49 protein-coding genes, 1 tRNA gene and 1 pseudogene (2 of these 51 only partly in view) are annotated in these 57,671 nt (G+C 67.8%); 26 read left to right on the top strand and 25 right to left on the bottom strand.

The features are described 5' to 3' along the window. The 5 genes from NC7_RS17990 to NC7_RS17970 all read left to right on the top strand — a co-directional run. Positions 1-756 carry the 3' portion of a hypothetical protein gene (locus NC7_RS17990; RefSeq protein ID WP_067984587.1) on the top strand. Its footprint begins 276 nt before the window's first position, so only the last 756 of its 1,032 coding nucleotides appear in the window; the start codon falls outside the window, past its left edge; the stop codon is at positions 754-756. A gap of 374 nt (positions 757-1,130) precedes the next feature. Beyond that, positions 1,131-2,081, top strand: a complete 951-nt coding sequence (locus NC7_RS17985) for an Acg family FMN-binding oxidoreductase (RefSeq protein WP_407940390.1) — start codon at positions 1,131-1,133, stop codon at positions 2,079-2,081. A 291-nt stretch (positions 2,082-2,372) separates the two neighbouring features. Continuing rightward, positions 2,373-7,829, top strand: coding sequence for an ATP-binding protein (locus NC7_RS17980; RefSeq protein WP_067984579.1), 5,457 nt, complete (start codon positions 2,373-2,375; stop codon positions 7,827-7,829). Between the two features lie 333 nt (positions 7,830-8,162). Then, positions 8,163-9,203 carry an ATP-grasp domain-containing protein gene (locus tag NC7_RS17975; RefSeq protein WP_225280910.1) on the top strand — a complete coding sequence of 347 codons (1,041 nt, stop codon included), beginning with the start codon at positions 8,163-8,165 and terminating at the stop codon, positions 9,201-9,203. Between the two features lie 12 nt (positions 9,204-9,215). Further along, on the top strand, positions 9,216-11,216 hold the full coding sequence (locus NC7_RS17970; RefSeq protein ID WP_067984577.1) for a hypothetical protein: 2,001 nt from the start codon (positions 9,216-9,218) through the stop codon (positions 11,214-11,216). Here the strand turns inward: NC7_RS17970 and NC7_RS17965 are convergent. Then, entirely contained in the window at positions 11,213-11,482 is a 270-nt protein-coding gene (locus tag NC7_RS17965; protein ID WP_067984575.1) for a hypothetical protein, read from the bottom strand. The two genes, NC7_RS17970 and NC7_RS17965, sit on opposite strands and share 4 nt — an antisense overlap. 278 nt (positions 11,483-11,760) lie before the next feature. Between NC7_RS17965 and NC7_RS17960 the strand changes: the two genes are divergently transcribed. Both NC7_RS17960 and NC7_RS17955 read left to right on the top strand, forming a co-directional pair. After that, on the top strand, positions 11,761-12,150 hold the full coding sequence (locus NC7_RS17960; protein ID WP_157102063.1) for a hypothetical protein: 390 nt from the start codon (positions 11,761-11,763) through the stop codon (positions 12,148-12,150). Beyond that, entirely contained in the window at positions 12,147-12,611 is a 465-nt protein-coding gene (locus tag NC7_RS17955; protein WP_157102062.1) for a hypothetical protein, read from the top strand. The genes NC7_RS17960 and NC7_RS17955 overlap by 4 nt, the downstream gene beginning before the upstream one ends. Positions 12,612-12,615: 4 nt before the next feature. Here NC7_RS17955 and NC7_RS17950 read toward each other — a convergent pair whose 3' ends face one another. After that, positions 12,616-13,011, bottom strand: coding sequence for a RidA family protein (locus NC7_RS17950; RefSeq protein WP_067984567.1), 396 nt, complete (start codon positions 13,009-13,011; stop codon positions 12,616-12,618). A gap of 84 nt (positions 13,012-13,095) precedes the next feature. Beyond that, the gene (locus NC7_RS17945; protein ID WP_067984565.1) at positions 13,096-13,734 is read right to left on the bottom strand and encodes a PadR family transcriptional regulator; all 639 of its coding nucleotides are present in this window, start codon (positions 13,732-13,734) and stop codon (positions 13,096-13,098) included. Between the two features lie 140 nt (positions 13,735-13,874). Between NC7_RS17945 and NC7_RS17940 the strand changes: the two genes are divergently transcribed. Next, positions 13,875-14,813 (top strand): ATP-binding cassette domain-containing protein, encoded by a 939-nt coding sequence (locus NC7_RS17940; protein WP_067984563.1) that lies wholly within the window; start codon positions 13,875-13,877, stop codon positions 14,811-14,813. Further along, positions 14,810-15,619: an ABC transporter permease gene (locus NC7_RS17935; protein ID WP_067984561.1), complete on the top strand. Its 810-nt coding sequence runs from the start codon at positions 14,810-14,812 to the stop codon at positions 15,617-15,619. Before NC7_RS17940 ends, NC7_RS17935 begins: the two co-directional genes overlap by 4 nt. Position 15,620: 1 nt before the next feature. Here the strand turns inward: NC7_RS17935 and glmS are convergent, their stop codons facing one another. Together glmS and NC7_RS17925 are read right to left on the bottom strand one after the other, a co-directional pair. Continuing rightward, the gene (glmS, locus tag NC7_RS17930) at positions 15,621-17,453 is read right to left on the bottom strand and encodes a glutamine--fructose-6-phosphate transaminase (isomerizing) (RefSeq protein WP_067984560.1); all 1,833 of its coding nucleotides are present in this window, start codon (positions 17,451-17,453) and stop codon (positions 15,621-15,623) included. A gap of 10 nt (positions 17,454-17,463) precedes the next feature. After that, positions 17,464-17,733 (bottom strand): hypothetical protein, encoded by a 270-nt coding sequence (locus NC7_RS17925; protein WP_236573561.1) that lies wholly within the window; start codon positions 17,731-17,733, stop codon positions 17,464-17,466. A 106-nt stretch (positions 17,734-17,839) separates the two neighbouring features. Between NC7_RS17925 and NC7_RS17920 the strand changes: the two genes are divergently transcribed. Both NC7_RS17920 and NC7_RS17915 read left to right on the top strand, forming a co-directional pair. Then, a complete protein-coding gene (locus NC7_RS17920) occupies positions 17,840-18,019 on the top strand; it encodes a hypothetical protein (RefSeq protein ID WP_067984559.1) in 180 nt (59 codons plus the stop codon). Positions 18,020-18,090: 71 nt separating this feature from the next. After that, on the top strand, positions 18,091-18,684 hold the full coding sequence (locus NC7_RS17915; protein WP_067984558.1) for a hypothetical protein: 594 nt from the start codon (positions 18,091-18,093) through the stop codon (positions 18,682-18,684). A gap of 13 nt (positions 18,685-18,697) precedes the next feature. Here NC7_RS17915 and NC7_RS17910 read toward each other — a convergent pair whose 3' ends face one another. The 8 genes from NC7_RS17910 to NC7_RS17880 form a co-directional block, all read right to left on the bottom strand. Next, positions 18,698-19,759 carry a Gfo/Idh/MocA family protein gene (locus NC7_RS17910; protein WP_236573560.1) on the bottom strand — a complete coding sequence of 354 codons (1,062 nt, stop codon included), beginning with the start codon at positions 19,757-19,759 and terminating at the stop codon, positions 18,698-18,700. 39 nt (positions 19,760-19,798) lie between these two features. Next, complete coding sequence (locus NC7_RS17905; RefSeq protein ID WP_157102061.1) at positions 19,799-20,548, bottom strand: hypothetical protein; 750 nt, start codon at positions 20,546-20,548, stop codon at positions 19,799-19,801. Further along, positions 20,529-21,632: a hypothetical protein gene (locus NC7_RS17900; protein WP_067984554.1), complete on the bottom strand. Its 1,104-nt coding sequence runs from the start codon at positions 21,630-21,632 to the stop codon at positions 20,529-20,531. The genes NC7_RS17905 and NC7_RS17900 overlap by 20 nt, the downstream gene beginning before the upstream one ends. 90 nt (positions 21,633-21,722) lie before the next feature. Next, positions 21,723-25,826, bottom strand: coding sequence for a WD40 repeat domain-containing protein (locus NC7_RS17895; RefSeq protein ID WP_067984552.1), 4,104 nt, complete (start codon positions 25,824-25,826; stop codon positions 21,723-21,725). Between the two features lie 47 nt (positions 25,827-25,873). Then, positions 25,874-26,461, bottom strand: coding sequence for a hypothetical protein (locus NC7_RS17890; protein WP_157102060.1), 588 nt, complete (start codon positions 26,459-26,461; stop codon positions 25,874-25,876). Next, on the bottom strand, positions 26,448-27,224 hold the full coding sequence (locus NC7_RS17885; RefSeq protein ID WP_157102059.1) for an RNA polymerase sigma factor: 777 nt from the start codon (positions 27,222-27,224) through the stop codon (positions 26,448-26,450). Before NC7_RS17885 ends, NC7_RS17890 begins: the two co-directional genes overlap by 14 nt. Positions 27,225-27,388: 164 nt before the next feature. Next, positions 27,389-28,003, bottom strand: a complete 615-nt coding sequence (locus tag NC7_RS29200; RefSeq protein WP_157102058.1) for a hypothetical protein — start codon at positions 28,001-28,003, stop codon at positions 27,389-27,391. A 41-nt stretch (positions 28,004-28,044) separates the two neighbouring features. After that, entirely contained in the window at positions 28,045-28,287 is a 243-nt protein-coding gene (locus NC7_RS17880) for a helix-turn-helix domain-containing protein (protein ID WP_084458582.1), read from the bottom strand. A gap of 179 nt (positions 28,288-28,466) precedes the next feature. Here NC7_RS17880 and NC7_RS17875 point away from each other — a divergent pair, with 179 nt between their 5' ends. From NC7_RS17875 to NC7_RS17840, 7 genes are read left to right on the top strand one after another with little or no spacing between them, the layout of a single operon-like run. After that, positions 28,467-28,784: a hypothetical protein gene (locus tag NC7_RS17875; RefSeq protein WP_067984543.1), complete on the top strand. Its 318-nt coding sequence runs from the start codon at positions 28,467-28,469 to the stop codon at positions 28,782-28,784. Further along, positions 28,781-30,553, top strand: coding sequence for an alpha/beta hydrolase (locus NC7_RS17870; protein ID WP_067984540.1), 1,773 nt, complete (start codon positions 28,781-28,783; stop codon positions 30,551-30,553). The genes NC7_RS17875 and NC7_RS17870 overlap by 4 nt, the downstream gene beginning before the upstream one ends. Then, complete coding sequence (locus tag NC7_RS17865; protein WP_067984538.1) at positions 30,550-31,218, top strand: LppA family lipoprotein; 669 nt, start codon at positions 30,550-30,552, stop codon at positions 31,216-31,218. Before NC7_RS17870 ends, NC7_RS17865 begins: the two co-directional genes overlap by 4 nt. Positions 31,219-31,242: 24 nt before the next feature. Next, entirely contained in the window at positions 31,243-31,611 is a 369-nt protein-coding gene (locus NC7_RS29590) for a hypothetical protein (RefSeq protein WP_067984536.1), read from the top strand. Next, the gene (locus tag NC7_RS28595; protein ID WP_159372890.1) at positions 31,608-32,231 is read left to right on the top strand and encodes a DUF3558 domain-containing protein; all 624 of its coding nucleotides are present in this window, start codon (positions 31,608-31,610) and stop codon (positions 32,229-32,231) included. Before NC7_RS29590 ends, NC7_RS28595 begins: the two co-directional genes overlap by 4 nt. Next, positions 32,231-33,649, top strand: coding sequence for a PPE domain-containing protein (locus NC7_RS17845; RefSeq protein ID WP_067984531.1), 1,419 nt, complete (start codon positions 32,231-32,233; stop codon positions 33,647-33,649). Before NC7_RS28595 ends, NC7_RS17845 begins: the two co-directional genes overlap by 1 nt. Next, on the top strand, positions 33,646-34,356 hold the full coding sequence (locus tag NC7_RS17840) for an ESX secretion-associated protein EspG (RefSeq protein ID WP_067984529.1): 711 nt from the start codon (positions 33,646-33,648) through the stop codon (positions 34,354-34,356). The genes NC7_RS17845 and NC7_RS17840 overlap by 4 nt, the downstream gene beginning before the upstream one ends. 21 nt (positions 34,357-34,377) lie before the next feature. Here NC7_RS17840 and NC7_RS17835 read toward each other — a convergent pair whose 3' ends face one another. From NC7_RS17835 to NC7_RS30215, 6 genes and pseudogenes are all read right to left on the bottom strand, one after another. Next, positions 34,378-34,791 carry an arsenate reductase ArsC gene (locus NC7_RS17835; protein WP_067984527.1) on the bottom strand — a complete coding sequence of 138 codons (414 nt, stop codon included), beginning with the start codon at positions 34,789-34,791 and terminating at the stop codon, positions 34,378-34,380. Positions 34,792-34,820: 29 nt separating this feature from the next. Further along, positions 34,821-35,885 carry an ACR3 family arsenite efflux transporter gene (gene arsB / locus NC7_RS17830; RefSeq protein WP_067984525.1) on the bottom strand — a complete coding sequence of 355 codons (1,065 nt, stop codon included), beginning with the start codon at positions 35,883-35,885 and terminating at the stop codon, positions 34,821-34,823. After that, positions 35,882-36,244 carry an ArsR/SmtB family transcription factor gene (locus NC7_RS17825; protein ID WP_067984523.1) on the bottom strand — a complete coding sequence of 121 codons (363 nt, stop codon included), beginning with the start codon at positions 36,242-36,244 and terminating at the stop codon, positions 35,882-35,884. Before NC7_RS17825 ends, arsB begins: the two co-directional genes overlap by 4 nt. A gap of 129 nt (positions 36,245-36,373) precedes the next feature. Then, complete coding sequence (locus tag NC7_RS17820) at positions 36,374-37,684, bottom strand: FtsX-like permease family protein (RefSeq protein WP_067984720.1); 1,311 nt, start codon at positions 37,682-37,684, stop codon at positions 36,374-36,376. Then, complete coding sequence (locus NC7_RS30220) at positions 37,681-37,950, bottom strand: ATP-binding cassette domain-containing protein (RefSeq protein WP_236573583.1); 270 nt, start codon at positions 37,948-37,950, stop codon at positions 37,681-37,683. Before NC7_RS30220 ends, NC7_RS17820 begins: the two co-directional genes overlap by 4 nt. Positions 37,951-37,986: 36 nt before the next feature. Further along, positions 37,987-38,318: pseudogene (locus NC7_RS30215) on the bottom strand (ABC transporter ATP-binding protein); the annotation flags it as partial. A 205-nt stretch (positions 38,319-38,523) separates the two neighbouring features. Here NC7_RS30215 and NC7_RS17810 point away from each other — a divergent pair. Together NC7_RS17810 and NC7_RS17805 are read left to right on the top strand one after the other, a co-directional pair. Further along, positions 38,524-39,084 (top strand): TetR/AcrR family transcriptional regulator, encoded by a 561-nt coding sequence (locus tag NC7_RS17810; RefSeq protein WP_067984521.1) that lies wholly within the window; start codon positions 38,524-38,526, stop codon positions 39,082-39,084. Between the two features lie 68 nt (positions 39,085-39,152). Beyond that, positions 39,153-39,578: a hypothetical protein gene (locus tag NC7_RS17805; RefSeq protein WP_067984519.1), complete on the top strand. Its 426-nt coding sequence runs from the start codon at positions 39,153-39,155 to the stop codon at positions 39,576-39,578. 62 nt (positions 39,579-39,640) lie between these two features. Here the strand turns inward: NC7_RS17805 and NC7_RS17800 are convergent, their stop codons facing one another. Both NC7_RS17800 and NC7_RS17795 read right to left on the bottom strand, forming a co-directional pair. Further along, the gene (locus tag NC7_RS17800; protein ID WP_067984517.1) at positions 39,641-40,039 is read right to left on the bottom strand and encodes a hypothetical protein; all 399 of its coding nucleotides are present in this window, start codon (positions 40,037-40,039) and stop codon (positions 39,641-39,643) included. Positions 40,040-40,364: 325 nt separating this feature from the next. After that, a complete protein-coding gene (locus NC7_RS17795) occupies positions 40,365-41,489 on the bottom strand; it encodes an NADAR family protein (RefSeq protein WP_067984515.1) in 1,125 nt (374 codons plus the stop codon). A gap of 84 nt (positions 41,490-41,573) precedes the next feature. Between NC7_RS17795 and NC7_RS17790 the strand changes: the two genes are divergently transcribed. From NC7_RS17790 to NC7_RS17780, 3 genes are all read left to right on the top strand, one after another. Then, positions 41,574-42,089, top strand: coding sequence for a DUF1990 domain-containing protein (locus NC7_RS17790; RefSeq protein WP_167352436.1), 516 nt, complete (start codon positions 41,574-41,576; stop codon positions 42,087-42,089). A gap of 72 nt (positions 42,090-42,161) precedes the next feature. Then, positions 42,162-42,800 (top strand): SMI1/KNR4 family protein, encoded by a 639-nt coding sequence (locus NC7_RS17785; protein WP_159372889.1) that lies wholly within the window; start codon positions 42,162-42,164, stop codon positions 42,798-42,800. A gap of 271 nt (positions 42,801-43,071) precedes the next feature. Next, positions 43,072-43,644 (top strand): hypothetical protein, encoded by a 573-nt coding sequence (locus NC7_RS17780; protein WP_067984511.1) that lies wholly within the window; start codon positions 43,072-43,074, stop codon positions 43,642-43,644. 104 nt (positions 43,645-43,748) lie between these two features. On the opposite strand, the gene NC7_RS29195 is transcribed toward NC7_RS17780, so the two are convergent. The 3 genes from NC7_RS29195 to NC7_RS17765 form a co-directional block, all read right to left on the bottom strand. Further along, positions 43,749-44,417 carry a hypothetical protein gene (locus NC7_RS29195; RefSeq protein ID WP_157102057.1) on the bottom strand — a complete coding sequence of 223 codons (669 nt, stop codon included), beginning with the start codon at positions 44,415-44,417 and terminating at the stop codon, positions 43,749-43,751. 332 nt (positions 44,418-44,749) lie between these two features. Further along, positions 44,750-45,418 carry a hypothetical protein gene (locus NC7_RS17770; RefSeq protein WP_067984506.1) on the bottom strand — a complete coding sequence of 223 codons (669 nt, stop codon included), beginning with the start codon at positions 45,416-45,418 and terminating at the stop codon, positions 44,750-44,752. Between the two features lie 241 nt (positions 45,419-45,659). Then, a tRNA-Leu gene (locus NC7_RS17765) sits at positions 45,660-45,741 on the bottom strand. A gap of 372 nt (positions 45,742-46,113) precedes the next feature. On the opposite strand from NC7_RS17765, the gene NC7_RS17760 reads away from it, so the two are divergent. Beyond that, positions 46,114-55,443 carry a type I polyketide synthase gene (locus tag NC7_RS17760; RefSeq protein WP_067984504.1) on the top strand — a complete coding sequence of 3,110 codons (9,330 nt, stop codon included), beginning with the start codon at positions 46,114-46,116 and terminating at the stop codon, positions 55,441-55,443. Between the two features lie 11 nt (positions 55,444-55,454). Continuing rightward, on the top strand, positions 55,455-55,892 hold the full coding sequence (acpS, locus tag NC7_RS17755) for a holo-ACP synthase AcpS (protein ID WP_067486057.1): 438 nt from the start codon (positions 55,455-55,457) through the stop codon (positions 55,890-55,892). A 30-nt stretch (positions 55,893-55,922) separates the two neighbouring features. Here the strand turns inward: acpS and NC7_RS17750 are convergent, their stop codons facing one another. After that, the gene (locus tag NC7_RS17750; protein WP_084458581.1) at positions 55,923-56,555 is read right to left on the bottom strand and encodes a TetR/AcrR family transcriptional regulator; all 633 of its coding nucleotides are present in this window, start codon (positions 56,553-56,555) and stop codon (positions 55,923-55,925) included. Between the two features lie 283 nt (positions 56,556-56,838). On the opposite strand from NC7_RS17750, the gene NC7_RS17745 reads away from it, so the two are divergent. After that, positions 56,839-57,671, top strand: partial view of a hypothetical protein gene (locus NC7_RS17745; RefSeq protein WP_157102056.1) — the 5' portion only. It continues 382 nt past the right edge of the window; only the first 833 of its 1,215 coding nucleotides appear in the window; its start codon is at positions 56,839-56,841; its stop codon lies off the right edge, out of view.

Genomic DNA, 57,671 nt, shown 5'->3' with positions numbered 1-57,671 from the left:
CAGCCGCGCCCGCCGTACGCGCGGGCGGGTTCGTCGTCGACGCCGTGGCTGATCGGCGGTGCGGTGGTCTGCGCGTTCCTCGTGCTGATCGTGGTCGCGGTGGTGGTCGGTGGCAACTCCGATCCCGACTCCCCGGTCGTCGCCGCGCCGACCACCACGTCCTCGACGGTGCCGTCCACCTACTCCACCACCTCGGCGGCGCCGACCTCGAAGCCGTTCGACTGGAACTCGCTCGACAGCGCGTCGACCGACGACACCCCGCTCACCGTGAAAGCCCTGCTGCCGCAGAGTTTCACCGACTCCAAGGGTGTGCTCTACACGCTGCGCGCCAGCGGCGAGCACGGCTGCGATCAGCCGGGCAACTCCGACAACGTGTCCTCGGCGATCACGTCCAACGGGTGCACGACCAATCTCACCGGCTCCTACATCGACAAGGACGACCACATCCTGGTGTCGGTGAACGTGTTGGTGTTCCCCACCCACTCCGCCGCCCGTTCGGCCTACGACACCCTCGACGGTGACGTGCAGGACTGGGGAATCTGGTGCCCCACAACGGGTCTGGCCAGTGACACCTGCCACGGCGACATCATGTCCGCCACCCGCGTGCAGTGGTCGGCCTACAGTCACCGCTACTTCACCCAGGCCACCGGCATCTACATCGACCTGTCCGACAACAGCAGCCTCGAGGAATGGTGCAAGGCGGGCGCCAACGCGGCGGCGACCACCGTCGGCCCGAAGAACTACTGGCAGAAGTGAGCACCGCGCGATCAGCGCGGTGAGTTCCTCGGCGTGGTGAAGGTGGCGGCGCGGCCTCGGCCTCGGCGTGCGGGGCGACGCGCAGTTCGTGGTCCCCGAAAGGTCACGGTGAGATAACCGCGGGTGCGAGCTTCGACACGCCGGGGAGCGGTGTCGGAGTGGTCGTGGCGGTCGGAATTCGGCCTTCTACGGGCCGTCCGCCGGGGTTCCGGGCTTTGTCACGAACTGGTCAACGGATCAGATCACATGGAAAGTCGCTGGTAGCGCACCTATGGTCGGGAACCGAGCTCGAGGAATTGGAGTATTCGCCAACAGGAAGTCGGGGGCGGACATTGCTTCGCAAAAGACCGAGTACGCAGACGTGCCGTGACGCGGTGGAGTTGGCCGTGCGCGCGCCGTCGGTGCACAACACCCAGCCGTGGCGGTGGCGCATCGGCCACGGGCGCGTCGACCTGTTCGCCGATTTCGGCAGGCAGGTCACCGCGACCGATCCGCGCGCCCGCGCGCTGATGGTGAGCTGTGGTGCCGCGCTGCACCATCTGGCCGTCGCGTTCGCGATGCTCGGCTGGCACGCGGTCATCGAACGGCTGCCCGACCCCGCGCGACCCGATCATCTCGCGCGGGTCGAACTCACCCCGCGCTCGCCGAGCGATCACGACATCCGGTTGGCCGCCGCCATCCACGTGCGCCGCTCGGATCGGCGCCGCTTTCCCGACCTGCCCATCCCGGCGCGCGACCTGCGCACGGTGTCGCGCTGTGCCTCCCGCTTCGGCGCCGCGGCCCGTCATGTCCCGGACATGCTGCTGCCCGAGCTGGCCGAACCCATGCGCTCGGCCGCCGCCCGGCACGCCGTCGACGGGGACTACCTCGCGGAACTGGGCGAATGGAGCGGCTGCCACGGCGAACTCGCGGGGGTGCCCGCCCACAACGCGCCCGCGTCCCGACGTTCCGACGAACTGCCGGTGCGGGTCTTCGCCGACGCGCAGCTGTCGGAGTTCACCGAGGAACCCGACGCCGCCCACTGGCTGGTGGTGTGCACCCCGCGCGACACCCGGCTCTCCCAGCTGCGGGCCGGTGAGGCGACCAGCGCCATCCTGCTCGAAGCGACCCACCTCGGTCTGGCCACCAGTCTGCAGTCCGAACCGCTCGGCATGCTCGACCTGCGCGACCAGATCCGCACCACCGTGCTGCAGGAATGCGCCTTCCCGCACGTGATGGTCCGCCTCGGCGTGATGCCGCACGCCGCCGCGCCGCTGGAATCCACCCCGCGTCGCGTCGTGGACGACGTCATCGAGTTCGACGAGACCGCGCTCGTCATGGCCTAGCCCGTTCCACCTGGCAGTTCCCCATCGGCGCCGCCGCCCGACCCGGGCGCGCGGCGCCGACGTGTGTCCGCCTCGAACGCATTCGGCTCGCCATCCGTAATCATCTGCACGACGCGGCGATATGTCTGTATCGCCAGACGCGCGCTGCCGCTTCGGACAACGATACGTGCGGGTAACCGCGCCTCGCGGTACACATACGTGGCAGAAGAGGGCAGACTGCCAGCAATCGCGAGTTTCGCAACCTCACCCGTCCGGGCCAGGTCCTTGGAGAATTGTGGAAGGAGTCGGCGAGTGTTCAGCCGTATCGCCATCGTGAATAGGGGAGAGGCCGCTATGCGCCTCATCCATGCCGTGCGTGATCTGGCGGCGGCGACCGGGCTACCGATCGAAACGGTAGCCCTGCACACCGACGTCGACCGCACCGCGACCTTCGTGCGCGAGGCCGACATCGCCTACGACCTCGGGCCCGCCTCGGCCCGGCCGTACCTGGATCTCAAGGCCCTCGAGCACGCGCTGGTCACCACCAAGGCCGACGCCGCGTGGGTCGGCTGGGGCTTCGTCGCCGAGGACCCGGCGTTCGCCGAGCTGTGCGAGCACATCGGCGTCACCTTCATCGGCCCGAGCGCCGACGCCATGCGCAAGCTCGGCGACAAGATCGGCGCCAAGCTGATCGCCGAAGAGGTCGGTGTGCCGGTGGCTCCGTGGAGCCGCGGCCCGGTCGACACCATCGAGGACGCCGTCGAGGCCGCGGGTCGGATCGGTTACCCGCTGATGCTCAAGGCCACCGCGGGTGGCGGTGGGCGCGGTATCCGCGTCATCACCAACGAGGCCGAACTCGTCGACGCCTACGAGCGAACCAAGCAGGAAGCCGCGCGTGCCTTCGGCAGCGGCGTGGTGTTCCTCGAGCGTCTGGTCACCGGTGCCCGCCACGTCGAGGTGCAGGTGATCGCCGACGGTCAGGGCACGGCATGGGCGCTCGGCGTGCGCGACTGCTCGGTGCAGCGGCGCAACCAGAAGGTCATCGAGGAGTCGGCCTCGCCGGTGCTGAGCGCCGAGCAGACCGCCGACCTCAAGGCCTCGGCCGAGCGGCTCGCGATCGCCGTCGGTTACTGCGGCGCGGCCACGGTCGAATTCCTCTACCACCCCGGCGACCAGCTGTTCGCGTTCCTCGAGGTGAACACCCGGCTGCAGGTCGAGCATCCGATCACCGAGATCACCACCGGTTTCGACCTCGTGCACGCCCAGATCCGGGTCGCCTCCGGGATCAAGCTCGAGGGCTCCGCACCCGCCGAGCGCGGCCACGCCATCGAGGCGCGCCTCAATGCCGAGGACCCGGACCGCGACTTCGCGCCCGCCCCCGGCCGCATCGTCCGCCTCGACCTGCCCGCCGGTCCCGGTATCCGCGTCGACACCGGTGTGAGCGAAGGCGACACCATCCCCGCCGACTTCGACTCGATGATCGCCAAGATCATCGCCTACGGCCGCGACCGCGACGAGGCACTCGGTCGCCTGCGCCGGGCCATGGCCGAGACCCGCGTCGTCATCGAGGGCGGTGCCACCAACAAGAGCTTCGTGCTCGACCTGCTCGACCAGCCCGAGGTGATCGACGCCAGCGCCGACACCGGCTGGATCGACCGCGTGCGCGGCGAGGGCCGCCTGGTCACCCACCGCCACTCCACCGTCGCCCTGGCCGTCGCCGCGATCGACGCCTACGAGGAAGACGAACGCGCCGAACAGCACCGGCTGCTGTCCACCGCGTCGGGTGGCCGTCCGCAGGTGCAGCACCAGAGCGGTCGCCCGCTCGATCTGAAACTGCGCGGCGCGAGCTACCGCGTGCGCGTGGCCCGCATCGGCGCGCACCGCTTCCGCATCGGCATCGAGGCCGGTGGCGACCTGCGCACCGCCGATGTCGATCTCGATCGTTTCGATCGCCACACCGGCCAGATCGTCGTCAACGGCACCCGCTACCGCCTGATCACCGGCACCCACGGCCCCACCCACGTGGTCGATGTCGACGGCATCACCCACCGCATCAGCCGCGACGAGGGCGGCGTGGTCCGTTCGCCCGCGCCCGCGCTGGTCGTCGGCACCCCGCTCGAGGTCGGTGCCGAGGTCGAGGCCGGTGCGCCGGTGCTCGTGCTCGAGTCGATGAAGATGGAAACGGTGCTGCGCGCGCCGTTCCGGGCCCGGCTCAAGGAATGCGCGGTGTCGGTCGGCACCCAGGTGGAGACGGGCGCGCCGCTGCTGCGCCTGGAACCCCTCGCCGACGACGACGCCGAGGAGACCGCCGCCACCGGCGCGGTCGTCCTCGACCTGCCCGCCGAGCCGACCCCGCGCAGCCCGCACGAGCGGATGTCGCGTGGCCTGCAGGACCTGCGCAGCCTGCTGCTCGGCTTCGATGTCGATCCGCACGACAACAGCCGCGTACTCGACGACTACGTCACCGCGCGCAAGGAGACCGTCGCCGACAACATCCGCCCGCTCGGCGAGGAACTCGAACTGGTGCAGGTCTTCGCCGACCTCGCCGAACTGAGCCACAACCGGCCCGCCGACGACGACGGCGCCCACAGCCACGTGCACAGCGCCCGCGAGTACTTCCACACCTACCTGCAGAGCCTCGACGTGGAGCGGGCCGGGCTGCCCGAGTCCTACCAGGCCAAGCTGTCGGCCGCACTCGGCCACTACGGCATCACCGAACTGGACCGCACGCCCGATCTCGAGGCCGCCGTCTTCCGGATCTTCCTGGCTCAGCAGCGGCCCGCCGAGACCGGCGCGGTGATCACCACCCTGCTGCGGGAATGGCTCACCGAGCCCATGCCCGATCAGGTGCTGCGCGAGCCGGTGGGTCTGGCCCTGGAACGGCTCGTCGCCGCCACCCAGGTCCGTTTCCCCGTGGTCGCCGACCTCGCCCGCGGCCTGGTGTACGCCTGGTACGGCCAGCCGCTGCTGCGCCGCAACCGCGCCCGCGTCTACACCAATGTCCGCAGGCACCTGAGCTACCTCGACACCGACCCGCAGGCCGCCGACCGCACCGAGCGGATCGCGGAGATGGTGCGCAGCACCGAACCGCTCGTCCGCCTGCTCGGCCAGCGGTTGCAGCGCGGCAAGGGCGACCACACCGCCATGCTCGAGGTGCTCACCCGCCGCTACTACGGCAACAAGGGCATCACCGGGGTTCGCACCGAGCAGGTCGGTTCGACCACCTTCGTCGTCGCCGAACGCGCCGGGTCGAGCCTGGTCTCCACCGCGGTGAGCTTCGCCGCGCTCGGTACCGCCCTGGACGGGTTGGCCGAGTTGGCCCGCGGCGCGGTGTCCATCGACGCCGACATCTACCTCAGCTGGGAGGACCAGCCCGAGGACTTCGACGCCATGGCCGTTGCGCTGCAGGAAGTACTCGGCGCGCACCCGCAGCCGAACCAGGTGCACCGCATCACCGCCACCGTCGCGGGCAGCGGCGGCTCGGTCATGCACCACCACTTCACTTTCCGTCCCTCGGTCACCGGCATGGCCGAGGAGCGGCTGATCCGTGGCCTGCACCCCTACATCGCCCAGCGCATGCAGATGGAGCGGTTGCGCAAGTTCGACCTCACCCGTCTGTCGTCCTCGGACGAAGAGGTGTACCTGTTCCGTGCCGTGGCCAAGGAGAACCCCTCCGACGATCGCCTGATCGCCTTCGCCCAGGTGCGTGACCTCACGGCGCTGCGTGAGCAGGACGGCCGACTGGTCGCGCTGCCGACGGCCGAGAGCGCCATCGCCACCTGTGTCGATTCGATCCGTCGGGCCCAGTCGCGGCGCCCATCGGCCAAGCGGCTCAACACCAACCGCATCGTGATGTACATCTGGCCCCCGATGGACGTCACCCGGGCGGAACTCGAGACCATCGGTGGCCACGTGCTGCCGTCGGCGGCGGGTGTCGGTCTCGAGGAGATCCTGCTCATCGCCCGCCAGCGCGATCCGCAGACCGGCGAACTGAACAAGATCGTCGTCCGGATCTCCTTCGACGCCACCGGCGGCACCGAGGTGACGGTCGGCGAGCGGACCGACGAAGCCGTCGAACCGCTCGACGAATACCGTCAGAAGGTGCTGCGCGCGGCGGCTCGCAACACCGTCTACCCGTACGAATTGACCGGGCTGCTCGGCGAATTCACCGAGTACGACCTCGACGAAAACCACGCGCTCGTCCCTGTCGAGCGGCCGAAGGGCCACAACAAGGCGGCGCTCGTGGCCGGTGTGGTCACCACGCCGACCCCGCGTCATCCCGAGGGTGTCACCCGTGTGCTGCTGCTCGGTGACCCGACGAAGTCCCTTGGTGCCCTGTCGGAGCCGGAGTGCCGTCGGGTGATCGCGGCGCTGGATCTGGCCGAGCAGATGCGGGTTCCGCTCGAGTGGTACGCGCTGTCCTCGGGTGCGCGGATCTCGATGTCCTCGGGCACCGAGAACATGGACTGGGTCGCGGCCGCGCTCAAGCGGATCGTCGAGTTCACCCAGGACGGCGGCGAGATCAACATCGTCGTGGCGGGCATCAATGTCGGCGCCCAGCCGTACTGGAACGCCGAGGCCACCATGCTCATGCACACCAAGGGCGTGCTGGTGATGACCCCGGATTCGGCGATGGTGCTCACCGGCAAGCAGTCGCTGGACTTCTCCGGTGGTGTGTCGGCCGAGGACAACTTCGGCATCGGCGGTTACGACCGGGTGATGGGCCCCAACGGTCAGGCGCAGTACTGGGCGCCGAACCTCGGCGCGGCGCGCGATGTGCTGATGTCGCACTACGAGCACACCTACGTCGTCCCCGGTGAGTCCGCACCGCGCCGGGCCACCAGCACCGACCCCGTCGACCGTGACATCTCCAGCTTCCCGCACACGCTGGCCGACAGCACCTTCGCCACCGTCGGCGAGATCTTCTCGGCGGCCGCGAACCCGGATCGCAAGAAGCCCTTCGACATTCGCACGGTGATGCGTGCCCTCGCCGACCAGGACCACCCGGTGCTGGAACGCTGGGCGGGGATGGCCGACGCCGAGACCGCGGTGGTGCAGGACGCGCACCTCGGCGGCATCCCGGTGTGCCTGTTGGGCATCGAGTCGCGCAATGTGCCGCGTCGCGGCCTGGTGCCGACCGACGGCCCCGACACCTACACCGCGGGCACACTGTTCCCGCGTTCGTCGAAGAAGGCCGCGCGTGCCATCAACGCGGCCAGCGGCAACCGTCCGCTGGTGGTGCTGGCGAACCTGTCGGGCTTCGACGGCTCGCCGGAGTCGATGCGCAAGCTGCAGCTCGAGTACGGTGCCGAAATCGGCCGTGCCATCGTCAATTTCGACGGCCCCATCGTGTTCTGTGTGATCTCGCGCTACCACGGCGGTGCGTTCGTCGTCTTCTCGAAGGCGCTGAACCCGAACATGACCGTGCTCGCCCTGGAGGGTTCGTTCGCCTCGGTGCTCGGTGGCGCGCCCGCCGCCGCCGTGGTGTTCGCCGGTGAGGTCAACGCCCGTACCGCCGCCGATCCGCGTATTCGCGAATTGGAGGCCCGGGTGGCCAACACCTCGGGCACCGACCGGGCGACCCTGGCCGCCGAACTCGACGAACTGCGGTCGTCGGTGCGCGCGGAGAAGCTGGGTGACGTAGCCGCCGAGTTCGACCGCGTGCACAACATCCAGCGCGCGGTGGAGGTCGGCTCGGTCGACGCGATCGTCAGCGTCGCCGACCTGCGCCCGCGCATCATCGACGCGATCGAAACCCGCCTGTCGTAGGCGGTTTCGGGTGACCGGCCGTCCCGTCCGGGGCGGCCGGTCACAGCTTCGTCATGATTTCGTCGGCCGGAACTGGGTAATTCTCGGTTGGCAGCCTGTCGGCTGTCGATCGAGAAGGGATAAGGTTTGTCGATTTCCGCTGACGAATCCCAGAGTCGAAATCCGAACAAAGGCTATATCGCCCTTTTGGGCTGGAGTTTGAACGCCGTGGCGGCCGTCGATCGTTTCGATCGGCGCTACATCGTGGTAGCCCCCGCTTGGGCGCAAGATTATTGCACAGAACACAACATTCCCTATATCCCATGGGATTTCGAACGACTCAACGATCGTTCGATGGAGATCGCGGAAACGCTGAAGGATCTGGGCGTCGACGTCGCCATCCCGATCTTCGAGGAAACCGTCGAATGGGCGGGCGCGATCAACTCGGTGCTGCTCGACAACCCTCGCCTGCTCGGCCAGGCCATGCTGCTGCGCGACAAGTCGCTGATGAAGCGGCGCGCCCAGCTCGGCGGCATCCGGGTCGGTATCTTCGAGGAGGCGCACGATCGCGACGACGTGGCTCGTTTCCTCAAGCGGGTCAACCAGACCCTGCTCAAGCTCGACGGCGACCCCAACGACCCGATACACCTCAAGGCCTTCGACAAGGCGGGTTGCCTCGGCCACCGCGTGATCCGCACGCCCGACGAGATCGACACCATCCCCGACGACGAGTTCCCGATGCTGATGGAATCGCACCTCGACGGCTGGGAGTTCGCGGTGGAGGCCTGGGTGCACAAGGGCCGCATCTGTTTTCTCAACATCTCCGAATACGTCACCCTCGGCTATTCGGTCTTCGTTCCGGCCACTCCTGAACTCGAGAAGTATCGGCCGGAGATCACCCGTCAGGTCGAAAAGCTCATCAAGACTTTCGATATCGAGTTCGGCTTCATCCATCCCGAGTACTTCGTCACCAGCGACGGCGAGATGTATTTCGGCGAGGTCGCCTATCGGCCACCGGGTTTCAAGGTGTTCGAACTCCTCGAACGCACCTACGGTTTCAACGCCTATCACGCGCTGGTGCTTGCCTTCGACCCGAAGACCACCGACGAGGAGATCGACGCCTTCTTCCCGAAGGAAGTCGTCGACGCCACCGGGCACGCCGGGTGCTTCGGGGTGTATCCGCGCAGGCGCGTGGTCAGCCAGCTGTCGATTCCGCCGGAAACCGAGGACCACGACTACTTCGAGTCCCACGAGCTCACCGAGCCGTTGGCCGAGAAAGTCACCAAGCGAACAGCTTTCGGTAACCATTGGGGCCTGCTCTACTTCTTCGGTGACGATCCGTACACTCTGCGGGATCTGCTGAAGCGACAAGAAGAGCTCGACTTCTACATCTGATCGGATCGGCGATTGAGTCCACGCGACCAGGCGACGCTCGACAAGCGTCTCGCCACCCTCGACCACGCCACCGGTGCCCTCTACGACACCGGCGAATTCGGCAAGCAGGTGAAGCTGCCCAGGGTGCTCGACGCGCTGCGCCGGGTACTGCTGGTGCCGGGCGGGTGTGCGGCGGTACGCGAGCGAGCGCAGCGCCTCGAGGCGGCAGGCCTGTTCCTCGGCACCGATTGGGCGCAACCGCAGATTCTCATTCCGGCGCTGAGCACCGGTTCGCTGCGCAGCGCCAACGCCGACACCGTTGTGGTGGAGGCGGTGAGCGATCTGCGGTTGCTCGCTGTGACCAAGGGCGATTACGAGCATCCGCTGATCTCGGCCGCGGCGGCCGCCGAGCACCTGTCGCAGGTGCTCGCGGTGAACCTGTCGCTGCTGTTCTCGCCGCCGTCGGAGGCCGAGCGCGAACAACAGGGCCGGATGGCGCAGGTGCCGCGCGAGCTGCTGCACTACCTGGTCGCCGAGGTCGGGTACGAGAAGGTGCTCGAGAATCTCGTGGACGAGATCTGGCGCATTCTGCGACAACGGCCCATCCAGGTCGACGCGGTGAAGCGGATGATCACCCAGATCGCGGTGGCCAGAGCCAATCCCGATGTCGATCTCGGCGCAAGTGGGCTCGGCGCCGATCGGCTCATCAGCAGCCTCTACGGCACCACCGAGGGGTGCCGGGAGGACCCGGGCGTCGAGATCTACCGCGCCCGCCTCGAATCCATGGACGACAGCGCCTTGCAATACGAGGCGACAGGTTTCGCGCGCTCCATGCACGACACCGGTCTGGTGTCGCCGTATCACGCTGTGCTGCTGCGCTTTCTGCTCGGCAAAGGCGAATACCTGCTCGGTGAGGCGATGGGACTGTCGAGCACCGGTCGCGACAGCCTGCTCTGCTACCACGAACTCGTGCGCACCCTGATCGAGCAGGCCGTGTTCGTCGAAACAGCCCAGTGTGTCTACGGTTTGGCGTTGCTGCTCGAGCGCGGCATCCTCTATCAGCCGCCGGTGGCGCCCGCGCTGTGGCGGCAGTTGTCGCTGCGGCTGTCGCCGCATTCCCAGCAGCGGTTGACCGAGGTGTTCGGCGCCGTGCCCGACCCGCGCGCACGGTTGCTCGCGGGCGTGCTGTCGGTACTGGGGCAGCCGCTCGGCATCGGCCAGGGTGACAACCCCACCTGTCAGTCGGCGCGGGCGCTGTCGATGTGGGCCTACAACGATCCCGACTACCTGTTGCAGACGGTGGTGTGGGCGGCGCGTGACGACGAGATCGTCATGCACTTCGAAGGTCGGCCACTGTCGTCACGCGAGTCGGGGGAGCAGGTGAACGCACTGCCCCACCACGACCTCGACCCGGTATCACTGCTGGTGGTGCCCCACCTGGACCGCATCTACGCCGAAATGGGCCGCCGGTGCGCCGGGCGCGAGGGCGACCCGCACCGCTGGATCAACCCCGAATTCCACGGCTGGTGGTCGGGCCGAGGTTTTCGCATCAATGTCGATGTCGCCACCGGCAAGATCGTCGACCTCGACGACTTCCAGCGCCATTTCTACGCCAGCTATCACCCCTTCTACAACGGCAACCAGCCCGTCATCCACCCGCAGCCCGCCGGGATCGCGGTCACCGACAGCGCTGCCCGCTTCGTCGGCTGGCATGCCATCACCGTGCTGCGCGTGAGCCTGGACCCGCAAGGCAAGATGCGCGTGTACTTCTACAACCCCAACAATGACAGCGGTCAGGACTGGGGTGACGGCGTGGTCGTCGGCACCGCCGGGCACGGGGAACGATTCGGCGAGGCGTCGCTGCCCTTCGAACAGTTCGCCTCGCGGCTCTACATCTTCCACTTCGACCCGCTCGAACCCGGCGAATCGGCCGCCGTCGACCGCGCGGAACTCGATCGGGTCACCGGGTACATCCGGCGCAGTTGGGGCGCGGATCGACTGCCGGAGGAAGGTGCCGCGGCCGAGGAGGTCTAGCTGTGTGTCGCGAGGTAGACCAGCGTCGCGACGCCGAGCGCGAGCGCGCCGAGGACGCCACCGGCGATGGTGTCGGCCCGATTGGTCGCGATCCCGCGTTCGATCCGGTCCCAGCCGACGAACGCCGCGCCGACCGCGATCACGGCCGCGGGCACCGCGAGGAACTCACTCGCGAACGGGATCACGGAGAAACCGCAGGCGAAGATACCGAGGACCAGCGAGAGCAGTCCAGCACCGTTGCGCGGCGGCGTCTGTGGTCCTGGCATCCCCCGAGCGTAGCGGGGTAGGCGCGCTGTCGTCGCGGTCAGCGGGCCCCGGTGGCCTCGACTCGCCAGGGCGGCCGTTCGTTCTGTCCGCCTTTCGCGCCGAGACCGGACTGACACCGAGCGAGTCCGGAAACCCCTGCTCATCGCCGCCACGGGCGGTCGCTGACCGGTTGCTGGTGTCTGTTCGATTTCATTTTCGTCCGGAAGTTACTCGCCGTTATACGGTGCAGATCCCGGTTCGAATGTGCGCATGCTCAGCAGAAATGGGGTGGCCGAAAATGGTGGTCGGGGCAGAGAAGGGTTCGCTGCGGGAAAGCCGTCGGGCGGTTCGCGTGCGTGTGCGGCGGCCGTTGCGGGTGACGGAACTGGTCACCGGGGCGATGGTGTTGCTCGCCGCGGGCGGCGGAATGACAGGCCCGGTCGTGGCCGCGGTCCTGGAGTATCGGGCTGGTGCGCCGCAGGTCGGCACGGCGGTGACGGCGTCGCTGGTGGTGGCGATCGCCGCCGTGGTGGTGTGTCTGGTCACCGGAGCCTGGTTGTTGGCCACGGCCTGGCGGCGTCGCGCACCCCGCCCGGCGCCCGACACCACAACGGTGCGGGTTCGGGTGCCGACCGGCCTTCGTCCCCGGATGGGGATGCCCGGTCTCGCCGTCCGGGGTGCGCGATGACGGGGCCGGGACGGATCACCGCCGAGTGCCACCGATGCCGTTTGTTCGTCGAGGTTCTCGACCGGGACCGGTGCGGGACGCGACTCGCCCAGCTGCTCGCCCGCGCCAGGCAGCACTGGCTCAGCCACAGTGATCGGACCCTGTTCGGTCCGCGAAACCATTGGGACGGCATCACCCTCGACGACGTCGTCCCGCACCCGGGTGACCTCATCGAGGCCGCCGCGGCCGGGTGCGGATGCGGTGACCACGCCGAGGACCTGGCCACCGTCCTCATGCTGCTGTCGGGCTGCCCCGTCGTGGTCGAGCCGGTCGCCGGGCAACCGTGTTTCCTGCTGTCGCTGTACGGCCTGGCCGACGACGATCTGGGTCTCGCCGAAACCCTCGTCCAGGTCTTCGAACTCGACCACTCCCTGCGCGTCGTCGACCGGACCAGCTGGACGGTTCCCGTCGGCGCCGGTTGACCCCTCAGGCGCGGACCGCGAGCGCGTCCACTTCGAACAGCATCCCCGGCAGGGCGAGCGCGGCGACACCGAGCAGGGTCTGCGTAGGCGGCCGTTCGCCCCAGATCCGGGCGATCGCCGTGCCGAGCACGGTCAGTTTCTCGAGGTCGTGCTCGACGATGAACGTCCGCAGCTGGGCGACGTCGCCGTAGTCGAGCCCCGCGGAGCGCAGCGCGACACCGAGGTTGGTGAAGGCGCGCTCGACCTGCCCCGCGAAATCGTCGGTCGTGGTGTGTCCCTGGGCATCCGAGTCGTACTGGCCCGCGATCAGCACGAGCTCACCGGTCACCCTGGCCACGTGGCTGTAGCCGAAACCGGTGGGATCGTGCAGCTCGGCGGGGTTGCTGATATCCAAAGGCATGTGTCTCTCCTGGGTGCGCGACGGTCGGGCACAGGAGAGACGACGCCGAGGCCGCGAGTGTGACAACCCGCCGGTGCGCCCCGACTACCGCAGGTCCGTCGGGTGCGGACCGGTACCGAACGGATTGGGCTCGTCGTCGGCGAGGACACCGACGAACGGTTCGCCCTCACCGGCGAAGACGTACGCACCCCCGGCGATACGTGCGACGAGGCCGCGCGTCCAGGTGGCTTCGCTGTCGGCCGAGTGAACCCACATGTGCATGATCTCGCCGATGTGCCCGAGCTGTCCCGGCCCCTGCTCGGGGGAGTAGTACTCGGTGACCGAGGCCCGCCACTGCTCGAGTTTGCCGATGCGCTGTTCCAGCAGGGTCACCACCTCGTCGCGCGGTAGGTCGACCATGAAACCGATGCCCGCCGAGAGCATGTCCATCTTCTGGTCGTAGGTGGTGATGGCCTCACGCAGCAGGGCGAAGTATTCCTCGGTCCCGGCCTCGGTGAGCTCGTATTCGACGCGTGGCGGTCCGCCCGCGACGCTGGGCGCGACCTCGTGGGCGAGCAGAAGTCCCTGCTTGGCCATGTGTTTGAGGGCGTGGTAGATCGACCCGGGTTTGGCATTGGACCATTCGTTGGCGCCCCAGAACTCCAGGTCGTTGCGCACCTGGTAACCGTGTGCGCGCCCGTGCTGACGGACCGCGCCGAGAACCAGCAGCCGGATCGCTGACATGGCCGTCTCCCTTCCGCGTGTGGCATCCAAGCTATCAGCGGATCAAGTTTGACTAGCCGAACGGGTAATCAAGTTTGACTAATTGCCGAACCGGGCGTAGTTTCGCCGATCTAGTCAAGTTTGACCAATGGGAGGGTGAAGTGACCGACCACGATCTGTCGATCGTCGTCGAGGGCCTGCGCAAGAAGTACGGCGCGAAGCAGGCGCTCGACGGACTCGACCTGGCTGTGCGCACCGGAACCGTGCACGCCGTCCTCGGCCCGAACGGCGCGGGCAAGACCACCGCCGTGCGGATCCTGGCCACCCTGTTGCGGCCTGACAAGGGGCGGGTGGAGGTGGCCGGTCTCGACGCGCGCGCCCGCTCCCGCGAGGTCCGCTCCCGCATCGGGCTGCTCGGCCAGCACGCCGCCGTCGACGAGAAACTCAGCGGTCGCCAGAACCTCGAGATGTTCGGCCGTCTGTACCGGTTGGGCGCACGCGGTGCGCGTGCCAGGGCGCAGGAACTCCTGGACCGGTTCGGGCTCGCCGACACCGGAACGAAAGCGGTCGAGCAGTACAGCGGCGGCATGCGGCGGCGGCTCGACCTGGCCGCCTCGCTCATCGCCGCACCCGGCGTGCTGTTCCTCGACGAGCCGACGACCGGCCTCGACCCGCGCGGGCGCACCGAGGTGTGGAACTCGGTGCGCTCGCTGGTCGACGGCGGCACCACGGTGCTGCTGACCACCCAGTATCTCGAGGAAGCCGACCAGCTGGCCGACCGCATCTCGGTGATCGACCACGGCAAGGTCATCGCCGACGGCACCGCCGACGAACTGAAGGCGAGCACCGGCGGTGACCGCATCGACGTGGTGCTGCGCGACCCGGCCCAGCTCGCCCGCGCCGCCCTGCTCGTCCCCGGTGATCCGGTGATCGATGCGGATCGCCGAATGGTGAGCGCCGCGGTCGGGGACCGGATCATCGCCCTCACCGAAACCGTCCGGGCACTGAGCGACAACGGCATCGACGCCGAGGACATCGCGATCCGCCGCCCCACCCTCGACGAAGTCTTCCTGCATCTGACCAAGGAGCACGCGGCATGAGCACCATCCAGACCCACCCGGCCTCGACACTGAGCGCGGCGCTGACCGACTCCTGGACCATGACCCGGCGGGAACTCGCGCACTGGGCGCGCCAACCCGTCCAGGTGGGCGTCGGCCTGGTGTTCCCGGTGATGATGCTGCTGATGTTCAGCTACCTGATCGGCGGCGGGCGCGGCATCGACGGCGACTTCACCGACTACCTGGTCCCCGGAATGCTCACCATGACCATGGTTTTCGGCCTCGACGCCACCATGGTCGCGGTGACCCAGGACCTCGGCAAGGGGGTGATCGATCGATTCCGTTCGATGCCGATGAACTCGGCGGCGGTGCTGGTCGGACGCAGCGTCGCCGACATGCTGTCGTCCGTGCTCGGCCTGGCCGTGATGATCGCGGCCGGGTACGCCATCGGCTGGCGCTGGCACGACGGGCCCGCCGCGTTCCTGGCGGGCGTCGCGCTGTTGCTGCTGTTGCGTTTCGCGATGCTCTGGATCGGGATCTATCTGGCGATGGTCGCGGGCAAACCGGAACTGGTGCAGACCGTGCAGCTGCTGATCTGGCCGCTGAGTTTCCTGTCCAACGCCATCGCCTCTCCCGAGTCGATGCCGTCCTGGCTGGGCGCGGTCATCGAATGGAACCCGATGTCGGCCACGGCCACCGCCGTGCGCGGCCTGTTCGGCAACCCGGTCGCCGCGGGTGACTCCTGGGCCGCCGACCACGCCGAACTGCTGGCGGTGGCGTGGCCGGTGGCGTTGATCGCGGTGTTCTTTCCGCTCGCGGTGCGGCGGTTCCGCGATCTGAGTCGCTGACTTATTCGACGGTGACGCTCTTGGCCAGGTTGCGCGGCTTGTCCACATCGCGGCCGAGGGCGAGCGCGCAGTGGTAGGCCAGGAGCTGGAGCGGGATGGTGAGCAGCATCGGGTCGAGTTCCGGGGCGACCTTCGGTACCCGGATCACGTCGTCGGCGATGCTCGCGGGCAGGTCCGCGTTGGTGACGGCGATGACCGGACCACCGCGGGCCTTGATCTGCTCGATCGTGTTGATGTTCTTGGCGAGCAGTTCGTCGTCGGGGACGATCACCACGCTCGGCATCTCCGGATCGATCAGGGCGAGCGGGCCGTGCTTGAGTTCGGAGGCCTGATACGCCTCGGCGTGCACGTAGCTGACTTCCTTCAGCTTCTGCGCGCCCTCCCTGGCCACGGGCCAGGCACGCACCCGGCCGATGAAGAACATGCTGCGTGCCTTCGCGTAGCGCTGGGCGATCTCGGCGATGGCCGATTCGTCGCCGATGAGCTGGTCGATGGCGTCGGGGACGGCGCGAAGACCGTCGACGATGCGCTGCCCGTCGGCGGCGGACAGATCACGCACCCGTCCGAGCAGCAGGGCGAGCATGGTGAACGACACCGTCATGTTCGTGAGCGCCTTGGTGGAGGCGACCGAGATCTCCGGGCCCGCGTGCAGGAAGACCCCGGCGCCGCACTGACGGGCGATCGCGCTGCCGACCGCGTTGACCGCGCCGATCACCCGGCCGCCCTTGCGCTGCAGTTCCTGCACCGCGGCCAGGGTGTCGAGGGTTTCCCCGGACTGGCTGATCGCCACGTAGAGCGCGTCGGGATCGACCACCGGATTGCGGTAGCGGAACTCGGAGGCCGGTTCGGCGGTGGCGGGGATGCGGGCGAGCTCCTCCACCAGCTGCGCGCCGAGCTGACCGGCGTAGTAGGCCGACCCGCAACCGAGGAACACCACCTTGCTGATGCCGCGCAGTTCCCGCGCGTCCATGTTCAGCCCACCCAGGCGCGCGGTGGCGAAGCGGTCGTCGAGGCGCCCGCGCAGAGCCCGGCGCACGGCCTCGCTCTGCTCGGCGATCTCCTTGCGCATGAAGTCGGGGTAGCCGCCGAGCGCGTAGTCCTCGGCCGCCATGTCGATGGTGGTCGGCACCTTGTCGGTTTGCTCGGGTTCGGCGCCGAGGGTGCTGGTGCGGAAGCCGTCGGCGCGCACGGTGGCGATCTCGCCGTCGTCGAGGAAGACCACCCGCTGGGTGTGGTGCACCAGGGCGGCGACGTCGGAGGCCACGAACATCTCACCGTCGCCGACACCGAGCACGATCGGGCTACCGTTGCGGGCGACCACCAGCTCCTCGGCGCGGCGCGCGTCGAGTACCAGCAGACCGTAGGTGCCCTGCACGCGGTGCAGCGCGGCGCGCACGGCGGATTCGAGCGAGTCGGTGGCGTCGAGTTCGGCCGCTATCAGGTGCGCGATGGCCTCGGTGTCGGTGTCGGAGACCAGTCGCACACCGAGCGCGGTGAGTTCGGCCCGCAACTGTTCGGCGTTCTCGACGATGCCGTTGTGCACCACCGCGATGCGTCCGCTGGTGTCGGTGTGCGGGTGGGCGTTGGCGTCACTGGGTTCGCCGTGGGTGGCCCATCGGGTGTGCGCGATGCCGACACTGCCGGGCAGCGTGGCGGTGTCACCCTTGTCCCGCAGCTCCTGCACCCGGCCCTGCGTCTTGCGTACCCGCAGCTTGCCCCGGTACGGCAGCGCAAGACCCGCCGAGTCGTAGCCCCGGTACTCGAGTCGATGCAACCCTTCCAGCAGCACCGGAACCGCTTGCCGATGCCCGACGTACCCGACGATTCCACACATGTCGGCTCCTTTACCCGTAGACGATGCGCCGCAACTGCCGTTCGGTGAACCGGGGAGCCGCCACCGGCCGCCGCGCGAGCTCGCTCGCGAGCAACCGCCAGATCTCGGCATTGCGCACCTGCCTGGCCTGCAACTCCCCGTGCCTGCGGCGCACGAACTCCTCGGCCGTCTCGTCGAAGTATCCGACGATATCGGCGACCACCCGAGCCGCGACCCGCTCCGGAAGCCCCGTGGACATGGCCACATGCCGCACCAGCTCCGCCGACCCTCCGTCGTTCACCGGCGCAATCTTGCCCTCCTCCGCGCTCTCCGCCAAGTTCCCTGCCCGATTTCGGGCAGAATTGTTGCACTTGGCGATGTGCGGGCATTCGGCGGACACTGGAACCATGGTCGACAGAGAACAACGCACCCCCTTCTACGGGGTGGTGCTGATTCTCGCAGCGCTGGGAGCAACCATGGCGGTGACCTTCGCCGGTCCGACCTGGCTGCGCGTCGTCGTCTACCTGTTCATGGTCGTGGCCATCCTGGTCGGCGGCGTCATGACCTTCCGCGACTACTCCCACTGACGCTGCGAGCCCGCCAACGCCCCTGGCCTCGACCAGCGGGCGAGGTCGGTGAACCGTGGCACGATGCGGGGGTGGGTGACTATTTCGAGCGGATCGTCGATGTCGAGGTGAGTGCGGCCGAGGCGGGTGCGCTCGGCGCGCGGGTCGTGGACTGGATGGTGTCGCGTGGCCTGCTGACGCGCGAGATGTCGGGCGAGTTGATGTACAGCTGGAAGGTCGAGCAGGGCTATGTCCCGGGGCCGAGGTGGGCAGGTATCGCGGCCGACTGGGGCGCCGATTGGCTGCCCGGGCCGGTGGCCGTGATCGTCGGCCGTCACGTCCACCACGCGGGCCAGGGCGAAACCGAACCCGAGTCCGCCACCTGTCCGCACTGCGGCACCCGTGCCGTCATCATCGATTACCCGAACAGTTGGGAAGCCGACCCCGTTGTCTGGCAACCTTTTTCGACGGCGATCGACGAATGGATCGGCACCGGCACCGGTGCCGTCACCTGTGGAACCTGCCGAACTCCGACACCGATCACCACCTGGTCGTGGTCCGACGACGTCGCTCTCGGCGCGCTGGCTGTCGAATTCTGGCACTGGCCACCGCTGTCGGAGACCTTCGTCGCCGAACTGTCCGCCCACCTGGGCCACCGCGTCGCCCATCACACCGGCAAGTTCTGACAGTCCGCGGCGATCAGCCGAACAGCTTCGGCATCGCCACGGGGCGCGACCCCTCCCGGAGCGACCGCGCCCCCGCGACACCGACCAGCGAGGCGGCGACCGCTGGTACCACGGGGATCAGCGGTGCCGCGCCGTCCTCGACGCACGCGCGAAACCCTTCGAGCACGTGAACCGTCCCCTCGGCCTTCGGCTCGACCGGCGTGCCGTCGGGCAACGTCGACGGCGTCGGCGCGCGTTCCTCATCACGGGCGGCGCCCGCCACCCATCCTTCGGTGCGCACCCGCACGGACCAGGCGCGATCACCCGGTGCGCGCACCGATTCGGCCAGCCCTTCGGTGCCGCGCACCGAAACCCAACTCCAGTGACTGTCGGGCTCGCCCTGCAGGAATCCGTGTCTGCTGATCGCCAACCCGCCGCCACTGAGCCGCACCACCATGACCACCGCCGCACGGGCATCGGCAGTGTCCACCGGGTACGCCGACACCTCGACCGGTAGCTGCCCGGTGAGCGCGAGGACCGGCGAGAGCGTGTGGGTGCAGTACGCCGTCGGTTCGATGCGTCCCCGCCAGTGGGCCGGATCGCCGATCAGGCCCGTCACGTCCTCGGGTGACATGGCGTGCAGATAATCGGCCTCGACCAACGTCGGCCGCCCGATCTCGCCGTCCGCCAGCGCCTTTCGGATGAGGTTCACATGCGGATGGAAGACGTAGTTCTCCGCGAACGAATAGGTCGCCGACGACCGTTCCTCGGCCGCGAGCAACGCCGCCGCCTGCCGATCGTCCACGCAGGCAGCCGATTCCGAGAGCACATGCACCCCTCGATCGAGGAAGGCGATCGCCAGCGGTGCGTGTTCGTCGAAGTCGTTGGCCAACACCACGGCATCGATCGGATACTCGAGCAGCGCGACCCACTCCTCGAAAAGCACTGCCTCGGGCAGGATCTCACCCGCCTCGGCTCGCCGCGCCGGATCGCGATCACAGGCGGCGACCACCTCCATACCCAGCCGACGACACCACGTCGCCAGATACAGCCCCATCCGCAAACCGACAACGCCTACGCGCATCCTCTGTCCCATCCGATGAGTTCCTGCCGACCTCGGTCGCCTCGCGGCCTCTCACGCGACGACAGTATACGAAACTACTAGTTTCGATAGCAACAGTCTCGTATCTGCCTCGGCTCCCACGGGTGGCATGCGAGCGACGTCGCTCGTCAGAGCTTTTCGGTGAGATTTCCGGCAGGGGCCCACTCGCCTCGCGACGAAACTCCGCGCCATTCCGTATTCTTCGAGCTTCCGCATATGGTTCCCGAGCTGGTTCACGGCGTTTTCCTTGTTGCCACCGGCTGTCCTGCTCCATGCCCAGGTCTTGTGATCGAAATTGTAGTAGTCCCAGATGTAGACGATGTATGTGATGTCCGCATACAGCCCACCGGGCCATTTTCTGATGAGAGTATCGCCACTGACCGCCACCGAGAAATGGCCGATACCGTATTTGACATCCTCGGACTCCGTAGGTCCTGCGTCCATCCACGGCGAAGTAAACTCTCGCAATACCTCCACCTGCGGATCGCTCTTCGCTTGTGTGACAATGTTGTTCAACCCCTGCGAAATTCGCGACTGGACATCGCCGGTATCCACGATCATGTCGACGTGGTGTTCTGGAATCCAGTAGTCCGATTTGTTCGGACGAAGATCATGAAGATAGTAGTCGAAGAGCGACTCGGACAATTCGAGTTTGTTCGCCTTGAAGTATCCCATGGCCAAGGGCGCTTCGACGAACTTGTGATGGCGTCCGTACAGGCTTCCATTTTCGGATCCGAATTCGGCCTGGTTCTTCTTCTCTGGGTCACGAAGCGGCGGTTTCAAGTCGGTCCTCCCACCAGACGTTGTTCCCGAACCCGTATCGCCTCACACCGGGGTCGGCCACCACCTTCGCAGGGATGTCGAGTACGTCCACCGGAATGGTCGGTACGGGCCGTCCAGGAGCGAAATCCATAACCTGAGAGATGAGTTCGACCAGCGCGCTGATCGCGGTGCGCCGGGCGTCGGCGCTCGTCCGCAGCGCCGTGACGGCCGAGGAGATCTCCTGCTCGATCGAATCCGGAAGAACCCCGTCCACGAGCTGAGCCCAATGCCCGAGTGGTAGATGGAAACCCAGGTAGCTCCGTGACTCCATGATGGCGCCGACCAGCCCGATCGCCTGGTTGTGGACCAGCATCTCCAGGCAGGCACCACCGCTCTCGACGACCTTGGCCACGGCCTCGAGATCGTCGCTGCGCTGACCGACCACCTCGGCCGACAGTGCCGCGGTCGAGAAGAACGCTCGCGCGGCCTCGCCGCTCCAATGGGTGGCCAGCCAGTGGGAACCCTGCGTCAGATTCTGCGCGGCGACGTAGTCATTGATGCTGAGTTGGCGAATGCGGCGGCCGATCGCCTGCACGGATTCCCAGTCGGCGACCAGCGGCTGCAGATAGTCGGCTGCCGGGCGCATCCCGATCGCTCCGGCGAGGGGGTCGTCGTACCCGGACACCTGCTCGATCGCCCGAACGACCGTCGCGCGAAGGTTGTAGGTCTCGTCGGGCACGTCGGTGAGGTTCGGCGACTGCAAACCGACGAAGCGCTCGAGATCTGTGTCGGACACAGCTGTGGCAGCGCCCGCCGACAAGGCTGCCGCCGCTGCGTCGTCGGTGGACCGATACGCTCTCGCGCTGGTGGCCAACTGCGTCCGAAGGCTGTCGACGGCTGTCAGATCCGTTCGAATCGCGGCGTACAGGTTGTCCTGGAGCCTGGTCGAAGCTGTTGCGAGCGCGGCGAACTCGCCGTCCGTGTCCGCGGGCAACAACAATCCGGGCAGATATCGCTGAGCGTTGTCGGCGATCACCGTAGCGACTTCCTCCAAGTCGATTCCGAATCCGTTCAGGCAGCAGACTTCGACCGAAAGTTCGGTCATGACATCACCTCGTCCTGCGGGCACAGTGGAACAGCACACCATCTGAGATGCGATCTCAGTGGAAACGGGTTCGCGCCGCGGTGCGTCGATTCAGCGGACATATTTGCCTGGACAGGTTGGGCGATAAGGGATTTCAGGGGAAACGAGGTCCCTCCACTCCGCTTCGCTCAGGCTGCGGGTCACCAGGGCGCACGCGGTGCCGGGCCACGCGGCGGGTAGCGGCCACAGTCGGATACCGCCTTCGTCGTACCCGACCGCGACCCGGGTCCCGGACGGGTCGACGGCGAGGGATTGGGCCGCTGTCTCGCCGCCGCCGAGGAAAGGCGGGCCGACCTGGCGCAGGTCGGCCGCGTTCCACAGCCGGACTTCGGCATCTTGTCCCGCCGTGATCACCAGCGTGTCGTCCTTGCTGAACGAGACTCCGGTGATCGCGTTGCGATGCCCCTGCTCAGAGGCCGCGATCGGGGCGAGTGTCCCGGCGTTCCACGTGCGGACCACACGGTCCGAACCCGCTGTCGCGATGGCCGCGCCGTTGGTCGCGTAGGCCACCGCGTCCACCCGACCGGCGATCTGTGCGAGTTCACCGAGCTTCGCACCGGTATCGGTCGCGTGGATCGTGGTCTTGCCGTCCTGTCCTGCGATGGCGAGTTGCCTACCGTCGGGACGCATGGCCAGCTGATACAGATGACCGGCCGACACCTCGACATCGAACAGTTGCCGCCCGTCGGCGACCGACCACGCGCGAAGGTGCCCATCGGCGCCAACGGCGAACACCCGCGACCCGCCGGGGTCGAAGTCGACGTCCGACATCGCAGGCCGACCGGGAACCTCGATGGTGCGCACTGGATCCGGTGCGGCGTCGGTGGACCAGATCCGCACGGTGCCGTCGGCGCCCACCGAGGCGAGCCGGTTCCCGTCTCTGCTGACCGCCGCCCCGAAGACGATCCCGACATGACCCCGTTTGTCGTGCAGCAGCTTTCGCGTGGCCGTGTCGAACACATGGATCGTGCCGTAGTGCGAACCCGAGAACAACCGCCTTCCGGTCACGTCGTAGGTGACTGCCCAGGACTTGATCCCGACACTGAATCCGGACGACCAGAACCGATCCTGCGCGAGACCGAGATTGACCACGGCGTCGCGGGCCGCGGCGATGCGGCCGTCCGGATGGATCGCGACCGCGTTGACCGGGTAGAGCCGTTCATACCAGCGGCGGCCCCAGTCGGTGAACGGGGTGCCGTTCTGCATGCCCGCGGCGATGTTCCATATCCGTGCGGTCGCGTCGCGGCCGCCCGATACCAGCTGATCGTGGTCGGGAGTCAAGGCCAGGGTGAGCACGGGACCGGCATGGCCGACCAATTCCTGCGGGGGATCGGTGCCACGCCACACCCGGATCCGCCCGTCCCGGCCACCGGAGAAGATGGTGCCGTCCGCGCGGACCGCGACGGCGTACACACTCGGCTCCGCCGCGAAGTCGGCCTGGATCGCCGGTCCGACGGGGGTGCCGTCGTCGGAGTTCCACCGCCGGATCGTGCCGTCCATACCGCCGCTGACGAACCCCGCGCCCGCCGATGCGAAAGCCAACGTGGTCACCGGGGCTGAGTGAGCGTGGATCGTGTGTCGGGTGGTGCGGGTGCGCAACTCGGTGATGCGCACCGTTCCGTCGTCGTGGGCGGAGGCGATGACGCCGCCCGTCGCGTCGAACTCGACGGCACGCACCGCGCTACCGGTCGACGCGAGCACCCCGACGGAGTCGCCGGTCGCGCTGTTCCACAGCCGGATGTCGCCGTCCACTCCGCCGGAGACGATCAGCTTGTCATCGGCACCGAACGCGACAGCGGTGACCTGACCGATATGGGCGAGGGCCGTGGTCGGCCGCACCGGTTGCAGATCGTTCGTGCGCCACAGCGCCACGCGCCCGTCCCAACCTCCCGCCGCGGTCAATGTTCCGTCGTGGCTGAACGCCACATCGGCGAATGTTCGGTCCACGGGATGGATCTCGGTACCCGAGGGTGCTTGGGCGCCGATGTCCCATTGTCGCAATGTGCCGTCGTCGCCACCTGAGATCACCCGGCTCGCTGCCATCGTCACGCCGCGAATCGCACCGCCGTGCCCGACCAGTGGATCGCCGAGCGATGCTCCGCTTTCGACATCCCAGCGGCGGATCGTCCCGTCCCAACCGCCACTGACCACGCTGTTCGTGGCGGCGTCGAACTGCACGACGAATACGGGGCCATGGTGACCGTGCAGCCTACGACCCTTCGGCTCGGGGCCGGACACATCCCAGATGAGCACCGATTGGCCCTCGCTGCCGACAGCGATGTGCCTGCCGTCGGCACTCACCGCCAGGCCGTCGATCTTCAGCCGCCCGCCTGGTGCGAGCCGGATGGGTAGCCGGTTGTCGACGTCGGTCCGCCAGACCGCGCCGTCGTAGCCCGCCGAGACGATCCGCCGCCCACCGGGTTCGAACGCGACACCACTGACGATTCCCTCGTGTGGGCGAATCCCGGTGACCGCCACCGAGCCGTCGGCCACATTCCAGACCGTCACCGTGCCGTCGGCGCCACCCGAGGCCAACCGGCGGCCCTCGTCGTCGAAGGACAAACTGTGCGAAGGGACGGTTCGGATCTCCCGGAGCAGCTTTCCGTCCCGCGAATTCCACAGGAGCAGTGCGCCATCCGAGTGCGCTGACGCCAGTACGCCACCGGCAGGATCGAAGGCGACGGCTGCGGCAGGTTGGCCACCATGCAGGTCTATCCAGATGTCCGCGCCGCCGGAATCACGGATCCGAATTCCGGTCGCAGTGGCGAAGGCGATGCGTGTCCCGTCGCGACTCGCGGTGACCGTGCGGATTCCGGTCGGCTCGGCGGTCACCACGCCACGCAGACCGATCAGCGTGTCCGACAACGCGCCGGGATCGTCGTGGTGCCGGATGGCCTCGGCCGCGAGCATGAGCTGGACCGCGCGCTCGACCCCACCTGCCCGCGTGCCCTGCAAGATCTGGCGCACATCGGTGGTGAGCCGATTCGCGGTGTCCTGTTCGAGGCGCATCCGGTCGTTGCGGACATGCAGCGCGGCGGCGATTCCGACGTTCACAGCCAGCGCAAGCACCAACAGCACGGCGACGATCGTTCGCGGATTGATCGCGGACCTGGTCTGTTCGATCGCGGCGGCCAGGTCGGCGGCACCGGTGACGCGCCGCGCGAAGCCGTGTGGCGCGGCGTCGGCGGCCTCGGTGCGGAATTTTTCGGCGACGACGACCCGCAGCTCCGGGCGGTGTGCGGCGGCGGCCGCGACCTTCTGTGGATAACCGGCCACCTCGGTCAGTTGGGTGTCGTCGAGCCCGGCCGTGACCGCGCATCGTTCGTCGAGACTGTGCAGTCGCAGTCTCCGCAGGTGCAGCGTCCTGACCCAGCGACGGCGGGGATCGAGGTCATCGAGGGCGACTGCCGCCGCGGCGGTCGCCGAATGCCCGGTGAGGTGGTTGGCCGGACCGGTGGTCGTGCTGATCGACCAGACCACACAGGCGCCGCGCACCGCGAGATCAGTAGTGCCCCATGCTCTTTCGAGACCATCGAGGAAGTCGTCGTCCACTTGCGCGAAACTCATCACAGCCGGGTCCGGGTGCAGTCCGCTCAGCCCGGCATCGAGCATGCTCAAGCGCAGCGTCGCGACCTCGGCCTCGGTGCCGTCGCGGCCGACCAGCAGCAGTACCGGCACAGTGGTCGTGCGGCGGGTGCGGGGTCTGCGTGAAGCCAGTTCGAGGGCGGTCAGCACGGCGAATCCGGTGGCCGGGCCCTCCGCCGCCGCCTTGAGCCGTTGGATCAGCTCGGCGAGACGCTGTCCGGTGGATGCGGGGCCCGTTCGGGTCAGCAGGTCGTGGTTGATCGCCTGCAGGCCGACCGAGCGCAGCCCCGCGCGGACCGCATGCGTGTCGAAAGAGGCCGCAGCCGAGTCGATCTCGCGGGCGCCGGTGAGTGCCTGGGCGAATCCCGCGAGTGCGAGGGCGGCCGAGAAGTCCGGACCGTCGTCGATGGCGAGCGGATCGGCGAGGCGCCGGATCCACACCGCGCCCGAGCGGTGGCACAGAATGCGATGCTCACTGCTCTCCGGAGCCAGCAGTCGTTCGGCAGTCGTTCGACCAGCGGCGGTGGCCGCTCGGCATCGGCCGAACCACTCCTGGTCGGTGCCGGTCAACGCGATCAGGCGACGCCGATCGGCGACCAGTGGGTCGATTTCCGGTTTCAGGAGGTCCCCTCGCCACCGGTCAGGGCGCCGACGATCGCGGCGCGCAGCGCGTGGTCGGCGGGGAGCGCGGCGGCCAGCCGACGCCAGGCGTTGAGTCCAGGCCCGGCGGCGGCGACCGAACGGGGCACCAGGGTGAGATCCCCCGGTGATATCCGCGTCGAGTCGAGTCGCCGCGAGGTGGACCCGGCTGGGTCGAGGACGAGACCCGGCGCCGTGAGCTGAGCGGTGACGCTCGTCCCGTCGCTGTAGAGAACCACCAGCCACGGTTCGCCGTCAGCCGGTGTGTAGCAGACGAGATCACCGGTAGCCCAGGCGTGGTCATCGATCGGGTGCACCACCAGCGTCGGTGCGCCGTGTTCATCGGGCAACAGCCGAAACCGCAGGCCGGTCTCGGCGTGCACCGCTTCCCCCGGCGCGATGTCGGGATCGCGGCTGCTCGCTGCCCGTGGCTGTGACGACGGTGTCGTGATCCGTTCGACCCGCGACAGCTCGTCGGCTGGATCGTCCTCCTCGTCGAGCACGGCCAGCAAAAGCTCGAACAGCTCCCGCTGCCTGCGTCGTCGTGCTCTGTCAGTCATCGTCATCGCCCAGCCAGCTCCTCATCACGTCGATCATGACTTCCTTGATCTCGTCCAACACCCGTTGCACCATCGACTCGCTCAGACCGAGCAGATCGGCGATCTCGCGTCGGGATCGGTGACTGTCCAGGTCCCAGACGTGGTCCGGCAGAGGGAACCACAGCGCGAAGACTTCCCGGTGCCGATCGCTGCGGAGTCTCGGTGGCACCTCGCGGCGCAAGGTGTCGCGCACCGGAATCCAGTCCTGCTGAACGGAATCCGTGTGCTCGTCGGGCAGATGTTCACCGGATTCGATCAGGTAGGTCGTACGCGGTCGGCGGTCGTGGCCGTCGGGTTGGTCGGCCGGTGTGGATCCGTCCTTCTTGCGCAGTTCCTCGAACACCCGCTTCCGCACCGCGATGCCGAGATACCCGCGCCACGCGCCGACCTCTCGCATCCGGTTGGGCAATCTCTGTTCGATCCGGATCATCACCTCGTGCGAGATATCGCCCGGATCGAGCAGTCGCAGGCTGCGGCCGAGATTGCGCAGCGACTTGGCGGCCTGCTCGGTCGCATGGTCGAGCATCGTGCTGAAGAACCAACCGGTCATCGCCCGATTCGCCTGCAACCTGTCGCGGACACTCGGCCGGAAGATCCACTCCCGCACCGCATGTTGATCCCGATCCGGCACCTCCGCCATGGGGCGCCGCTGCCACCGCGCGAACGGATGCGTATCGACAGCCCCGTCCTCCCCGGCATCGTCGTCCCTCGGCGGCCGTTCCTCGGCCATCGAATCTCCTATCGCACCTGGCTATCCTTCGGGCGGCCACGCTGTCGCCGCCCGCTTACCTAGATGCCGAGCAAGGCGATTCCGGTTCGCCCCAGCTCCGGGGAGGTCTGTCCGCCCGCCGTCGGTACGGGTTCCGACGAGCGTCGAGGATATTGCCGCGAATCTCAGTATTCGAGCCAGCTTTTGCGGCCGTAGTAGCGGTCCATTTCCTCTTCCTCCTCGGGCGTCGGCTGTCGACTTCGTGTCGGCGGCTGTTCGCGCGACGGTGGCGGCCACGGGGCTTGGTTGGTGGGCGGGCTCGGCGCCGGGGGAACCGGTCGGCGCAGGGGAGGGGTCGATGGGCGCGGCGCCGGAGTGCGGGGCGGGGCCGATGGGCTCGAATGGGCTGGGTCGCGTGGATGCTCTCGAACGGGCGCGAAAGATGTTGTGCGCGAGTCGGGAAGGGGAGCGTTCGGTGGGGGAGATGGCAACGGGCGGCTCAAGGCATCCGTTTTGTGCTCGGTGAGTGCGGCCAACCGGGGATCGGCTTCCAGGGCCGCGATGGCCGCCGAGATCGCGGCCTGCGATGCCGCGACAGCCGCCGTGTGCACGCGGACGACCTCCGCGACCACGGCGTCAGGCGTCATCGCCCGGGCGGCGGCGGATAGCTGGACGCTCTGGATCGTGCCGTCCTGAGCGACTTCGAGTCGCACCAGCTCGTCGACCGGTGCGTCGGCCGGTGCGGACAGTGATTCCTGCAGGTGGCCGACGTTCGCGGTCAGCGGATCGATATCGCTCACAATGTGTCTCCCCTCCACATGTCGAGGGAGCCAGGATAGCGTCAGCTCGCGTCGCGGCCGAACATCACATCGACGAGATCCGGAACCGTCGTGCCGAGCGCCCTGCTCAACGCGATGAGGGTCGACAACCTCGGATTCGCCGGGGCCTTGGTCTTGCGCACGCCCCAGCCGTTCTCGAGCAATTGGTAGTACTGGCGACTGATCCCCGCCGCATTCGCCACCGCTTCCTGCGTGAGCCCCCTGGCCTCACGCAGACTCGCCAGGTGCTGGCCCAAAATCGCCATGAGTTGCTTCTCAACGGCGGATTCGGGCACCTCACCGAGGTTTCCGAGGCATGGCACTCGCGTCGACCATCTATAGATGGCATCATGTGCGCGACGGACTTGTGCCATCTATAGATGGCCGAGATCGCGGCGCCTCGGGGGTGGGTTCCAGGGGGCGACGTCGAGAAGGGGGAAGTGCTGTGGGTGCCTACGACGATCTCGACCTGGATCCCGTCGCCGCGCGGGTTCTGGCCGACAGCCTGGGAACGGCAGGCCAGGAAACCCAACTGATCGGCAGCGGCGGCGCGCTACCCGACGGTCTGCTCGACGCCTTCGCGGGCGGCGACATCGCCGGTGCCTGCCAGAACGCGGCGCGGGCAGCCGACAAGTCGATGAACTCCGCGGGAACGGCGCTGGCCGAACTCGGCGGCGCCACGGTCGCCGCGATCATCGCCTTCAAGCAGCAGGACGAGGCGGGCGCGGGCGGCCTCACCGGCCTCGAGGGCGGCATCAAATGACCAAGGCACTGACTGTCGCCCAGGTCATGAGCTGGCAGCCAGGGCAGTTGACCGCGCTCGCGACCGAATGGGGGCGACAGGCGAGCGAGCTGCGCACGAAGATGGACGAGCAGTGGCGTGCTGTCGACAGTTCGCGGGAAACATGGAAGGGCCAGGCCGGTGAGGCGATGCGCGCACGCTTCGAGGTCGCGCGCACCCAGGCCGGCCAGGTCCTCGCGGCACTTGGCAACGGCCAAACCGCCGCGACCCAGCACGCGACCTTCTACGAGACCGCCAAGAACCTTGTCGCTACCGCGAAGTCCAACGCCGAAGCCGCACCCAGGAACTTCGCGGTCGAACCCGACGGCACCTGCGAGATCACCGAGACGGCCAAACGCGCGCTGTACTCGGCGGTCAACGGCGACGCCAACCGCTACAGCACCGCCATCGCGGCCCTGGCCATCGACGAGGCCGCCTGCACAGCTGCCCTGAAAGCGGCCCTGGCCAACGCCGCCGATGTCGACACCGCCGCCACCGCGGCGATCAAGGCCGCGTTCTTCGACCTCCCCGACGACACCGACTTCCAGAACACCACCGTCCTGAAGACCCCGGTCATCGTTCCGGAACCACCGAAAGGTTCTACCCCGCAAGACAATCGAAAGTACTGGGACTCGCTGACCCCTGAACAGCAAGCCGAGGCGATCCGAACCCAACCCGCCACCATCGGAAATCTGGACGGGCTTCCCGCGCAGGTACGAGACGAAGCGAACAGGGCATATCTCGCCACAGAGAAAGCTCGGCTGGAGGGGGAGGTCACCCGTCTCGCCGCTGTCGTGCAGGGCAATCCGAAAGCCATCGGTTCGGCACAGGAACTGCAGGACAAGCAGGCCCGGCTGGCTGATGTCCGTGCGATCGAACAATCCCTTTCGCAAGGTACGCCCGAGCAGCCGCGAATGCTGCTCGGGCTCGACACCACCAATGGCCGTCAGGTCCGTGCGGCTGTCGCCGTCGGCGATCCCGACACCGCTGACCACGTGTCGGTGACAACTCCGGGCCTGACCTCGAACGTGCGAGAGTCCCTGCCGGGCATGGTGAACGAAGCGGCTGCTCTGCAGAGCGAAGCGCAGTCACAATTGACCGACGCGGGCGCGGCGGGCAAGAAAGTATCAACGATCGCCTGGATGGGGTATGACCCGCCGCAGGAGGGGATGAGCTACCCCGAGGTCTTGTTCGAAGACCGGGCACAAGAGGCCGCTCAACCCTTGTCGAACTTCTACCAGGGTATCGAAGTGGCCAATCAGAACACCGATCCCCATATCACCGCGCTCGGTCATTCGTACGGATCGCTGGCGACCAGTCACGCGCTGCAACAACAGGGCGGAGCCGTGGATGATGTGGTGTTCTACGGCTCACCCGGTATCGGCGGAGAATTCGCCGGTGCGAAGGGTCCTTCCGTCGCGGTGCTCAGCGGATTGAACGACGCGGTGGAGTCGGCTGGGGACCTCGGTCTCGCACCGGGCCATGTCTACGAGATGACCGAAAAGAAGGAACAGGTCGGAAATTTCAATGCCTTCGGCCGCAGCCCGGTCAATATGCCGTGGGTGACCCATCTCAGCACCGATGAGGCCGTGGTCGGCGACACTACCTACACTGGAGCGGAGGGGCACTCCGAATATGGTCGAACGGACACCTCGACCGGCAAGTTGCACCGCAGCGGCTACAACCTGGCGGCGATAGTCGCCGGGCTACCGCAAAACGCGATCGAGCCTGGAAGTGCTGGTGTTCGATGACGAAACAAAAGAGGACGGCTGCCCAGAAGAACACCATCTTTCTGCTGATGGCGATTCCGATCGCCATCGTGGCCATCTTCTGCATGACGCTAGGGCCTTGGTTGTGGGTGACGTTGTTCGACAAACCGTACGAACGTCAGCCGACGAGCCCTGAGGAGACCGCGCAGGCGGTGACCCGGCTGCAAGGTCGTAGCAGCCTCGAGGATGCCGAATCAAAGGCACTCGAACTCATGTCGCGCGTTCAAGCCATCGTGACCGATATCCATCCCCGAATGACATGGACCGTCGAGATCGGGAGAGTGGTGTCCGATTGCGAACAGCCCTTCGACAGGACCGAAGGTAAAACAATCAGTTACAGCAGCGCGGGCACAACGGGAGATCCCGGTGACCCGGTTCCGGTGAGTGGCTGGGAGGAGTTCTCTCGCCGATCGGTCGCTGCCTCGAGTGACCTGGGACTTCCGGTCACCGAGAACGGAGTTCCGAAATACCGCCGGATGGAACTTGTCAGTGCCGATAGAACCCTCGTGATAAGGATGCACAACCAACCGGCATCCGAAGCTACGAGAAACCTCTCCGCAACTCCGGCTCGCACAGTTCTCAGTCTGGAACTGGGTTGTCATCTACCGGCGGACAAGCGTTCCTCACCGATACGGCCGACCTCATGAACGCAGAAACGATGGGAGCGGCCAATGGCTGACACTGCTCATGCCAAGGAGCTTTTCGCCGCTGCCGAGGCGGGAACCTTTGTGCTCACCGAGTCGGCGGCACGGGAATGCGCATCGCATTTCACGTGGTACGCCGAACGGTTGGCGAGCTTCCAGGATCAGGTGTTCGAGCAGTCGAGACAGTCCGGCTATGGCGGGTTCGAGTCCGCGAAGCAGTTGCAGTCCGGCTTCGAGGCGAAGGCGCTACAGGGTTGCGAAGCGCTCAAACAGGCAGAACAGGTCGCATATCAGATGGCTGCCGCGATTTATCGGGCGGCCGGACTTTTCGACGACGTCGACCGTGCCAACGCCTCGGCGCTGCAGGCCGTCACGAATCCGGTGGCCGGATCATGAACGCGCAGTACCGCAGGCAGGCGGCTGTGGTGTCGATCGCCATTGCGGCAGCCGTTTCGGCTGGGTGTTCCAGCTCGCAGCCCGGTGAGGCCACGCCGTCGCCGGGTTCGGCCGCACCTGCCTCGGCACGCCCGACCCTGACCGCCGCGCATCTGCAACCGCCGTCCCAGGACAACAAATATGCGAAGTCGAGCGGCAGGTCCGCGGTGGTTGTGGATCCGTGCACGTGGATCGATGACGCGAGCATTCAGGCCACAGGATTCGACCCGTCTTCTCGTCGTCGGGGCAAGGACATGGTTGCTGAATACACCTTCCTGTCGTGCAACTTCAAGCGTGGCGACGATGAGGTCTTGGCGCTCGAGTCGAGCAACGTGTCGTTGGACGAGGTTCGCGCCAAGTATGCGGGGAGAACCGAAGATCTCGTGGTGAACGGCCGCCCGGCGGTGAAATCGTCGAAGGGCGACCCCGATGGTTGTTCTGTCGATCTCCAGACGGCCGTGGGATATCTCGGAATCACGGTCCGCACTCATACAGCGGGCCGGGTCAAAGGGATGCAACCCTGCGACAACATCATCGAGATCGCCACGACACTCGAGCCGACCATCGGAAAGGACAACTGATGACCGGCGACAACCCGGTATTGTCCGGCCCCGCGATCGTCACGGGTATCACCGGATCGACGCCAGAAATAGTGCGGGCAGGCCAGGGCGCGGCCACCACTCGTCAGTGGGCGTCGGATCTCGCTCAATCGGCGGCCGATGGTGCGCACGATCCCGCCTACATCCAGACGATGGAGAATTTCCAGGGCATCTCTCATCAGGAGATCTACGACCACGCCCAGCAGATGCAACCGGGAACGATGCACGCCGCTGCCGAGGCGTGGAAGTTGATCGGGACCGGGATGCAGTTCGCGACCATGAATTTGGGGCTCAAAGTTCGTAAGTCGGCGGCGGGCGGGTGGGCGGGCGCGTCGGCGGATGCGATGCTGGCGGCCCTCGACCGTTTCGTCGGTGAGATGACGGGCATGCAGGACATCGCCAATGGGGTGGGGTGGCGGATCGAGTCGGCCGCGTTGGCGGCGGAGGCGGTGAAGGCGGCTGTTCCACCGCCGCCGTCGGGCGACAAACCCGCCGCTCCGCTCATTCCGGGGCTGGAGAATCCTGCCGTTCTCACCAACTCCGCGCAGTCGGCCAGTGACAGTCATCTGGAGGCTGTCTGGGCGATGACGAATCACTATGTGCCCAATTACGATCCGGCCGGGCAAGGTGTGCCGACCTTCGGTGCGCCGACTGAGCCCGGTGAGGGCGCGAGCATCCAGGGGGCTCCTGGGAACTCGGTTCTGTCGGGCGATGCCGCGGGTGACCAATCCTCGGGAACTCGACTGGGTGTAGGGGACCAGCCGGGTGCGGACGCGGGCAATCAGCTGGTTTCGGATGGCCTGGAGTCAGAAGAAGCGAACGACGATCCAAGTTCAGACGGCGCTTCGGGCAATGAGGCGGGTTCGGCGGAAGACAACGGTGGATCCGCCGATGATCCGTCGGATGACAGCAGCACCACCGCGGCATCGACAGACCCCGGCGCCGTCGGTTCGTCCTCCGGTTCGCCGAACAGCGTTGGGGGAGCGCCTGGTTCGGGTCAATCCGGCTCGCCGGGTGGTGCGGGCGCGTCCGGTGGGCAAGCGGGCGCAGGCGTTCCAGGGGCGGGTCGTGCGCTGCCGGGTACCCCGGTCGCGGGCCCGGTCGCCGCTGTGGCGGGCGGACCGACCGGCGGGGCGGGTGGCCGCGCCTACCCGGGTATGGCCGGAATGCCGGGCGCGGGCGCAGGCCGTCGACAAGACGACGACGAGCGTAAGACGCCGGACTGGTTGGTCGACCAGCGCAACACCGAGGAGCTGATCGGCCCGCGCGAACCCACAGTCCCAGCGGTGTTCGGCATCGATGACGGTCCGGTTCGCGAGGGTGACTGGGAGACGCTGCGTCGCGACGAATCCGCGTACGGCCAGGACGACTGGACCACACCCGACGAGCAGCCTCGATGAAGTGGCACTTCACACCGGACGAATTCATCTATGTCTGTGGTGAGTTCGGCGCCGACCGGTTCCCGGCGCCGCTGCGGTTGCTGAGCTCGGCGCGGTACCGCTCGGAGTGGGAAATCATCGAGGCATCCTGCCGCTCGCGCATCCACGTGCGCGACGACGTCGACCTCTTTCCGGTGCTCCGAACGATTTTCGAACCGGAGACCGCGATCGAGGTGGTGGGCAACCGCGATCGGCCGATTCGCGCGTATGGCGCGGTCGTCACCGATATCGGTGTCGCCGTCGTCCAACATCCCGGCGCGACACAGGAATACGGTGGCGATGTGACGATTCAGGTGGGGTCGGTCAACGTCGTCACACGAATGGTCGCGGCGGTAGCGGGCAGCGCACCCGCCGGAAACACCGGCCGGATGGTCGAAACAGTGGATCGTCTCCAGGGGCGAAGCCCGGAATCCTCGTGGTCGGCTGCCCTGACCCGTGAGGCGATCCGTATGCGTGATCTGTTGGCGGCGCCCCGAACCGGTAGCGGACACGTCAAGGTCACGCATACCGGCACGGCCGTGTCGAGATACGCGAGCTGGTTCGACGTCCGCAACGACGGCCGGTACGTCTACACCCGCCACGGCCGCGAAATCCACATCGATCCCTGCGGCGACCAGCAATTCGTCGACCACCTCCGCCGCCTCGCGATGCCGCATCAGCCTCGATGACGGCTCCGCGAGCAGGTGCACCTACGGGCTCTCGACCGGTGCCAGTTCGGCGATCAGGTCCTCGATGCGTTTCCTGATCTCGTCGCGGATCGGGCGTACTGCTTCCACGCTCTTGCCTGCCGGATCGTCCAGCTGCCAGTCGCGGTAGTCGACGCCGGGGAAGTAGGGGCAGGTGTCGCCGCATCCCATCGTGATGACGACGGTGGAGGTTTCGACTGTGTCGGGGGTGAGGATTTCGGGGGATCGGTCGGTGATGTCGATGCCGAGTTCGGCCATCGCCGCGACGGCCGCGGGGTTGAGGGTGTCCGCGGGCGCGGTGCCCGCGGAGCGGACCTCGATCGCATCGCCCGCGAGGTGGGTCAGGAAGGCCTGCGCCATCTGGGATCGTCCGGCGTTGTGGACACAGACGAAGAGCACGCTCGGGGTGGAGGGCATGGGTATCAATGCCTTTCGGGAGAGGAAGATCAGAACGCGTCGGCGGCGAAGCGCTTTCGCAGGACTAGCGAGACGTAGACGAGCCCGACGAGAACCGGGACCTCGATGAGTGGGCCGACCACGCCCGCGAGTGCCTCGCCGGAACTCGCGCCGTAGGTCGCGATGGCGACGGCGATGGCCAACTCGAAATTGTTGCCCGCGGCAGTGAAGGCCAGTGTCGTGGTGCGTGCGTAGCCGAGGCCGAGGACCGCGCCGAGCGCGAAGCCACCGCCCCACATCACCGCGAAGTACACCAGCAGAGGCAGTGCGATGCGGGCCACGTCCCACGGATGGGCGGTGATCTGCTGACCTTGCAGCGCGAACAGGATCACGATGGTGAACAGCAGACCGTAGAGCGCCCACGGGCCGATGGCGGGCAGGAACGTCGACTCGTACCAGGCGCGGCCCTTCGCGCGTTCGCCGATGCGCCTGCTCAGATAGCCCGCGACGAGCGGAATGCCGAGGAAGAACAGCACCGAGGTCGCGATGTCCCACGGTGAGGTGTCGATCTGGGTTCGCTCGAGGCCGAGCCACCCGGGCAGCACCGACAGGTAGAACCAGCCGAGCGCGGCGAACATGAACACCTGGAACACCGAGTTCAGCGCGACCAGCACGGCGGCGGCCTCACGGTCACCGCAGGCCAGGTCGTTCCAGATGATGACCATGGCGATGCACCGGGCCAGGCCGACGATGATCAGACCGGTGCGGTACTCGGGCAGGTCGGACAGGAAGATCCAGGCCAGCGCGAACATGAGCGCGGGTCCGAAGATCCAGTTCAGCGCCAGCGAGGAGATCATCAGCTTGCGATCGCCGGTGACGGTGTCGAGGCGGTCGTAGCGCACCTTGGCCAGCACCGGGTACATCATGATCAGCAGGCCGATCGCGATCGGCAGCGAGACACCGTCGATCTCGACCGCGCCGAGCGTGTCACCGAGGCCGGGAACCAGGCGGCTCAACAGGATTCCGACCAGCATCGCCGCACCGATCCACAGCGGCAGGAATCGGTCGAGCGTCGACAGCTTCCCGGCGACGGGCAACTCGGCCGTCGTACTCACGCGGGCACATCCTCGGTGGCCAGCGCGCTCGCGATGCGGGCGAACGCTTCGGGCACCACGCGGTAGTACACCCAGGAAGCACGCCGCTCACTGGTGAGCAACCCCGCCTCGCGCAGCACTTTGAGGTGATGCGAGATCGTCGGCTGGCCGACCTCGACTCCGTCGGAGATATCGCACACGCACGCCTCACCACCGGCGCGGCTCGCCACCAGCGACAGCAGCCGCAGCCGCACCGGATCCGACAACGCCTTGAACAGTGCGGCGAGTTCGACGGCCTCGCTGTGGGTCAACGGATCGCGAACGACCGGTTCCGTGCAGCAGGTGGCATCAATTGCCAGATCCAGCTCCGACTTCGACATGCATCGATATTGACGTATGTCGAATCAAATGGCAAACGGGTGGGATCGGGCGACGGAGTATCTCTCCACGAACATCGTGGTGGTCCGTCGAGCCGACCGATCGGTGGTCGGCTCGACGGGTGGTCGGTCTCACGCCGCGGCGGCGCGGACCGCTCGACGACCCGCCACCGCGGTCACACCCACCGTCGTGCAAGCGCCGAGCACGACGGCGACCGCATAGGGCAGTGGTGCGAAGGCGGCGAGTGGGCCACCGGTTTTGACGATCGCGAACGGCACGGTGGTGACGAACGCGCCGACGGCGCCGGTGACCGTGCTGATGGTGACGGCCGTGGCGGCCTCACCGATGAGCATCTGTCGTGACTGGCTCGGTGTCGCCCCGATGAGGTGCATGGTGGCGAACTCGGTGTGGCGGCGGGCGATGGACGCGATCAGATTGTTGGACAGGGCGATTGCCATGAACGCGGCGATGAGGAACACCACCAGGTAATTGATGGTGGCCATCAGTTCCCCGTCGCCGCCGTCGGCGCCGTGACCGTTCTCGATGCTCTGCATGGACAAGGTCCCCGCCGCGACCCCGATGAACAGGGTCAGGAACGTCACCGCCGGACGTATCCGCTCCGGCGCGGTGGCCAGATTGAGTGCCACGAGATGCCCCGCGGGACCCGAGCGCAGCGCCGGAATCCGGGCGAGCACGCGCTGCGCCGCGCGGATCAGCTCCGGTGCGAGCAGACCGGAGCCGACGCCAGCGAGGACGCACGCGGGGCCGGTCAGCGCGGTGGTCATGATGTCGTCCGCATCCACCGTGAGCACGGCGATGGAGGACGCGAGACCCGCCGTGAGTGCCGCACCGGCCGCGATCCGGCGCCCTGCCCCGCCCCGCGACCGTGCCGGAGCAGGGTCCTCGACCGGGCTCCTGGCGGCGATGGTCCGGCTGCCGATCCAGGCGGCGGCAACGGCGGCGCCGAGCATCAGCACCGTCGCGATCAGCGGAAACACCGCTCCGGGTGCATAGCCCGTGGCATCGTCCACCAGGTCCGCGCCGCGAATGCCCGCGAGCAGGCCCACGCCGAGCAGTTGGCCGCCGAGCAGCCCGGGAAGGGCGGCGATGCTCGCCACGATGGCGGTTTCGGCGGCGATCATCCGGCGGATCTGCGGCGGCGTCGCGCCGATGAGCCGGATGCCCGCGATCTCGTTCGCTCGCCCGTGCAGGGCGACCGCGATCGTGGAGATCATCGCGAACAGGACGATCGCCAGCACCCAACCGCCGAGGATGAGCGGGAACTGGACGAGAAAGTCGCGGTCGTCCGGAACAGCGGAAAGACCCGTGCCCAACAGGCCTGCCATGGCGGTGACCAGCGCCGTTCCGGCGGCCGCGACGAGCCCGGTCGCGACGGCGGAGGCGCGGTGGTGCGCGAACGAGCGCGCGACCAGGCGCATCATCGCGACCACACAGTCGAGTCGCGTTCGGCGGATTCGACCAGCACGGCCATCCGGTTCGCGACATCGCCCGCAGTGGGTCGGGCGAGACGATCGATCAGGCTGCCGTCGGCGAGGAACAGGACCTCGTCGGAGTAGGACGCGGCGACCGGGTCGTGGGTGACCATGATGATGGTCTGTCCCTGGTCGGCGAGGCGACGCAGGAGGGTGAGAACGTCTCGGGCGCTACGGATGTCGAGCGCGCCGGTCGGCTCGTCCGCGAACACCACCTCGGGCTCGGTGATCAGGGCACGAGCGATCGCGACGCGCTGGCGCTGACCCCCGGAGAGTTGGTCGGGCCGGTGCTCGGCGCGTTCGCCGAGCCGACATGAGCCAGGAGGGCGCGGGTGCGGTCGCGGTCCGGGCGCCGCCCGTCCAGACGCAGCGGCAGCTCCACATTGTCGATCGTCGACAGGGCGGGCAGCAGGTTGAACGACTGGAAGACGAACCCGATCCGGCGGCGGCGCAGCTTCGCCAACTCGGTCTGATCGAGCGCGTCCAGCGCCTGGCCGCCGAAGGTGATCCGGCCCGAAGTCGGCGGCTGCAACCCGGCCGCGCAGTGCAGGAGGGTCGTTTTGCCCGACCCCGAGGGGCCCATGATCGCCGTGAACGACCCGGGCGCGAGGTCGAGGTCGACACCGCGCAGCGCGTGGACCGAGCCGCTCTCGCCGGGGTACTCGCGGCGCAGTCCGCGTAGGGACAGCACCGGTGGGGCTGAAGTAGTGGCGTGCATGGGATTCCTCCATGTATACGTCTGTTCTAAACGGTCGTTGTAAACGAACGTTTATATATAGTATCGCCACATGAGCAATCGAGACAAGCTCCGGCAGGCGGCACGTGACTGTCTGCTCTCGCTGGGGTACGCGAACACGACCGTGCGCGAGTTGGTCAAGGCGTCGGGAGCCAATCAGGCGTCGATCAACTACCACTTCGGATCCAAGGAACGCCTGCTCACCGACACGTTGCACGACCTCAACCGGGAATGGGGTGATGTCCTCTTCGCCGCGCTCGACGGCGTGGATCCGCCCGGTCCGGCCGGGAACGCCGCGAGGTGGGAGCGGATCATCGCCTCGATCAACGAGCACCGGGCGCTGTGGTACGTGAACTTCGAGTCGGTGTCGGCCGCCCGGCACGACGAGGAGATCCGGGCGATGATCGCCGCCGGGCAACGCGCCGCCCGTCGCATCCTCGCCCACGCTTTCGGCGGGCTCGACCCCGACACCGCCGATGCCGAGACCGTCGACGCGGTGGGGTCGCACTACTTCGCGCTGCTCGTCGGTGTGGCAAGCCAGTGGCTCGCCGACCCCGACCATGCCCCTACCGCGGAACGGATCGTTGCGGTCGACACATTGCGAAACTTCTAGTTTCGTAACTATGGTGTGTCGTGCGCGCTCGAGACGGCGTGCGAGGCATGGAAAGTGGAGGAGTTGTCATGAAGCAACGGTTTACGGTCGCGGCCCTCGGTGGAGCATTCGCCGCCCTGGTCGCGGTGGCCCCGCCCGCGTCGGCGCAGCAGGTGGTGCCCGGTGTCGACTGCCACCGCTTCTCCTGCACCAACAACACCGACGACCCCTACCGCGTCGACGCCCTCGTCCTGTGCACCGAGGGTGCGAGCGTCCCGCGCAGCGTCTGGGTTCCGCCGCGTGGCTCCGCGGATCTTCCCGCCTGGTGCCCGCCCGTCACCAAGCTGGGCACACCGAAACCGCCCCGCTGGGAATTACAGTCCGACGGCACCTACGGCTACACCTACCCCGGCCCGCCGAAACCGGAAGTCGTGCAGAGCTTCGCGATGACGGCGACGTTCCTCGGCGCGCAGATCGACCACGATCGACCGTCGGGTCTGTCGTCCGGTTCGTAGCAACGCGCAGCGGCGCCCCGATTGTGAGATCAGGGCGCCGCAGGGTGGTGCTCCGCCAGGGTTCACGCGTCGAGCGCACCCGTGATCTTCGCGGCCATCGCGGTGACGGCCGGGCGCGCCGCCCCCTTGGCGGGCCGCGTCGCCGCATCGATCGCGACGAGCACGGTATCGCGGAAGTTGGCTGCCTCGCCGGGGTAGGCGGCGAGCACGGCCATGGCCGCGGTCAGGCTCGGCAACACGGTGTCGGCGAGTTCGGCGACCGTCTTACCCGGCAGGCGGATGTCACGAGACTTCGTCGAGAGAACATGTCCGACCAGCCCCGTCGCGGAGGTGAGCGCGACGGAACCGTGCGAGACAGCCTTGTGCGGCGCACCGGCGGCGGCGATCAGCGAGACGGCTCCGTAAGCGGCGGTGCGCAGGGTGGCCTTGTCCTGGTCGGTCAGGGTGATGGTGGTGTTCATGATGTGCTCCTCGTAATCTCCTGGGACCCAACCACTTCGGTCGGTCCCGCTTTGTTCGATGAACACACTTTGTCCGGCCTCGCTGACACGGACCTGACGCCCGACTGACAGCTGTGCTGACAGGGAAGGCGCCGGTCATGGCGACAGCCCCGATGTGAGTTGCGGATCGCGGTCTGAGCCGGTTCGCCGAAGACGCCGTGCATCGTGGCCGGAAAACGTGGCTCAGTGCGGAGCGGCTGGCGACGCCTTACTCAGAGAGTCTTCGAGCCCGCGTCGATCGTCTCGGCCATTGTTGAACGTACCCAGTCGGTTGTAGACCGTGAACTCAGGACAACTCGGCGAGTCCGATACGGGCGCACACCGACTCGGCTCGAATCAGTTCCAGGAGTCGGCCGAGCCAGTTGGCGCCGTCCTCGCTGCCCGTGCCCCAATACGGGGAGTTCAATTCCTGATAGTAGATGGGACTGTCGCCGGTAGCGACGAGCCGTTCGGCCAGCTCGGGATGTTGAGTGAATTTGGCGCGAAGCAGGGCGGCCATGACTGCTGAGCGTATGACCGACCAGTCAGGGCGCCGAGTGCCCGTCATGGCGATCTTTCGGGCGTCGTAGGGGCGTTCGGCCTGCCGGATCTGTTCGGCGATGTCCGGTTCTCGGGTGGAGAGCGCCCAATAGGCGTGCACGACGGTGCGATAGCGGTGGTCGTCGTAAGTGACCGGCGCGGGAAACTCGTTGCGCAACACCAGAACACCCGCTTCGTCGGGCCATCCTTGCGGAAAGACGACCTGGGGCAGGGTGATCGCGTCGGATCGCCCTTGCTCCGGCTCATCCGTTACCCGCCGCTGCGCCCACTCGTCCTCGGACCGCGTGCGCTCGATGAAATATGCGAACGCGTCATCGCGCATCTGCTCGGTGACGAACTCGCCGCCGCCGATCATCGGTTCGTCCACGGCGGTGCAGATCACCCGCAGGGGCCAATCCTTGCTGTCCATGTCGCCGAGCGCATAACGCCGATCGGATCTCGGAATCTTCAGATACGCCTCGGCCAAGGCCCGGCGCTCGGCTTCGTCGCGGCTGTTCACGTAACCGGCGATCAATTGACGACAGCGGCCGGTCGAATCGGGTCGTCCGTTGAGCCGGTCGATCGCGTCGGCGACCTGAACCACGAAGTCCTCCGGGTCGATCCACACCTGCGGCTCGAGAAACTTCCACCCGGCCAAATCGTGTGCCGAAGCCTGCGCACCCGACTCGATCGTGGTGGCGACCCAACCACTCGCGAGTTTGTCCCGCAAACCGTCGAGATCGATCATGCCCCAGCAGTCGATCGCACCATCGGCGTAGATCTTCAGGTCGGTCAGAAAATAGCTGCCCCCGTTGCGGATGAAGATCGGCCGCCACGTGCCCTCGACCCGCTGCCCGTCCACGACCCGATACGTTCGATTTCCCCTACCCATGCGGATGAGGTTAGTCCGTCCGAATGCTGAGTTCCCTGCCAAGCTTCCCTTCCTGGCCGAAGAACTCGGTCGCGCTCTATCGTCGTGGGCATGCAGGCTCTGACCTATGCGCCCGCGGGTGCGACCTGTCCCGCCGAGAGCGGCTGGGCCGACGAATTCGGTGGGTTCCGGCGGTTCGAGACGTCGGTGGTGATCGGGCGGGGCGAGCGGGTGTGGGAAGAAGCGCGGCAGGCGGTGTTGTGTTGGGGAGTCAAGCAGCGCAGTGGTTTTCGGGTGGTACCGGATTCGCGTGTGGTGGTCGGTGCGGAGTATCGGGTGAGTGTCGGGTGGGGGCCGCTGTCGGTGCACGAACCCGTGCGGGTGGTGGCGGTGGTCGATAACGAGGACAGGTGTGGGTTCGCCTACGGCACTCTGCCTGGGCATCCGGTGTGCGGAGAGGAGGCATTCGTCGTGCATCGACGACCTGACGGGATCGTGGAATTCACCCTACGGTCGCTCACCAAACCCGCACCGGCCGGATACTGGCGGAGACTCTTTCCGATCTTGCTCGTCGCCCAGCGTCACTACCGCCGCCGCTATCTGCGCGCACTGCTGAGTTGACCCGCGCCGACGTGGGTGCGGTCCGAACTTCGGCGACGATCGCACGCTGTCGGCCGTGCGATGATGTGGCTCATGTCGGGAGCGATAGACGCGGAAACCGTTGTCGAGGAATGGAAGTCGCGGCTCATCGCGCTCGCGGAACGACCTGAGTACGTGTTTGTCGACACGCCGCAAGAGTTGATCGATCGGCATCGGGCGCGGCTCGTCACTTTCGAAGGTTGTACCGACGCCGAGCTCGAGGCCGTCGAGTCACGGATCGGCGGGCGGTTTCCCGCTGTGTTTCGGCAGTACCTTCTGCAAATGGGTGAGGCGTGTGGTGACCTCTTTCGAGGGAGCGAGACTGGCGGTATTCGCAGCTTCGATCAATTGCGGGACGACGCGCGGGAGATCGTCGACGACGTGGGCGGTAGGTGGGCATTGCCGTCTGACGCCGCCGTCGTTCTCACCCATCAGGGCTATACGTTCGATTATGTGCGCGCGGTCGGCGGATTCGACGGGCCCGTTCTGCGATGGACGGACGGGAAACCCCATGAGGAGACTCGGATCGCGGCCACGTTCGCCCGATATGTCGACGGGCAGCTCCGATTGTGCGAGCGCAACAACCGCGCCGCCCGTGAGCGGGGCGGGTATTCCCTAGTGCTCTTCCCGGGTGGTGGAGGGCGGCGCATATACCCGGCGCGGAACCCGGGCGATCGTTCCCAACGGGCCTGAGGCTCAACAGCACTCCGGACGCGCCACGCACCCCGACCCTGAGCCGGGCAAAAACGCGGAATTCCGAATACGCCCTGCACGCCACCTATCTGTACGCGAGAGAGATTCGTATATCGATCGCGAATCCGAACCGAAGAATGGATTGGTCAACAGGCAGTAATGTGAAATAGATCACAAAGGTTGCTTTGATGCTTTTCGGCTATTACTAATAGCTCGGTCGACATTCGATTGGTCCGGTTCGGGGGGCATAAGTTTCCAGAGGGAGTAGTCAATGTTCTCGCGCTCAACTCGCAGCATTCTCCTCGGTGCACTGCCGGTGATCGTGGCGGTCACCTTCGCTGGTAGTGGTGCGGCGTCCGCGGATGCCCTCGCTGATCAGCAGGCGCAGCCGACTGCCGTGCTGGCCGTCCAGGCGGAAAATCTCGCGAACGCCGTCGCCGAGATCTCGTTCGGCTCAGCCGTTCCGGCGGAAGCGGCCGTGGAAGCGGTCATTTCGCCGGAGGTCGAGTTCTCGAGCGAAGACGCTGTCACGGAGGTCGCCGCCCCCGTGGTTCCGGAGGCAACCGCACCGGTGGTTCCGGACGTGATCGAGACTCCGTTGCAGGAGATCGCGACCAACCCGAAGGCCGAGAATTCCGACCCCGTGATCAACGGTGCACTCGCGGGTGCCGGGATCGGTGCGCTGGCCACTCTGGTCAACTGCATCCCGTCCGCGATCGTGTTGGGCGTGGGTTATCCGATCTGTCTGCTCATCGGTGTACTTCCCCATGCGGCCGTCGGCGCCATCATCGGTGGCGTGGTCGGCCACGTGAATCCCGAAGCGGTTCCGCAGGTTCTGCCCTGAGCGGGAGTTCTGGCAGATAGTCGACTAGGTTCGAGCTCCCGGTGCTGCTGCGGTAATACGCGGTCTCGCCGGGAGTTTCGCTCTGCGACGGTGTACCTAATCGTTCAGAACCGCGGCCGCCGGGCGAGAACACGTGGGACAGTGCTGAGTTCGCTGATGGCCGCAGCAGCGCGTGGGTCTATAGCGCGTGCAAGCAGCAGTGCGTCTTCGTGGCGGGCGGCATGATTGGCTGCGAGCGTTTGTTCGTGGTGGCTCACGCGGTTGCGCAAATCTCTGAGGCGACCGATCGTGTTTCCGACGTGGTAGCCGAGGCATACCTTGCGGCCTGCAGTGTCACCGCGCGCCCCGACTGGCCAGACTTGGGCGCGGTTGGGGAAGGTATTGATGAGTCCGTGCAGCCACAGATTCTCGCGAGCGGACCGGCCGGTGGCTCGTGTGCTCCTGTTGGTCGGGGCGGCTTTGGTAGGAAGGAGATGGGCGAGATTTCCGAAGGTCAGCTGGGCTACCAGATCATCGTGGATGACCGGAGCGTTGAAGCGAGGGTGATTGCGCGGCCTTTTGTCGGCGGCCTTCTGCGCTGCCACCTGAGCGTCTCGGGACATCTTCGCGGCGAGCGAGTCGAGAGGCCTGGCCGCTGTGGTCAGCCAATCCCGGGTTCCTCCACCTGGCAGTAGCGCACGATGGTTCCAGTCGGCGAGGGCGTTGTCCACCGATTGACGTAGCAGCATCTCTACCAGGCCCAGCACCTCGTACCATGCCGCATGCAACTCCACCTGCCATACGTATAGAGCACCAGCCCGGTGATCGCTGGCGCTCCCACATTCGGAACGGTACAGCGACAGCCGGGCAGGACTCAGATGGGGAACGATCCGATGGGGCATGGCGCTGGGACTCCAATTCGGCTGATCGGTGCTACCCTGGTTCCTGTACAGCGGCAGACAGGATCTGTCGTTACTAGGCCCCGAAGACCCCTTGCCCCCGTCGGTAGGGGGTCTTCGCGTTGTCGACGGGCTGGGTGCATTTCACGCGGCAGCTGACTGCATTGCGCCAGTACGCGCGGGGTTGTGCGGTTGACGGTGTGCAGAGCACATCGATTGTTCGACAATCACAATCGCCCCCTCTCCTTCGCCTCGGCAGGTGTGCTCGGAGCGAAGGTGAGGTCGACTCCTCCGTCCGTTCGCACCGAGAGGACGAGTTGCCCATCGGTGCGGAGCACTGTCGTCTGCGTTCGGTCGGACTCGGTGTTCCCGGCCATCACGGCGTCGAACCAGTCCAAGAACTCGGGGATCGTGCCGATCATCGCGACCCGCTGATGAAGCGCGGCTTGGTCGTGACCGGAGACGAAGACGGCGCCGAAAATCTCCGTGCCGCACCCGCAGCGGCACGGCCTGCCGAATCCCGGAGTCGTATCGTCGTCGTAGGTGATCGGATTACGTGCACTCCGTGATTTCGCGGGAGCGAGGTCGCCGACGTAGGCCTGCCAGACGGGGTGGTCCGTGTCGAGCAGTTCGCCTGCGATGATCCGCCGCCCCGGTCGACCGACCGCATCGACGATCCCGTCGATCCGAGCGGCCATCACGATGCGGCCGGTCTTGTTGTACGAGAAGAGAACGTACTGTTCGCGATCGGCTCGCGTGCCCAACGCGTAGTAGCCGCGGTTGGATCGCCAGTTCTCTTCCAACGATCGGTTGGGGTCCCAGCCGTAGAAGTCGCGCTCGAGAGGATCAGTCGGGTCCTCTGCGGGTACGGCTTCGGTCAGTTTGATGTGCAACATCCGTATCACCTTCCGCGCCTCGGCGGCCCGGTCAGGCAGCTGCTATGAAGTGTGCGTCACGGCCGCCTGCAAGTCAACGCCTAGGGGCCCCGGTTATTGGTCGTAGCGGCGACGTGAGAAGGCTCAGTTGGGCCGGGGTCTCGCTGTATGTGGAGGATTGGGCCCGGACACGCCTCGGTCGACGTCGGGTGGCGCGGCCGAGCGCGCGAAGGCCTCTGGTGGCACGCGTGCCACAAATCTGTGCGCGAGAGGGGACTTGAACCCCTACGTCCGTGGACACCAGAACCTAAATCTGGCGCGTCTGCCAATTTCGCCACTCGCGCTGGATGTGTACGACCGTCCAAACTCTACCGGGCGAATCGGGCTGTCCCAAGCGTTGGGGCGGCGTGGCGTACTGGTGGGTAACACGACCTGGGGTTATAACGATTCGATAAAGTCAATATGAGGGGCACTCATGTTTTGCAAACGGACACTGGGGCCTCACCTGCGGGTTCAAACATGAGGCGGGGTCATGTTTCAGAATAATGTGGTACATGCGTGCATAAATACTGGGTGGTAGCTGTCGTGGGGGCGAGAAACGTGAGGCTTTCCTCATGATTTTGTGCGATCGTGGCTCTCAAACAGGCCCGAGGGGCTGCCGGATACGTGTGCGTGCCGTCGGTGGGCGGAGCGCCAGGAGAAGGAAGTCGAGCGACTTGACGATCAACGAGAGCACCGAGATGGGCACGGGGTCGACCGCGAAAGCCGAAGGTCGTGGCCGGGCGACGGGTGTCCGGGTGTCGCTGCTCGAGCAGTTGCGCAGCGGTTCGGGGTATGCGTTGGCGTTCGGCGGGCAGGGTGCGCAGTGGCTGCGCGAGCTCGAGGAGATCGGGCGCGACAGCGCGCTCGAGTCGGAGTTGACGGCGCTGGTGCACGAAGCCGCAGCGCTGATCGATCCGGTTGCCACCCAGTTGCTGATGGTCCGTCCGGGTGGATTCGACCCCATGGGGTGGGTGCTCGAGAGCGAACTCGACGAACCGGAGGAGCCGTCGTCGGCACCGGCCGACGCGATCCTGCGGTCGGCGCCGGTATCGATGCCAGGCGTGCTGCTCACCCAGCTCGCGGCGATCCGCGCGCTGCGACTGCAGGGTCTCGACCCGGCCGAGCAGGCGCCGGTGGCGGTCATCGGACACTCGCAGGGGCTGTTCGCCGCGGAGGCTGTGCGGGCCGGGGGCGCGCGCGACGCGGAGCTGCTGGCGATTGCCCAGCTCGTCGGGGCCGCCGCCGGTCTGATCGCGCGCAGGCGCGGGCTGATGCCGGTGGGGGAGCGCTCGCCGATGGTCGCGGTGTCGAATGTCGATCCGGAGCAGTTGCGCGCGATCGTCGCCGAGGTGAGCGAAGGGGTCGACCCGGCGCAGGCCGCGGTGGTGTCGATCCGCAACGGCCGCAGGCGGGTCGTGCTGTCGGGCGCGCCCGCGCAGATCGATCGGGTGCGGACGCGCTGCGCGCGGCTGCACGAGGAACAGAATCGTGAGCGTGAGGCGAAAACCCGTGGTGGCGCGGTGTTCTCGCCCGTCTTCGAGGACGTGACCGTCGACGTCGCCTTCCATCATCCGGCCCTGGCCGAGACCGTCGACGTGGTGGCGGGTTGGGCCAGGCAGTGCGAGCTCGACGCCGATCTGGCGGCCACGCTGGCACAGCAGGTGCTCGTCGACCCCATCGACTGGGTCGCCATCGTCGACTCCGCCGTCGACGCGGGCGCGCAGTGGATCCTCGACCTCGGCCCCGGCGACCTGCTCTCGCGTCTGACCGGTGGTTCGCTCAAGGGCACGGGTGTCGGTGTCGTCGCGGCGGCCACGCGCGCGGGTCAGCGCAGCCTGCTCACCCCGGGTGCGGCGCCGGAACCGTCGGTGCCGTGGTCGGCGTTCGCGCCGAAGCCGGTGCGCCTGCCCAACGGTCGCATCGTCGTGGAGACCGCCTTCACCCGCCTCACCGGGCGCTCGCCGATCCTGCTGGCCGGGATGACGCCGACCACGGTCGACGCGAAGATCGTCGCCGCGGCGGCCAATGCCGGGCACTGGGCCGAGCTGGCCGGTGGTGGACAGGTCACCGAACAGATCTTCGCCGACCGGATGACCGAGCTGCGTCAGCTGCTGCAGCCGGGCCGCGCGGTGCAGTTCAACTCGCTGTTCCTCGACCCGTACCTGTGGAAGCTGCAGCTCGGTGGCAAGCGGCTCGTGCAGAAGGCACGTGCGGCCGGTGCGCCGCTGGACGGTGTGATCGTCACCGCGGGTATCCCGGAACTCGACGAAGCCGTCGCGCTGATCGCCGAGCTCACCGAGGTCGGTATCAGCCACGTCGCCTTCAAGCCGGGCACCGTCGCGCAGATCCGGGCCGTGCTGCGGATCGCCGACGAGGTGCCGGACTACCCGGTGATCACGCACATCGAAGGTGGCAAAGCGGGCGGGCACCACTCCTGGGAAGACCTGGACGACCTGCTGCTGGCCACCTACGCCGAACTGCGCGCCCGCACCAATGTGGTGGTCTGCGTCGGCGGCGGCATCGGCACGCCCGAGCGCGCCACCGACTACCTCACCGGCACCTGGGCGACGAACCACGGCTACCCGGTGATGCCCCTCGACGGCGTGCTGATCGGCACCGCGGCCATGGCGACCCTCGAGGCGACCACGGCCCCCGAGGTCAAGCAGCTCCTTGTCGACACCCCCGGCACCCCCGACTGGGTGGGTGCGGGCACCGCGAGCGGCGGCATGGCCTCGGGTCGCAGCCAGCTCGGCGCCGACATCCACGAGATCGACAACGCCGCCTCGCGCACCGGTCGCCTGCTCGACGAGGTCGCCGGTGACGCCGACGCCGTGGCCGCGCGCCGCGACGAGATCATCGCCGCGCTCGACGCCACCGCCAAGCCGTACTTCGGCGACGTGGCGACCATGACCTACCAGCAGTGGCTGGAACGCTATGTCTCCCTGGCTGTTTCCAGTGATGTCCCGATCTCCTTCGATTGCGGCAGCGACATCGGTGACGCCATTCGCGACGCCACCCGCTCGGACTGGCTCGACATCAGCTGGCGCGACCGGTTCGCGGAGATGATGCGGCGCACCGAGGCCCGGCTGCACCCGGCCGACCGCGGCGAGATCGAAACCCTCTTCGCCGACGACGCCGACTTCGAGCACCCCGTGCAGGCGCTGTGCGCGCTGAAGAAGCAGTACCCGGCTGTCGCCGAGACCGTGCTGCACCCGGCCGACGTGCCGTTCTTCGTGTCGCTGTGCAAGACGCCGGGCAAGCCGGTGAACTTCGTGCCCGTCATCGACGCCGACGTGCGCCGCTGGTGGCGCTCGGATTCGCTGTGGCAGGCCCATGATCCGCGCTACTCGGCCGACCAGGTGTGCGTGATCCCCGGCACCGTCGCGGTGGCGGGCATCACCCGCGTCGACGAGCCGGTAGGCGAACTGCTCGACCGCTTCGAGCAGGATACCGCGTTCAGCCTGGTCCGCTCGGGTGTCACCCCGGCGGCGGTGGACGCGCGCCGGGTGGCCGATGTGGTCGCGGGTCCGATCGACACGGTGCTGGCCGCCCCCGATGTGCAGTGGGCCGGGCGCACCACCGTGAACCCGGTGCATCGCCTCGGCGCGGTGTCGGAGTGGGTGGTCGAGCAGGGCAGTGCTGTGCACCCGGGCACCGGTGCCATGCTGACCGAAACCACCGGCCCCGAGGCCGAATTCAGCTATGTCGAACTCGCTGTTCCGCTGTTGGGCAAGGACGCGGTGCGGATCCGGATCACCGTCCCGGTGAGCGTGTATTCCGGTGGGGCACCGGTCATCACCGAAGCCGACGCCGAAGCCGCCATGTCCGCGCTGCTCGGCGTGGCCGCCGGGGCGTCGCTGCCGGAGGTGAAGTCCGGTGTGGCCCACCTGAACCTGGCCTGGCGGCCCGATCTGATCGCCGACCACGCGGGCGTCACCGGTTCGGGTCTGCCCGAGGCGCTCAGCACCCTCGGCCGGACCGCGCCCGACGTGCTCGTCGGTGCCTGCTGGCCCGCCGTCTTCGCGGTGCTCGGCGCGGCCCGCACGCCCGCCGGTGGTTCCGTGATCGAGGGCATGCTCGACCTGGTCCACTTGGATCACCAGATCGAACTGCTCGCCGAACTTCCCTCGGAGACCGCGATTCTCGTGGTCCGCGCCGACGGTGGCGCGGTGGTCGACACCGATATGGGCCGGGTGGTCGAGGTGGCCGTCAATATCGGGGTCATCCTCGACCAGGGGCTCGACGCCACCCCGCTCGCCCGGCTGGTCGAGCGCTTCGCCATCCGGGGTCGCAACGGCGCCGGTGAGCTCACCGACCCGCCGCGCGCCGCCGGGGCCGTCGCCGAGGCGGCCACCGACACCCCGCGTCGCCGCCGTCGCGATGTGCGCATGGCCGCGCCCCGCGCCATGCACGCCTTCGCCGCCGTCTCCGGCGACCACAACCCGATCCACACCAGCGAGGCCGCCGCCAAGCTGGCCGGTCTCGGCAGCCCGATCGTGCACGGCATGTGGCTGTCCGCCGCCGCCCAGCACGCGGTGGTCGCGGTGGATCCCGAAAGCTCCGTTCCCGCACGCACTCTCACGGCCTGGACCACCCGGTTCCTCGGCATGGTCCGCCCCGGCGCGACCGTCGACGTGCGGGTGGAGCGGATCGCGGTGGACGCGGGCGCCGAGATCGTCGAGGTCTCCTGCCGCGTCGAGGGTGACCTGGTCATGACCGCGACCGGGCGCACCGCCGCCCCGAAGACCGTGTACGCCTTCCCCGGACAGGGCATCCAGCGCAAGGGGATGGGCCTGGACGCACTGACCCGCTCGAAGGCGGCCAAACGGGTGTGGGAGCGTGCCGACGCGCACACCCGCGAGGCCCTCGGTTTCTCGATCCTGGCGGTGGTGCGCGACAACCCCACCTACCTCAAGGCGCGCGGTGTCGAACACCGCCACCCCGACGGTGTGCTGCACCTGACCCAGTTCACCCAGGTCGCCATGGCCACTCTCGGCGTCGCCCAGGTCGCCGAGCTGCGCGAGGCCGGTGCCTTCGTCGAAGGCGCCATGCTGGCCGGGCACTCGGTCGGTGAGTACAACGCGCTGGCCGCCGTGGCCGGTGTGCTGCCGCTGGAAGCCGTGCTCGAGGTGGTGTTCCAGCGCGGTTCGGCCATGCACGAACTGGTCCCGCGCGACGCGCTGGGCCGCAGCGACTACCGGATGGCCGCCATCCGCCCGTCGCAGATCGGCCTGCCCGACGACGAGGTGATCGACTTCGTCACCGGTATCGGCGAAGCGACCGGCGAGTTCCTCGAGGTCGTCAACCTCAACCTGCGCGGCTCGCAGTACGCCATCGCGGGCACCGTGGCCGGGCTGGAGGCCCTGGAGACCGAGATCGACCGTCGCCGCGCCGAGTTCGGTGGCAAGCGGGCGTTCATCCTGGTCCCCGGTATCGACGTGCCGTTCCACTCCTCGGTGCTGCGCGACGGCGTGCCGGAGTTCCGGCACAAGCTCGAACAGCTGCTGCCCACCGAGGTGCACCCGGAGGTGCTCGTCGGGCGCTACATCCCGAACCTGGTGCCGCGCCCGTTCTCGTTGGAACGCGAATTCCTCACCGAGATCGCCGAACTCGTGCCGTCGGAGCCGCTGCAAGCGGTGCTCGCCGACTTCGACAGCTGGGCCGAGCGCGACGCCGAACTGTGCCGCGTGGTGCTGATCGAGCTGCTGGCCTGGCAGTTCGCCAGCCCGGTCCGCTGGATCGAGACCCAGGACCTGCTGTTCACCGACACCGCCCACGGCGGGCTCGGCGTGGAGCGTTTCGTCGAGATCGGTCTCGGGGCCACGCCGACCGTGGCGAACCTGGCCAGCCAGACGCTGAAACTGCCCGCGTTCGGTGGGGCGACGGTCGAGGTGGTCAATGTCGAGCGCGATGCCGCGGTCGTCTACTCCACCGACACCGATCCCGCGCCGGTCGAGGACGACATCGAGGAGACCCCGGCCGCCGAAACCCCTGCTGCCGCAGCCGCTCCCGTGGCCGCCGCACCGGTGGCGACCGGCGGACCGCGCCCCGACGACATCGCCTTCACCGCCGCCGACGCCACCCGCGTGCTCATCGCGCTGTGGACCAAGCTGCGCCTGGACCAGATCGGCCCGGTCGACACCATCGAGGGCCTCTGCGACGGTGTGTCCTCGCGCCGCAACCAGCTGCTCGTCGACCTCGGCGCCGAGCTGTCCCTCGGTGCCATCGACGGTGCCGCCGACGCCGACATGGGTGCCCTCGCGGCCACCGTCGAACGCCTGGCCCGCACCTACAAGCCCTTCGGCACCGTGCTCACCGACGCCATCGGCGACCACCTGCGCAAGGTCTTCGGACCCTCGGGCAAGCGGCCCGCCGCCATCGCCGACCGGGTGAAGAAGGTCTGGGAGCTCGGCGACGGCTGGGCCAGCCACGTCACCGCCGAGGTGTCGCTCGGCACCCGCGAAGGCGCCAGCGTGCGTGGCGGGGACCTCGGTGGGCTCACCGGTGGCGCGCTCACCGACGCTGCCTCCGTCGACGCCGCGATCGACGCCGCCGTGCAGGCGGTCGCCGCCCGGCGCGGGGTCGCGGTCTCGCTGCCCTCGGCCGGAGGCGCGTCGGGCGGCACCGTCGACGCGGCGGCGCTCGGTGAGTTCACCGAGCAGATCACCGGTCGTGACGGCGTGCTCGCCACCGCGGCCCGGGTGGTGCTCGAGCAGCTCGGCCTCAGCGAGCAGGTGAGCGCACCGGAAGCGACACCCGACACCCTGGTCGATCTCGTGTCGGCCGAATTGGGTTCGGACTGGCCGCGTCTGGTCGCCCCGGCGTTCGACGCCCGCAAGGCAGTGCTCATCGACGACCGCTGGGCAACCGCCCGCGAAGACCTCGCCAAGCTGTGGCTCGGCAACGACGCCGACACCGCCGAACTCCCGATCGACGGATACGTCGGCGCCGGGGAAGCCGTCGCGGCACAGGCGAAGTGGTGGCGTCAGCGGGCGATGGGCGAGGCACGGTCGGTCCTGGCCGGGGTGTACGGGCAGATCGCGCAGGCCGCGCTCGACACCACCGAGCCGGGCCTGTGGTCCGACGACGTCGCCGTGATCACCGGCGCGAGCAAGGGATCCATCGCCGCCGCCGTCACCGGCAAGCTGCTCGCCGGTGGTGCCACCGTGGTGGTGACCACCTCGCGGCTGAACGACGAACGGCTGCGGTTCTACCGTTCGCTCTACCGCGACAACGCCCGCCACGGCGCGGCGCTGTGGGTGGTGCCCGCGAACATGGCCTCCTACCAGGATCTCGACGCCCTGATCGACTGGGTCGGCACCGAACAGGTCGACACGGCCGGTGGCGCCAAGACCAAGATCAAGGACGCCATGACCCCGACGCTGCTGCTGCCGTTCGCGGCGCCGCGCGTCGCGGGTGACCTGGCCGACGCCGGTGCGCGCGCCGAGATGGAGATGCGCGTCCTGCTGTGGTCGGTGGAGCGGCTGATCGGCGGCCTGTCCGCCCTCGGCGCCGACCACGACGTCGACGCGAAACTGCATGTGGTGCTTCCGGGTTCGCCCAATCGTGGCCTCTTCGGTGGCGACGGCGCCTACGGCGAGTCGAAGGCCGCGCTCGACGCGGTCGTCAGCCGGTGGAAGGCCGAGAAGTCGTGGGCCGCGCGGGTCACCCTGGTACACGCGCTGATCGGCTGGGTGCGCGGCACCGGGCTGATGGGCCACAACGACCCCATGGTCGAGGCCGTCGAGGCGGCGGGCGTGCACACCTGGTCGACCACCGAGATGGCCGACGAACTGCTGAAGTGGTGCACCTCGCGGGCCCGTCAGGTGACGGTCACCGGTCCGCAGCAGATCGACCTCACCGGCGGCCTGGCCCGCGCCAAGCTCGACCTGCCCGCGCTGGCCAAGCAGGCGCAGGAAGCGGCGGCCGCGGCCGAGGAGGAAGCGGCCACCGCCGCAACCATCGCCGCACTGCCCGCACCGCCGACCATGAGCTCGGCGCTGCCGGTGCCGGAATGGGGCGAGGTGACCGCCGATCTCAGCGAGATGGTCGTCATCGTCGGCGCCGGTGAACTCGGCCCCTACGGCTCATCGCGCACCCGCTTCGAGATGGAGGTCGAGGACGAGCTCTCGGCCGCCGGTGTGCTCGAGCTGGCCTGGACCACCGGTCTGATCCGCTGGGAGAACGACCCCAAGCCGGGCTGGTACGACACCGAATCCGGTGATTTCGTGCCCGAGGAGGACGTCGCCGAGCGCTACCACGACACCGTCGTCGAACGCTGCGGTGTGCGCCGCTACGAAGACGACGGCGCCATGCTCGACAACGCCGCCCCGCTGCTCACCTCGGTGTTCCTCGACCAGGACCTCACCTTCACGGTCGCGAACGAGGCCGAGGCGCGGGCCTTCCACACCGCCGACCCCGAGCACACGGTCATCACCCCGGTCGCGGACTCCGGCGACTGGACCGTGACCCGCAAGGCGGGCACCGAGATCCGCGTTCCGCGCAAGGCCAAGCTCTCGCGCGTGGTGGGCGGGCAGATCCCCACCGGATGGGATCCGACCATCTGGGGCATCTCCGCCGACATGGCGGCCTCGATCGACCGTGTCGCGCTGTGGAACATCGTCTGCACCGTCGACGCGTTCGTGAGCGCGGGCTTCAGCCCCGACGAGCTGATGAGCTGGGTGCACCCGAGTCTGGTTGCCAACACCCAGGGCACCGGCATGGGCGGCATGTCCTCGATGCGCTCGCTCTACGTCGACAACCTGCTCGGCGAGCCGCGCCCGAACGACATCCTGCAGGAGGCGCTGCCCAACGTCGCGCTGGCGCACGTGGTGCAGTCCTACGTCGGCAGTTACGGCGCCATGGTGCATCCGGTCGCGGCGTGCGCCACGGCAGCGGTGTCGGTGGAGGAAGGCGTCGACAAGATCCGGCTCGGCAAGGCCGAGGTCGTGGTCGCCGGTGGTTACGACGATCTCGGGATCGAGGGCATCGTCGGCTTCGGTGACATGTCGGCCACCGCCGACTCGGCGGCCATGCGCGCCAAGGGCATCAGCGACCGGTACTTCTCCCGCGCCAACGACCGCCGTCGCGGCGGGTTCGTGGAATCGCAGGGTGGCGGCACCGTGCTGCTGGCCCGAGGTGACGTGGCCGTGGAGATGGGTCTGCCGGTGCTCGGCGTGCTGGCCTTCGCGCAGTCCTTCGCCGACGGCGTGCACACCTCCATCCCGGCACCGGGTCTCGGTGCGCTGGGTGCGGGGCGTGGCGGCAGCGGGTCGCGGCTGGCCGCCGAGCTGCGCAAGCTCGGCGTCACCCCGGACGACATCGCGGTGATCTCCAAGCACGACACCTCCACCGCCGCCAACGATCCCAACGAGTCCGAGCTGCACGAGCGGCTCGCGGGCGCGCTGGGCCGTACCGACGGCGCCCCGCTGTTCGTGGTGTCGCAGAAGAGCCTCACCGGCCACGCCAAGGGTGGCGCGGCGGCCTTCCAGCTCATCGGCCTGTGCCAGGTGCTGGAGAACGGTGTGGTGCCGCCGAACCGGAGCCTGGACTGCGTCGACGAGAAGATGCGGGCCTACCCGCACCTGGTGTGGGCCCGCGAACCGCTGCGCTTCGGCGAGAAGTTCGCGCTCAAGGCCGGTCTGGTGACCTCGCTCGGCTTCGGTCACGTGTCGGGTCTGCTGGCGGTGGTGCATCCGCAGGCGTTCCTCGCCGCGATCGAGCCGGGTGCGCGCGCGGAGTACCAAGAGCGGGCGCAGACGCGTCAGCTGGCGGGCAGGCAGCGCTTCGCCGAGGCCATGTGCGGCGGCGCGGCACTGTACGAGAAGCCCGCCGATCGTCGCCTCGGCGCCGACGGCACCCCGGCGAAGCAGGTCCGCCAGCTCGAGGCCGACATGTTGCTCTCGCCGACGGCCCGCCTCGGCGAGGGGCTGTACCGGGCCAACGGAATCGGTTGCGAGACCGGGCTGCTCGGTTCCGCTCCGCAGCGCGGCGAAGCGTCGTAGGCTCCCGCTTCGTGACGATTCTCGGTATCGGCTTGGACTTGGTGACCATTTCCGAGTTCGCCGAACAGTTGCAGCGGCCCGGGTCGGCCATGCTCAGGGAGACGTTCACCGCCGGTGAACGTCGCTACTGCCAGAGCAAACAGACCGACCCGGCCCGCAGCTTCGCCGCCCGCTGGGCCGCGAAGGAGGCGGTGCTCAAAGCCTGGGCGTCGTCGCGCTTCGCGCGCAGCCCGCAGATCGGGGACAACCCGTATCCGCTGATCGAAGTGGTCAACGACGCGTGGGGCAGGCCGAGCATCAAACTGCACGGCCTGGCCGCGGAGTTCCTGCCGCGCGTCCGCGTGCACCTGTCGCTCACCCACGACGGCGACACCGCGGCGGCCATGGTCGTCCTGGAGGATCCGGGCGAACTCGCCGACCTCATCGAGGGGCGGGTAGGAAACTCCTAGCGCCGCAGCAGCTCCGGGCCCGGGTCGGGCTTATTCCTCCGACCCGGGCCCTTTCACGTGCCGCGATTCTTTCTCGGCGACCAGCAGGTACGCCACCATCAGCCGCTTGAGTTCGGCGACGGCGTCGGCGTTGGACTGCTCGTCCTGCACCGAGAAGTTGAGCATCGAATAGACGACGTGCACCAGCACCTCGGCCATCATGGTGCGCCGGGCGCGGGGAGTGCGCGGGGTGAGGGGCCGCAGCATCTGCGACACCACCTCGGCGAATTCCTTCTCGTGCAGCGCACCGGTGGCCCGGGTGGACGGCGTCGACTGCATCGCCAGCCAGACCTCGCGCCGTGACGGGTCGGTGGTCCACAGATTGGCCAGGTGGTCGACGAACTGGTTCATGTGGCGCAACCAGTCCAGCGACGGCACCTCACCGTGGAAGTCGGCGAGCTCGCGCGAAACCGCGACCAGGTCTTGCCGGTTCAGCTCACACACGATCACGTATTTGTTGGCGAAGAACTGGTAGAGCGTGCCGATCGGCACCTCGGCGCGCTGGGCGACCTCTTCACAGGTGAACGACTCGAAACCCACCTCGACCAGCAGTTCCCGTGAGGCCTGCAACAGGGCGTCGAACTTGCGCTTGCTGCGTTCCTGGGTCGGCCGCTTGCGCGGCATCAATTCCTGTGGGTCGTCCTGCAATTCCAGCGCGGGGTCCGGGCGGTGCTGCTTGGACCGGGCCTGCGCATGTACTTCCACCCACCCAGGCTAGCGCTAGCGCGACCTATACGACATCCGCATACCCGAAGCGTGTCAGGAACCGGTGTGATTCCCACCCATCCGGCCGTTGACCGGTGACGAATCATCAGATGAGCGTGCGTGCATCCGCACTCCAATTCGCGGTTCGTCCCGCACCGTGTCGCACAGGGGCATCGTTTCGCTACAGGGGAAGGCAAGACTGGTGGCAGCAGTATCAGTGGTAACCCTCGGCGTGAGTACCGAGCGTGGAGCCGTGCACGCGGTCGCGCTCGCCGAGACGGGCAGTACCCTCACCGACCGGATGGTGCTGCGGCGCACCGTCCGAACCGCCGGTGACAGCAGACCCGAGATGGCCGAGGCGGTGCGCGTCGCGCTCGACGCGCTCGCGGCCGAACTCGGCGACGACCACGAGATCGCCGGTGCGGCAGTCGGATACCGTGACGCCGCCGATCGCCGCGCGATCGTCACCCATCTGGCGACCACGCCGTGGAGTTCGGCGTCGCTGGTGTCGGCCAAGTCGGCGCACCTGTTCGCCGGTGGCGTCATGACCTGGCTCGACGAATTCGACACCCTGCTCGTCTACGAGGCGGTGCCGGGCCACCAGGCGATGACGCTGCTCGATCCGGGCAGGCACCGCGTGCTCGCGGCCTGCTCGCACACCGGCCCGTCCACGCCGGAGGCGTTGCGCGCCGGGGTGGCGGCCGCGGGCGACCAGCTCGACGCGGCGTCGGTGCGGCCGGGTGCCGTGGTGCTCCTCGGCTCGTCGGCCGACGCGCCCGCCGTGCGCGAGGCCGCCGCGGGCTTCGGGGTCCCGGTGCTGCCGTGCCGGTCGGCCGCCTACGCGCCCGCCGCCGGTGCCGCGTTGGTCGCGCTCGGTGACACGAAGGTGGTGCCGATCACCGCGCCCGCCCGGACTCGTCGGGGTACCGCGGTGGCCGCCGCGGCGGCGAGTGTGCTGGCGGGTGGGCTCGTGGTCGGCGGTTCCTACGCGCTGATGGACGGTGGCACGCCCGAGGTCGACAACACCGCGGTGTC

Origin of the sequence: Nocardia caishijiensis NBRC 108228, assembly GCF_001612825.1 — a bacterium.
Lineage (GTDB): Bacteria > Actinomycetota > Actinomycetes > Mycobacteriales > Mycobacteriaceae > Nocardia > Nocardia caishijiensis.
The sequence above is the reverse complement of the archived record's forward strand: the minus strand, read 5'-3'. Positions and strand labels throughout refer to the sequence as shown.

Bases quoted from the DNA above. Each gene is read 5' to 3' on its own strand.
- NC7_RS17880 (WP_084458582.1), bottom strand. From the start codon at position 28,287: ATGGCGATTTTGGGCCAGCACCTGGCGAGTCTGCGTGAGGCCAGGGGG.
- NC7_RS28595 (WP_159372890.1), top strand. From the start codon at position 31,608: ATGAACGCGCAGTACCGCAGGCAGGCGGCTGTGGTGTCGATCGCCATT.
- NC7_RS17910 (WP_236573560.1), bottom strand. From the start codon at position 19,759: ATGGGACAGAGGATGCGCGTAGGCGTTGTCGGTTTGCGGATGGGGCTG.
- NC7_RS17805 (WP_067984519.1), top strand. From the start codon at position 39,153: ATGAAGCAACGGTTTACGGTCGCGGCCCTCGGTGGAGCATTCGCCGCC.
- NC7_RS17820 (WP_067984720.1), bottom strand. From the start codon at position 37,684: ATGATGCGCCTGGTCGCGCGCTCGTTCGCGCACCACCGCGCCTCCGCC.
- NC7_RS17845 (WP_067984531.1), top strand. From the start codon at position 32,231: ATGACCGGCGACAACCCGGTATTGTCCGGCCCCGCGATCGTCACGGGT.
- NC7_RS17935 (WP_067984561.1), top strand. From the start codon at position 14,810: ATGAGCACCATCCAGACCCACCCGGCCTCGACACTGAGCGCGGCGCTG.
- NC7_RS17885 (WP_157102059.1), bottom strand. From the start codon at position 27,224: ATGGCCGAGGAACGGCCGCCGAGGGACGACGATGCCGGGGAGGACGGG.
- NC7_RS29590 (WP_067984536.1), top strand. From the start codon at position 31,243: ATGGCTGACACTGCTCATGCCAAGGAGCTTTTCGCCGCTGCCGAGGCG.
- NC7_RS17810 (WP_067984521.1), top strand. From the start codon at position 38,524: ATGAGCAATCGAGACAAGCTCCGGCAGGCGGCACGTGACTGTCTGCTC.
- NC7_RS17955 (WP_157102062.1), top strand. From the start codon at position 12,147: ATGACGGGGCCGGGACGGATCACCGCCGAGTGCCACCGATGCCGTTTG.
- NC7_RS17945 (WP_067984565.1), bottom strand. From the start codon at position 13,734: ATGTCAGCGATCCGGCTGCTGGTTCTCGGCGCGGTCCGTCAGCACGGG.
- NC7_RS17960 (WP_157102063.1), top strand. From the start codon at position 11,761: ATGGTGGTCGGGGCAGAGAAGGGTTCGCTGCGGGAAAGCCGTCGGGCG.
- NC7_RS17920 (WP_067984559.1), top strand. From the start codon at position 17,840: ATGGTCGACAGAGAACAACGCACCCCCTTCTACGGGGTGGTGCTGATT.
- NC7_RS17800 (WP_067984517.1), bottom strand. From the start codon at position 40,039: ATGAACACCACCATCACCCTGACCGACCAGGACAAGGCCACCCTGCGC.
- NC7_RS17770 (WP_067984506.1), bottom strand. From the start codon at position 45,418: ATGTTGCACATCAAACTGACCGAAGCCGTACCCGCAGAGGACCCGACT.
- NC7_RS17835 (WP_067984527.1), bottom strand. From the start codon at position 34,791: ATGCCCTCCACCCCGAGCGTGCTCTTCGTCTGTGTCCACAACGCCGGA.
- NC7_RS17950 (WP_067984567.1), bottom strand. From the start codon at position 13,011: ATGCCTTTGGATATCAGCAACCCCGCCGAGCTGCACGATCCCACCGGT.
- NC7_RS17890 (WP_157102060.1), bottom strand. From the start codon at position 26,461: ATGACGATGACTGACAGAGCACGACGACGCAGGCAGCGGGAGCTGTTC.
- NC7_RS17975 (WP_225280910.1), top strand. From the start codon at position 8,163: ATGGAGATCGCGGAAACGCTGAAGGATCTGGGCGTCGACGTCGCCATC.
- NC7_RS17825 (WP_067984523.1), bottom strand. From the start codon at position 36,244: ATGTCGAAGTCGGAGCTGGATCTGGCAATTGATGCCACCTGCTGCACG.
- NC7_RS17900 (WP_067984554.1), bottom strand. From the start codon at position 21,632: ATGACCGAACTTTCGGTCGAAGTCTGCTGCCTGAACGGATTCGGAATC.
- NC7_RS17865 (WP_067984538.1), top strand. From the start codon at position 30,550: ATGACGAAACAAAAGAGGACGGCTGCCCAGAAGAACACCATCTTTCTG.
- NC7_RS17840 (WP_067984529.1), top strand. From the start codon at position 33,646: ATGAAGTGGCACTTCACACCGGACGAATTCATCTATGTCTGTGGTGAG.
- NC7_RS17750 (WP_084458581.1), bottom strand. From the start codon at position 56,555: ATGCCGCGCAAGCGGCCGACCCAGGAACGCAGCAAGCGCAAGTTCGAC.
- glmS (WP_067984560.1), bottom strand. From the start codon at position 17,453: ATGTGTGGAATCGTCGGGTACGTCGGGCATCGGCAAGCGGTTCCGGTG.
- NC7_RS17870 (WP_067984540.1), top strand. From the start codon at position 28,781: ATGACCAAGGCACTGACTGTCGCCCAGGTCATGAGCTGGCAGCCAGGG.
- NC7_RS17965 (WP_067984575.1), bottom strand. From the start codon at position 11,482: ATGCCAGGACCACAGACGCCGCCGCGCAACGGTGCTGGACTGCTCTCG.
- NC7_RS17785 (WP_159372889.1), top strand. From the start codon at position 42,162: ATGTCGGGAGCGATAGACGCGGAAACCGTTGTCGAGGAATGGAAGTCG.
- NC7_RS17795 (WP_067984515.1), bottom strand. From the start codon at position 41,489: ATGGGTAGGGGAAATCGAACGTATCGGGTCGTGGACGGGCAGCGGGTC.
- NC7_RS17780 (WP_067984511.1), top strand. From the start codon at position 43,072: ATGTTCTCGCGCTCAACTCGCAGCATTCTCCTCGGTGCACTGCCGGTG.